The sequence below is a fragment of the Paenibacillus pinihumi DSM 23905 = JCM 16419 genome (assembly GCF_000422505.1).
GTDB lineage: Bacteria > Bacillota > Bacilli > Paenibacillales > Paenibacillaceae > Paenibacillus_D > Paenibacillus_D pinihumi.
Map to the genome: position 1 here is coordinate 57,672 of NZ_AULX01000026.1, position 57,671 is coordinate 115,342.

Below are 57,671 nucleotides of genomic sequence, written 5' to 3' on the forward strand. Positions count from 1 at the left end.
CGGTTGTCACTTTATCCAACACTCCTTATTGCAAACTCAACTGCAATTTGTATTAATTGCACGATAATTTGCATTTGTATACACGAATTCTAAACTAAAGGTCACCAGATTCGCCAATAAAAATATTTTTAAGCCCCGATTAAAGAACTCTATCTCAGAAAATGGAAGCTATTTCAAATCTTTAGTGGACTAGCCGGAAAAATGGAGCAGAATACATGACATGAAGTCATTTTTTAACTATAAAATGGAAATTATGCATTGAAAATATATGATTATGCAGCTTCAATTTTGGGAATTCAGTCTTTTTCCTGTGAATCCAAATCACATATAAATATATATTTTCATTACAAGTATAGTAAGGTTTTATTATGATGATTTGATAATATTTATGCCGTTTTTACTTTGGAATCCATATTTTGAACTTTAATTTAAGTGATAATTTTAGAAACCTGCCATGAATAATTGATTGTTAGCTGAATCCTTCTCGTTTTCTTAAAATTTTGATATATATCCTCACATTGAAAAGAGGAAAAACAGAGGTGAATGGAGAATTAAATTGGGTAAAATACGAATTTTGATTGTATAAAAGGTCTGATGGTGTTGAAATCCGAAAAATTAATGTTCAATATGGAACTTATTGGTCGGATTTGGAGCAAATATGACAACGAAATTTGATTGAATAATTATGCAAAATACAAAAAATTTTTTGTTTTGATGTTGGCAAGGCGGAAAAAATGAGACGCTAAATGACATAGGCTCCCATGAAAAGAGTAAAAATTAATAGCCGGCTTCTTTATTTTTAATCTTGATTCGGCATTTTCATCCTCTTCTGACAGCAGTGGAATTCTTAGAAATAGTCCTCGATGCTGAGCAAAGATTGCAAATGTGAGTGTAAACTCGACTCAGGAGGAAGAGGTGTCCGCACTATCTGGAGACCGGAGAGGGATTTTCCGTGCTGAAAGTGTAAACAAGCCTGCCGCCCTTGAAAAAATTCAGGGCAGCAGGCTTGTTAGAACATGCCAAAGCATTGGTTTCTTAAATTGAAGTGAAGTAAAGCTGGCGGGCTTGTCCGAACTTCAATTATGAAATAGATGAATTACAGCAGCTCGCGGCGCAGCTCTTCAGGAGATTTTGGAGACAGGTAGCCGAACGGTACATCGAATACGGTTTTGGCTCCGGTTTGGCCTTCATTGCTAAGCTTGAATACAGCACGAGCATAAGCAACCAGTACGCTGGCAGTGAATTCAGGATTGCTTTCCAGCTTCAGGCCGAACTCAATGATCTGCTTGGTGCCTGCGCCGGTTACGCCGCTGCGGATTACGAAGCCGCCGTGAGGCATTGTGCCGTGCTCAGCTTTAAGTTGTTCTTCGGTAATGAAGGTTACAGTTGTATCGTAATCGGAGAAGTAGTTAGGCATATTTACAATTGTGCTGCGGATTTCTTCTTCGTTTGCACCCTCTTCAGCGACAACGAAGCAGTTTCTCAGATGCTTTTCACGAGTCGTCAGCTCAGGAGTTTCGCCGGAACGAATGCGGTCAATAACTTCTTGAACCGGTACAGTATATTGAACACCTGCTTTAACACCTGGAACGCGGCGGATGGCATCAGAGTGGCCTTGGCTGATTCCTGTGCCCCAGAAGGTGTAATCTTTACCTTGCGGCAAAATAGCTTCGGACAGCAGACGGTTCAGGGAGAACAAGCCTGGGTCCCAGCCAGTGGAAATTACGCTCAATGTACCTGCTTTTTTCGCGACAGCATTAACTTCGTCGAAGAATTCAGGGATTTTCGCATGGGTATCAAAGCTGTCAACCGTGTTGAACAGGGCTGTGATTGCAGGTGTTTGCTCAGGGAGATCCGTTGCAGAGCCGCCACAGAGAATCATAACATCGATTTTGCCTTTGTATTGCTCTGCATTAGCAATGGTCTCGAAGCGAACTTCTCCGCCTTCGGATACCATGCTTTCAGGAGAACGGCGTGTAAAGATCGCAACCAGCTCTATATCATCATTCTGGTCAATCGCTTTTTGAACACCTTTACCCAGATTTCCATATCCTACGATTCCTACTTTAATCTTTGACATTCGATAGTTCCTCCTATAATCTACAAGTCTTTATCCATTATAAATCGATTCACAGGTTAACATCAAATGTAAACTAATTCTTTTTAAAAAATATTATGGGGTGAATCTCAAAATCATCACTTGACAGTAAGCCTGACATCGATATTGAAAAAAATGCGTTTGGCAGTCAAATCGGGCTGTATGCGCCTTTTTTCATTATAAAAATGTGTCACTTTGGTTCGCAGCAGCCTCTTTGCTGTTATATGAGAAGTGCTGGCTGCTGCTATGGATAACCGGTCAACTTGTCTGGTGTCATTTTATCTCCGCATCCCGCTCTTTCGATTACCCTCTTCATGCCAAGCCCAAACGAATAGAATTTATTAATTATGGAATATAAAAAGTCAATTAGACAGCAGCAGCCGGCGGTGCTAACATTTGAATAACTAAAAACCAATAATTCCTATTGGAATAATTAAATCATTATTTTGTAATACATCTTGAGGGAGGGAATGAACATGTCCAGATCCAGAAAGCTCAGATTAGGAACAGTTGTCCATGGCGTAGGCGGAGGTACGGCACAATGGCGGCATCCAAAGACGCGTGCGGATGCGAGTATTAGTATTGATTTCTATAAAGAACAGGCGCGCAAAGCGGAAGAGGGGAAATTTGATTTTATATTTATTGCTGATGGCCTCTATATTAATGAAAAGTCTGTTCCGCATTTTCTGAATCGCTTTGAGCCGATTACGATTTTATCCGCTCTTGGATCTGTCACCTCCCGTCTGGGGCTGGTAGGAACGGTATCGACCTCCTACAGCGAGCCGTTCACGATTGCCAGACAATTTGCTTCACTCGACCATATTAGCCGCGGACGTGCAGGGTGGAATGTGGTCACCTCCCCGCTGGAGGGAACGGCCTTGAACTACGGCAAGACCGTAGAACAGCATCCGCAGCATGAGGAGCGGTATAAGATTGCAGAGGAATTTATCCAGGTAGCCAGAGGACTATGGGATTCATGGGAGGATGATGCATTCGTCCGGAACAAGGAAAGCGGCGTCTTTTTTGAGCCCGGGAAGCTGCACACGCTGAATCATACGGGTACCTATTTTTCTGTGAAAGGGCCGCTCAATATTGCCCGTTCCAGACAGGGGCATCCTGTAGTATTTCAAGCGGGCTCTTCAGAGGGCGGCCGGGAACTGGCCGGCAAAGCGGCCGATGCAGTATATACGGCGCATGAGACGCTGGAGGAGGCACAGAGCTTTTACCGGGATGTGAAGCAAAGAGCGGTTCGCTATGGACGTTCACCGGAGGACGTTCTGATCTTTCCGGGAATTACGGTCATTGTCGGGGAGACGGATGAGGAGGCCGAACGAATCTATGAGGAAGTCGCTGCTCTTGTCAGTATTGAGAGCGCGCTGAATTATTTGGGACGCTATTTTGAGCATCATGATTTTAGCCAGTACCCGCTCGATGAACCATTTCCCGATCTTGGAGAACTCGGTCATAACAGCTTCCAGAGCACGACCGAACTGATCAAGCGAACGGCCAGGGAAGAGAAGCTGACGCTACGCCAGGCAGCGCTGCGGGCAGTTACACCGCGCTCGCCTTTCATCGGATCTGCAGAGAAAGTCGCGGATTTGATTCAGGAATGGTTCGAGGGTGAAGGGGCAGACGGCTTTGTCATCCGCCAGGGTGCGCCTGATGCGCTTCATCATTTCGTAGATCTCGTCGTTCCGGTTCTTCAGAAGCGCGGATTATTCCGTACCGAGTACGAGCGTGACACGCTGCGCGGCAATCTGGGACTGAATGTTCCTGTCAGCCGTTATACAATTGACAACTCCAACAATTTGCAACTGCAAGGGGAAGGGTGAAAAGAGAATGCATCCGTCACGTTTGATGAAAAGCTGGCAGCTGATGTCTGCAATTGCACTCTCTTTTCTTGTCCTTTTATCCGGCTGCTCAAGTGGAAATTCTCAAAGGGAAAATCAGCACTCAACCTCAGGCGGCAAGGTAAAGGCGCAGGGCTCCGATCAGCCCGGCACAGCGGCAAAAGGCGGGCAGCTTAGCTTCGCGCTTGCGACATCGCCGGATACGCTGGACCCGCAGCGTACAGGACTGGCTGTAGCGGTCAGGGTGCTCCGCACCTTGTATGACACCTTGGTCATCCAGGGTACAGATAACGATATTCAGCCGTCGCTTGCAACCGGATGGGAGGTATCATCCGACCGGAAAACCTACACCTTCAAGCTGCGCCAGGATGTGACCTTTCATGATGGAACGCCGTTCAAAGCGGAGGCTGTCAAGTTTACGTTTGACCGCATTCTTGATCCTGCGACCAAGGCCAGCAACTCCGCACAGTTAATCAAGCCTTATGCATCATCCGAGATTGTGGATGACTATACGGTCAAGATTCATTTGACTACCCCTTCAAATGCCTTTCTAAGCAATCTCAGCCAGGCCCAGCTCGCTATTGTCTCTCCGGCAGCCGCTGCGAAGGACGGGGAACAGTTCGGCAAAAATCCGATTGGCTCCGGGCCGTTCAAATTCGTCGAATGGCAGGAGAATGCCCAGATTGTGGTGGAACGCAACCCGGATTACAAGTGGGGGCCAGGCAATGTGGAGAACAAAGGGGCTCCATATTTGGAGCGTCTGACGTTTAAAATTGTCCCGGAAGAAGCGACACGGCTCGGGGGCGTTCAGAGCAAGCAGGTGGATGCGGCAGAGACGGTGCCGCCACAGAACATTTTACAGCTCAAGAGCGATCCGAATTTTCAGGTATTCAGTATCAATACCGGGGGACTCCCTTACACATTATTCATTAATCAGGAGAACCCGCCATGGAATGAATTGAAGGCCCGCAAGGCGCTGCAGCTGGCGATTGATGTAGATGCTATCGTCAAGACGCTGTATCTGGGAACCTATGACCGCGCATGGTCTCCGCTTGCTCCAACCACCCTCGGCTACGACAATACGCTGGAGAACGGCGTAAAGGCGGATGTGGAAAAGGCCAATGCCCTCTTGGATGAGCTGGGCTGGAAGGCCGGACCGGATAATATCCGGGAGAAGGACGGCAAGAAGCTGACGCTCCGCTATGTGGATGGTTCCCCCAACAGGGAGAAGCGCAATGACATTGCAGCGATGGTGCAGCAGCAGCTGAAAAAAATCGGGGTGCTTACGGAAGTGACCATTACCAAGGATGTGCGCTCTATTGTGCATGAGCAGTCCAACTATGATATTCACGGCAACAGCCAGGTCAATTCCGACCCCGAAGCGCTGCGCAACTTCTATCATTCGGAGATCAAGAACATGGCCGGTCGGCATAATTATCCGGCTCTGAACAGCCCTGAAGTCGACGAATGGATTAATCAGGGCACCGTAGAGACAGACAAGGCCAAGCGGGAGGAGATCTATAAAAAGGTGCAGCATTACATCATCGATAATGCGGTCATTATTCCGATCTATGTATTCCCCTACACGGTAGCCGCATTGAACAGTGTTCAGGACTTGAAGTTCGATGCGCTCGGTTATCCGCTGTTTAACGATGTCTATATTCAAAACAAACCATAAAAGGAGCCGGGAGAAATGATCCGAACGCTCACGGCAAGGCTTGTTTCTTCAATTATGGTCGTTCTGGGCGCACTCGTTCTCGTCTTCGTCATTGTGTACCTGCTGCCCGGCGACCCCGTCTTTACTATTTTGGACCCGGCAACGGCAACACCGGAGATGATTGCCGGCATGAGAGCGCAACTGGGTGTAGACAGGCCGCTGTATGAACAGTTTTGGGACTACGCGGGAGGAATGCTGCAAGGCGATTTCGGGAAATCACTGCTTAATGACGAGCCTGTACTGCCTAAAATCATTGCTCATTTTCCCGCTACACTGGCCCTTACAGTGGCAAGCTCTCTTACTGCTGCTGTAATCGGCATCTGGCTGGGGGTTCTCTCAGCCATTCACCGCAACCGCTGGCTCGATGTTGTCGTTCGTATCATTGGCTTGTTTGGCATCTCCATGCCAACCTTCTGGTCAGGCATTCTGCTCATTCTGATTTTCTCCGTCAACTTGGGCTGGTTCCCGGCCATGGGTTCAGACGGCTGGCAGACACTGGTGCTGCCTGCGCTCTCGCTCGGACTTGTAGGCTCAGGATTCATCGTGCGGCTTGTCCGCAACAGCATGCTCGAGGTCATTAATGAACCGTTCATCGTAACCTTGCGGTCCAAAGGAATTTCCGAGCGTCTGGTCATGTACCGGCATGCGCTGCGCAATGCCCTGATTCCCGCTTTGACCATGATCGGCGTGCTGATCGGCGATTTGCTGGCTGGAACGGTCGTCATTGAGACAGTCTTCTCCCGGCAGGGGATCGGCAGAATCATATCGGATGCTCTAATGGCCAAGGATTTGCCAGTTGTGCAGGGGGTCATATTCTTCTCCGCTATCATCTACGTTCTTATTAATCTGCTGGTGGATATGTCCTATTCCATCATTGATCCCCGGGTCAGACGTCTGAATGCAAGGAGGCAGGCATCATGAGTGCAAAGGAAAGTGTATTGGCCAAAGCAGTCTGGCAGGAGACGAAGCCCGCCTCTCCTGCCGTGCGTAATTCGCGCAAGCGCTCAGTCTCCGATTTCCTCGTATACGCAGCGGGGGCTGTTCTCTTATTTATCGTGGCGTGTGCTCTTGTACCCGGCTGGATTGCCCCCTATACCCCCACCGAGATGCTGACCGACCGGATTATGCAGCCGCCAGGCGGATCTCATCTGTTCGGGACGGATTATTTTGGCCGGGATATTTTCAGTGTCGTGGTATACGGCAGCCGGGATTCGCTCCTGATCGGTATCGCTTCCGTAGCGGCAGGCTTATTGGCGGGGGGTGCAATCGGCGCGTTGGCCGGGTATGCCGGGGGCATTATTGATATGGTATTGATGCGCCTGTTGGAAATATTGATGACGATTCCCGGCATTCTGCTTGCGCTGGCCATTGCGGCGGCGCTTGGTCCGAGTCTGGCGAATATTGTTATTGCTGTGTCGCTGTCAGCTGTTCCAGGCTATGCCAGGGTGCTCCGGGGACAAATTATGAGTATTAAAGGCAGGCCGTTCATAATGGCTGCCCACTCGATCGGAACGCCAGGGCTCAGCATCTTCCTGCGGCATGTTCTCCCCAACTCCTGGGCGCCGCTGCTTGTTATGGGGACAATCGGCCTTGGCACTTCCATTCTGATGGGCTCCGGACTTAGTTTCCTTGGGCTGGGTGTAATTAAGGAGGTCCCTGATTGGGGGACGCTGCTGTCGCAGGGGCGGGGCTACCTGACGGTTGCCTGGTGGATGGCTACCTTCCCGGGAATGGCGATTACCCTGCTTGTTCTGTCCGTCAATCTGATTGGCGACAAGCTGAGAGACCGGCTGGATCCGAAGCATACAAGGGGATAGGAGGCGATCGTGCTTGAGCACACTTCTTGAGATTGAGAATTTGACGGTCCAGTTCAACACTGCAAAAGGACTGCTGACAGCGCTCTCGGATGTATCGCTGCATATTCGCGCCGGGGAGACGGTGTGCCTCGTTGGTGAATCAGGGAGCGGCAAGACGATTACTTCCAAGTCGATTATGCGCCTGATTGATTTTGAGAATGGCATCGTGAGCGGAGGGACAGTGAAACTGGACGGCGACGAGCTGACAGCAATGTCTGGCCGGGAGCTGCAAAACTTGCGAGGCAAGAAGATGGCTATGATCTTCCAGGAGCCGATGGCCGCCTTCGATCCGGTGTTTACCATCGGCAGCCAGATTATCGAGGTTATTGTCCGCCATAAACTGGGCAGCCGCAAGCAGGCCTGGGCACGAGGTGTGGAACTCCTGAGACGGGCAGGGATTCCTGAACCCGAAGCGAGAATGAAGCAGTATCCGGGTGAGCTGTCCGGCGGCATGCTCCAGCGGGCGATGATTGCCATGGCGCTGGCCTGCGGACCTGAGCTGCTTATTGCTGACGAGCCGACGACAGCGCTGGATATGACGGTTCAAGCTCAGATTTTGCAGCTTCTGAAGGAACTGCAGCAAGAGTTTAATATGGCGATTTTGCTCATTACACATGATATGGGGATTGCAGCCGAGATGGCGGACCGCATTATTGTGATGTATGCGGGCAAGGTAGTCGAGCAGGCAACGGCCAGCCAATTGTTTGGTCAGCCTCATCACCCTTATACGAAAGGGCTGTTGCAGTCGATTACAACACTGGACAGCATTCGCAAATCGCGGCTCCCTTCTATTGAAGGGACCATTCCCGGACTGGCTGAGCTGCCGGAGGGATGCCGCTTCCACCCGCGTTGTCCCCATGCGACGGCCAAATGTGTGCAGGAAAGTCCTCCGCTGCTGAAGGTCAATGGACGACAGGCGGCCTGTTGGTATGCCGGGGAGCTTGCTGGCAAACTCGGGGACGGGCAAGCCGTGGTCCAAACGAATGGGCAATCAGCCAGCCGTCCCTGCTCACCAGCAGATATTGTACATCTTGAGCCGGAACCGGGCTATTCAATCCCATCCCCATTCATTGATATTATTGAGGTGAAAAAATACTATCCATTAGGCCGGTCTATTTTTGCCAAGCATACGTCTTCTATTAGAGCTGTGGACGATGTGTCGCTGCAGATTCGCAGAGGAGAGACCTTCGGGCTTGTCGGGGAGTCCGGAAGCGGCAAATCAACGCTTGGAAGAATGATTTTGCAACTGGAGCAGGCCACGGGGGGAGACATCCGGTTTGAGGGCCGTTCATTGACTGGCCTTAGCGAGGGGGAGCTTCAGAAGACCCGGCGGAATATGCAGATGATATTCCAGGACCCTTATGGATCGATGAATCCCCGTTGGAAGGTAAGTGACATTATCGGAGAGCCGCTTCGCGTGCATGAAGCGATGAATGCCAGCGAGAAGCGGATAAGAATCGAGGCGCTGCTGGAGTCAGTCGGGCTCAATCCCAAATGGGCTGACCGTTACCCGCATGAGTTCTCAGGCGGCCAGCGGCAGCGGATCGGCATCGCCCGGGCCATTGCGCTCCGCCCCTCCTTTATTTTGGCCGATGAAGCTGTATCGGCACTTGATGTGTCTGTACAGGCACAAATTATTAATTTGATGCAGGAGCTGCAGCAGGAGCTGGGGCTGACTTATTTGTTCATCGGCCATGGTCTCCATGTCGTGCGGCACGTATCCGACCGGATTGGGGTCATGTACCTGGGCAAGCTGGTTGAGATAGCAGACAGCGAGGAGTTATTTGCAAATCCCGCCCATCACTATACGAGGGGACTTATTGCTTCGATCCCGTGGCCCGATCCAGGCAGGGAACGAATTGCAGCGGGGATTGCAGGAGAAATTCCTTCTCCGTCGAAACCGCCGTCCGGCTGCCGTTTCCATACCCGCTGCCCTGCAGTGACAGCCAGATGCCGGGAAGAGGAACCGAAGCTGGCACAGGTCAGGAACAGTCACTGGGCGGCTTGCCATTTCCCCGCATAGTATCTTGCAGAAAGAAATTCTCATTATATATGTGAAAATTGCTGTCATGCAATGCTGTCCATTAAGAGTTCTGCTGCTTATCCGGCAGAGCTTTTTTGGAAATATAAGAAAGTATAAGTTTCACCTTTATCATCGGCTTATATTTCTGCGCGAAACGAAGCTTTTGTCTGTCAAAGGACAGATGTCAAAGACGTTTGCGCTTGTTTGTAAACATTTTCATCTGACATGAAGGCGTGAAATCATTGACGTTATTGGACAACCCCTTTAATATTAATTTAAATGAAAGAACAATAGAAAGGGGTTATTTAACAAATGAAAAAGAGAGCCTGGCTAACGCTTATGCTGTCTGCAATGCTCGTCATTGCTGCAGGCTGCGGCGCAAAGCCGACAAATGATGCTTCCCAGCCTTCCAATACAAATACAGGAGGCACAGGCGGTGCGGCGGACGGCAAAGTTTATAAAGTTGCCATTTCCCAAATTGTTGAGCATCCTTCTCTGGATGCGACGCGTGAAGGCTTCCTGGCAGCCCTGAAGGATGCCGGAATCGCTGGCGACAGCCTGAAGCTGGATTACAACAATGCCCAGGGCGACCAGACGAACAACCTGTCTATTGCACAGAAGGTTGCCGATGGCAATGATCTGGTATTTGCGATTGCGACGCCTTCCGCTCAGGCAGTTGTCCAGAATGTCAAAAATACACCGGTCGTATTTGCTGCTGTAACGGACCCGCTGGATGCAAAGCTGGTAACCAACCTGGACGCTCCAGGCGGTAATGTAACAGGGGCTTCGGACACGAACCCTGAGGCTGTCAAGCAACTGATGAAATTCATCGGCGAGAACTTCAAGGATGTGAAAAAAGTCGGCGTTGTTATTAATGAAGGTGAATCCAATGCGGTTGTCATGACGAAGATTGCAGAGGAAGCGCTGAAGGAATACGGAATTACGATTGTCAAAGCGGCAGTAACGAATACCTCTGAGGTTCAACAAGCTGCACAGTCCCTGGTGGGCCGTGTGGATGCCATGTTTGTAACGCTGGACAATACCGTTATTAACGGTGTCAGCACCATCATTAAAGTAGCAAATGACAATAAAATTCCGTTCTTCTCCAGCGACCGTGATACAGTAGAGCATGGCGCATTTGCTACAGTCGGCTTCAAATATTATGATCATGGCTACCAGGCTGGCCAAATGGCCGCTGAAATTTTGAAAGACGGCAAAAATCCGGGGGAGATGAAAGTAACCTTGCCGGACAAGCTGGATCTGATCCTCAATCTGAAAGCTGCTGAAGCCCAAGGCATTACAGTAACGGATGAGATGAAAGCTCAAGTAAAAGATCCGGCAACAAACCTGATTCAGTAATTGTAACTGAAGGATGAGTGATTGGACGGCCAGCAACAAGGCTGTCTACCATAATTCGGCTGCCCCGTTCTTATACGGCGGCAGCCATTTGAGCTTATAGAAAAGGAGGCAAGGTTATGCTGAATATAATTACGAAATCCGTTGAATTGGGCCTCCTGTTTGCATTGATGGCACTTGGGGTTTATATTACATTCCGGATTCTCGACTTCCCGGATTTGACCGTGGACGGGAGCTTCACTACAGGCGGCGCGATTGCGGCAGTGATGATCTCAGGAGGTTCGTCGCCTTGGCTGGCGACAATTTGTGCCTTTCTCGGCGGGCTTGCAGCCGGGGCATGTACAGGTCTTCTTCATACGAAGGGTAAGATCAACGGGCTTCTGTCCGGGATATTGATGATGATTGCACTCTACTCCATTAACCTGCGGATTATGGGGAAGAAGCCGAATATTGCGATTTTGAATATGGACACGATTTTTACAGGTGCCAATCTGCTTGTCATGATGATTATTGTTGTTGTGGTCGTTAAGCTGCTGCTCGACCTTTTCCTCCGTACGAATCTTGGTCTTGCGCTGCGGGCGACAGGGGATAATGAGCGAATGATTCGCAGCTTCGGAGCCAATACCGACACGACGAAAATTATCGGATTAAGTCTGTCCAACGGACTTGTTGCATTATCCGGTGCTTTCATCGTTCAGCAATCCGGCTTCGGAGACGTGACGATGGGGGTCGGTATGATTGTCGTCGGTCTGGCATCGGTTATTATCGGGGAAGCAATCTTCGGGGCGAAGACTGTATTCCGCGCAACGCTCGCCGTTATTTTGGGTTCCGTTGTATACCGGATTGTCATCGCGCTTGCACTTCGAGTGGAATGGCTGGATGCGAGTGATGTGAAGCTGATTACCGCCCTGATCGTTATTATTGCACTGGTTGTGCCTGCGGTAAGGCGTTCCGCCAAGCAGAAGAGCCAAGCGCGCAAGCGTACCGCTGAGCTGCTGTCCGGTGCGGAGCCGAAGGGAGGCGCCCGCTAATGCTGCAAATTAATCAGGTATCCAAGTTGTTTAATCCAGGCACACCGGATGAGAAGATTGCCCTGGTCGGCATCCAGCTGCATCTGAAGCCTGCTGATTTTGTCACAGTCATTGGAAGTAACGGTGCTGGGAAGTCCACGCTGATGAATATCATCTCCGGCGTTATGAAGCCTGACACCGGGACGCTTCATATTGAAAACACCGCTGTTGGCAGCCTGCCGGAATTCAAGCGCAGCCAATGGATTGGCCGCGTTTTCCAGGACCCGATGGCGGGGACGGCGCCCCATATGACAATTGAGGAAAATTTGGCGATGGCCTTCTACCGCGGCAAGGTGCGCGGTTTCGGTCTTGGAGTCAATGCATCCAAACGGAGAATGTTCAAGGAGCAGGTTGCGCGCCTTGGAATTGGGCTGGAGAACCGTTTTGGTGCCAAGGTCGGTACGCTGTCCGGCGGTGAGCGCCAGGCGCTCAGCCTGCTGATGTCGACGTTCACCAGTCCGAAAATCCTGCTGCTTGATGAGCACACAGCTGCGCTTGATCCGGCCCGTGCCGAGCTGATCACGCAGATTACGCAGGATATTGTCCGTGAAATGAAGCTGACGACGCTCATGGTTACGCATAACATGGAGCAGGCAATTCGTCTGGGCAACCGGCTGATTATGATGGACAAGGGCCGTATCATTCTTGATATTGATGAGACGCGCAAGAAGGATCTGACAGTTGAGCGTCTGCTTGGCGAGTTCGAACAGATCAGCGGCAAGAAGCTGGCGGATGACCGGATTGTGCTTGGTTAACGAGGCTATAGGTTGTTGAAGGAATAGTAGATAAGGAAGCTCTCCGTGCTGTATGGCTTGGGGAGCTTTTTTTAACATAAGATAGTATTAGATTCACTGTACAAACGGCTTCTATTACTAAGTGAAAAGAAGCCATTCCTTTTCAATTGATTGTGATCTTTATACAGAAAGGAAGAGGGAAATGCACTATTTATATATTGAGTCATTAGTAAAAAGCGATTTCGCACCTAAAATCTCCTATTTGGAGCTAGGAGAAGACAGATATGAGACGAGAAAAATCTACATTATGGAAGATGATTCGATTGCTTATGCGGACTCAACCGTTGAATATGGTGATACTGGTTTAAGCGACCGTCCGATCCCTGAAATTGAAGTAATACACAGACAAGGATTTGATTTTGCCAAAGAAATAACCAAAGAAGAGTTCGAAACCTTTTGGAATAAATATGTTTTAGGCCAGGGAAACGGCTGATGCTGAGCCAATTCAATCGTAAATAGCGTAGCGGTCGCCTTTGTTCGCGGATTTCAACCACGTATAGGGAGGAGTACAGGAAATCTGGGAACAACAGCGATCGGAGTTTCTCGCAGCGTTGCTTCAGCGTTTCGTGTCAACCGCTGATCTCGATTTTGAGCCAATAAAGAAACAGGTGCAGAACCGGTCAAAAACCGATTAGCACCTGTTTCTTTGTTTTGGATACAATTAATGCTTACTGAGCCGCATCCTTGCCAGGCTCCACAACAATCAGCTGTACCGGGGCTTGAGCCGGAATGCTCTTGGTTGTAGCCGGACCATAGTAAGCTTTAACCTTTGTTCCAGCCTTGAGGTCCTCAGGCTTGACTCGCTCGCCATTGGCTTTCACAATTACGGTATCTGCGTCCGCATTCAGCAGCAGGCCTTGGGCGTCAGTCTCAGGGCCGAGAAGAACCTGCCAGCCGTGATCTGTTTTCGTTACCTTGGTCACCGCATCTTCCCTGATCAGACGATCGGTGCTGATCACAAGCTTGGCTGCGCCGGATTGCCCCGGATAGCTCATCGCAACAATCGGACCGTAGTCTGCTTTCAGTGCGGTGCCTTCCTTAATGTCAGCAATCGTCTTGGCAACGCCATCCTCATTCACGATTACCGTATCTTTATCCACCCCAAGAATCATCCATCCGGCTCCGTCACCACGTACTTCAAGACGTGTAATGCCGTTGGCCTCTGTCTTGGAGACGACCACGCCATTCATTTGAATGTGCTGATTCTCCTCTTCCACTGGCGGTTGTTCATGTTTGGTTTGCAGCTGAATTTGCTTGCCTGCTGCATTTACCTCATAGCCGAGAACACCTCCGGCGTCACGTACAGGCAAATAAGCTTTGCCATCAATATATACAGGCTGTAATGTTGTCTGTTCACCATTTACGACAATTTTAATATCCGAGCGCAGCAGGCCGCTCACCTTTTCAACCAGCCCGGAGGCTCCGGTTACGGCTGTAGCTCCCAGAACACCGACGGCTGTAAGTATAACTAATGCTTTTTTATGCTTCATGTCTAAAGCACTCCCTTCTTGGTTGTGTTGCGAGATCATATACCCTGACGGTAATATGGGCCGAAAGGTTGCACTTTAGCCATAAACAAGGCAAAGCGGGCCGGCTTACCTCAGGTTCCTATGAGTTACATACCCGGGTAAACGCCCTATGAATCAAAGTTTTCCTGCCAAACGGGCACCGTCCCAGAACCAGTGAAGGCAGCTAAGAAATTTTGTGTACGGTACGGCTTGCCTTTTCATAGAACAATGGCTTGTCATGATTGAAGAGGCGGATTAGAACATGAATGGTGAACCACACATCAACTGCAAATACCAGAAGATGAACGATAGGCGCGGTTGTCATACTGCTGCCAAGCAATGAAATGTTTATCCCGCCAAGCCCGAGATAGAGCAAGCCATTGCGAATAACCAGTTCCCGCAAGGTTGCCGGCTGCTCCTGGCCGCTAATGCGGATTCTTACGACAAGCTTGCCCGGCGTCATCCCTTTCATAGCATAGGGCAGCACGATGAAATACAGTGCCGTAAGTACAAAATACGCTGCTGGCAAATGAATCAGATTGGCAGCTACGATTAGAGGGAACAGCAGCATCCAATCAAGCATCAGGGCGATGGCGCGCCGTGTATAGCTGACTCTCTTCGTGGAGAGATCGACATTTTGGTCAAGCTGGTCAATCCGCGGCAGGATAGCGGAAATCCATGCGGCAAGCACGAATCCGATCATGCCGCCAAGTGTATTCAACATCAGATCATCCACATCAAACAGCCGGTAAGGATAATCAAAGAAACCGTACAGGGCGGTTACCTGAGTAATCTCGAAGAACAGGGAGAGACTGAAGGAGGCCACCAGGCAAGTGATCCACCGGGTACGGAAATAATAGCGCATGAACATGCCAAACGGAATAACAAGGGCGATATTAAGCGCAACCTGCCAGAATGCCCGTTCTTGAAAAAGCCGCCAGTAGGTCGAAGGCTCACTCGGGACAATACGGGTTTCACGCATAATATCCTCAATGAAGTGAAATGGAATCCATTGCATATAAGATTCGACATTGGGCGGGGCATTATGCCGTGTAGACGGCAGCGGCAGAATGACCAGATATAGAGCGTTCATTAAATAAAGCAAAAATAAATATAGCATCCATGCCCGCAGCTTGTTAATATAACCGTGCCTTCGATACTGCACAATAAGAAACGGGAGCGTAAACAGCATCGCAGCCACCGGGAAGGTCAGAAAAGCATACGAGATCGGATACAAATAAAACTTAAACATTACAGCACCTGCCATACATCATTTTGCAAAACCTTTTCAAATCATACCATACATCAGCATGGTCGTTTTTTAAAAATTCATAACCTTTTCTTTAAAAAACGACTGAAAATTCCTTTATTCGGGCAAAAAAATGCCGCCAGCATTACGGCTGGCGGAGGATAAACACATCTTAAAACTTGTCCAGCGGAATTGAGAATTCCGGCATTCCGAGCGCATAAGGCGTATATTCATACAAGGAGAAGTAGACGATGACAGCATTGCCGCGCAGATAGAAGCGCTGGTCATCACCGATGGAGTCAAACGGCTCGATCAATTCGTAGCCGCGCTGCTTGATCTGCTTCTTAATCTCCGTATTGATAATCTGCTTGTACGCCGAATTATTTTTGGCAACTTCCTTCAATGTAATTTCCTTGCCGGTCTTCAAATCAAAAGTATGGGATTGCATGTCATAGATGCCGTGGGCACCGCCTGTATATTGCGCGACATCAAAATGCATGCTCAGCCTGTCGTTCTGATTATACGCAATGGTGTAATTGACGCCGTAATACAGCCCGCCGTCTTTAGGGACATCGGCATCCTTAATCTCCTTGTACATATCTTTTCCGGCCTGCTCATACTTTTCGGCTTCCTTCTCCAGGAAGCTGTTGATTTTATCTTGTGCTTCCGGCTCGCTCATGCCGGTAATTTGCGGATATTGAATGACAAATTCCCTGCCCGGCTTAGATTGATCGATACGCTTATTCGTCAAAATCAGCGAATTCTCGATAATCGGTGTAATGGTTACGAGCTGTTCCTTGTTGCTGTATCCAATCTCATAGCCCATCTGCTCCAGCAGAAAACGCAGCGGCAGATAAGTGGAGCTGTTCATTTCCACAACCGGCTTGCCGGTAATCTGATGGCCGTTTATTTTATATTCCGGGCTCTGATTAACCATGGTCATCGTCTTGGTAGGGCTGCTCACCGTAACCACCTTGGTTTTCTTGTCCCAGGTGGTGGTCAGCCCGAGCTCATCGCTCAGAAAGCGAAGCCCGACATAAGTGTCGCCGTCCGGGGACAGCCCGCCGGGAACTTGCATGCTTTTACCGTTTACTTTAATGTTCAGCGTCTTGAATTTAATCGTATAGTCCGATGCTGCATAAGCCTTCGTGTCTGTGATGGGTGTCGCTGCTGCAACGGCACTGAGAACGATTGTGGCAGCTATCGGCGCAGCAATCCATTTCAACAGCTTCTTTTGCTTTCCTGCTTTGCGGTTCATCCGTCTGTCACGCTCCTTGTTGTGATCGGGATAGGTTCTATCATGCCTTATTGCAAATATAGACGAGCTATCCGTTTGGCAAGTTTCATCGCGGTTATGATTTCATCATAACGAAAGTTTACCGCAGGAGCAATTTTCCTAGTCAGCAAATGAACAACTTTGATGTCAGGCAACTAGATTACTATTTTTTTAAAATAAGCGTTTCTTGCCGCCAGAAAATAAACGGTCTGCATTACCAAATATACAAGGTAAATGATTCCTGAATAGAGCCAGACCTCAGCAAAAATAACATTGCTCGTCGCCTTCATGGCGAAAGCGGCATGGATTCCGCCGACAAGGCATGGCAAATAGAACAGGGTGGCAATCTGTGCCGTCACAATCCGGCTCATCTCGCTGCGGGTCAGGCCAATTCGCCGCAATGCCTGTAATTGTTGGCGGTCCTCCTCCAGCTCGGTGAACAGCTTGAAGAACAGCAGGCTTCCAGAGGCAACGAAGAACAAAATGCTGACGAACACAGCAATAAAGAAAAAGAGGGAGCTGATTTGGCGGAAGCCTGCATATTCCTTGGACCGGGATACGAAGTCTGTCTTGTGCGCATCGGGAACCTGCTGTGCAATTTTCTCAATGGACTCGGTGGCCTTCTCCCAATTTTTGAGCTCGAATCCGTAGAAGACATGTTTGCTGCCGTCCGGTACTTGGACTGCCATTTCGGCATATTGCTTGTCATTGACGATGAAAATTGTGGATGTCTGAACTACAAATCCCTCTAACTGGCCATTCATTTTGAACAGCATGCTTTGACCCTCAAGGGTATAGCTAATTTGTTCACCCGGATGAACAAACTGCCGGTTCATACCATAGATGGGGTAAAGGAAGCAGGCATGCCCATAAGCAATATCGACAGGTTCGATCTTGTCCATCCGGCTGGCAAGCGCATTATAGTCGCTCTGGGCAATGACGACAGTATCTACGGTCCTCATCATGGCGGGAACTGTGGCTTTAATCGGAATACCGATGACCTTGGTTTCGTAGCGTATCTCCTCGCCGTTGTCCTTCAGCATCTGGCGGACAACATCCGGATCAATAACCCGGTGGCTCTCCAGTCCGACCTCATGAATTCCGATTGTTTGCGGATAGCGCTCCAGCATTTGCGTCTTGGTCCCATTGAGCAGCACATTGAGAAAACCTGAAGATGTAAGCACAACAGCACAAAGTACAGAGACGAGAAACAATACCAGCGCATTGTCTTTCAACTTGAACATCATTTGCGAGATGATAATCATATTCGTCCTGTTATAATAGAACTTTTTGCTCGACTGCAGCAGCTTGAGAATCACAATACTGGACTGGGTAAACAGAAAGTAGGTTCCCAGCACGACAAGCCCTGTAATCGGCAGTATCAGGACCAGCATCTGCCGCATATCAAGTGTGTAGGCGAGCCAATAGCCGTACCCGATCGTAACCAGTGAGAGCAGCACCAGCCATACCGAGAATTTCGGCAGTCGCTTGGGCTGCCGGGAAGCAATGAGCAGCTCACGGATTTCCAGCTTTCCGGCCTGATGCATGGAGATGAGTGTGATCAGCAAAAACAGGGTAAAGTAGCCCGCAATTGTAAGCATAATAGCTTCTGCCGGCCAGTAGAAGGAAATCGGCTGTGCCAACCCGATCAAATCCGAGACCAGCATGAAGAACAGCTTGTTGAACAACAGTCCCAGCCCAATGCCGCTTGCAGTGGAGAACAGGCCGATCAGCATATTTTCATACATGACCATCTTGCGCAGCTGCCCTTTTGTAAATCCGAACAATGTAAACAGCCCAAATTCCTTTTTCCTTGATTTCAGGAAGGCGGAGCAGGAGTACAGGACGAAGAAAAAGGAGAAGATCAGAATTATAATTTCACAGGCCACCATGGCAAGCGCTACCGCTTGGCCTCCCATAATCTGTCCGGCATGGATGCCGGGGTGGAAAATAACAGAGGCATAGACAAAGAACACCATGACAGAAAAAACACTGCTCAGAAAAAAGGAGATATACTTGTCTTTGTTGCCTATGACATTGTTAATGGCGAGCTTGCGAAATGTCATTGAAGCTTCCTCCCAGTACACTGAGCATATCAAGTATTTCCTGAAAGAAGCTGTTCTGATTCGCGCCACGGCGTATCTCCGAGAACAGCCGGCCGTCCCGGATAAATATAATTCTGCGGCAGTAGCTGGCTGCGAACGGATCATGGGTAACCATCAGAATGGTAGCCCCCAGCTCCGTATTGAGCTGCTCCAGTGCTTCCATCACATCCTTGGCTGCCTTGGAATCCAGGCTCCCGGTCAGTTCATCGGCGAGCAGAATCGAGGGACGGTGAATCATGGCTCTGGCAATGGCGGTACGCTGTTTTTGCCCTCCGGAAATTTCATAGGTCCGCTTGTCCAACAATTCAGTAATCTTGAGCAATCCAGCGCTTTGAGCCAACCGCTGCTCCAATTCCGCCGGATGCATTTTTTCAAGTACGAGCGGCAGCAGAATATTGTCTCGCACCGACAGGGTATCGAGCAGGTTGAAATCCTGAAAAATAAATCCGAGCTCCCGCCTTCTGAACAAGGCCAGCTCCTTCTCCCGCAGTGCAGTGGGCTGGGTGCCGTTAATCTCTACGCGGCCGGAAGTCGGCTTGTCGATTGTAGCTAATATATTCAGCAGAGATGTCTTGCCGCTGCCGGACGGGCCCATAATCCCTACGAATTCTCCTTTGCCCACTTGCAAATCAATGCCATCAAGTGCGGTATACAGCAGGTTTTTCTTCGTACCGTATACCTTGGAGATGGCTTCCGCTTTTAATACAGGTTGACTTTCCATGATAAGCTTTCCCTCCAAATCAGGTTGTTGCCGTTTGTATACTCTATCCTACCCTTCGGAGGGTGATATAGCCTATCGATTTACCTTGCATTGGCCACTTCTAAGCTTACAATTTTGTCACCAAGCTTCTCTGACCCGGATAAATGATGGACACTTCGCTCGGTAAAGCGGATCGTTACCGTTGTGCCTTGTCCCTCCTGCGACTGAATTTGGAGCTGATGGCCTAGTTTCCGGCATACCTCGTACACCAAATACAGGCCGATGCCTGTGGACTCCCGGGTTCTGCGTCCGTTCTCTCCCGTGAAAAACGGCTCGGTCACGCGGGGAAGATCTTGCTCCGGGATACCAATTCCTTGGTCGGTGATGGACAACAGCGTTTCCCCCGTTTGACGCGCAATATGAATACGCAGCTGCTTGCTGCCTTCCTTGGACCTCGAATATTTGATCGCATTGGATAGCAGTTGATTGATGACAAAGGCGAGCCATTTTTCATCCGTCACGACCTCTGCCTGGTCCCCGGTGAGAGAAGGGTATATATGGGCTTGGATCAGCGTAGTCTTATACCTGTTCACCGCTGTCCGCAACAGCGGGAACAGGTCAACTCTTGCAGCGCGCACATCATTCTCGAACTGTTCAAGCCTTGCCTCATGAAGGACAAGCTCCAAATAATCCGAAATTCGTCCATTTTCCTCACGAATGCTGTGCAGCAGTTCAGCGATTGGCTGACTGCCAGGGGGCTGACTGCTCTCCTGTGTAAGCAAATCGATAACCGATACCGGGGTTTTAATCTGGTGTACCCACCTGTTGGTAAAATGGCGGCGTCTCTCTTCAGCATCCCGGTACTGTTTCAGCAAGTCCTTGTACTTCCCGTACTGCAGCTCCATTGCACGGATGAGAAGCTTCTGCTCCCGTGTCACCCCCGGCTTGAGCAGAGCCATGGCATCTATCGAATCGCTCTCCAATAGCTCCTGAGCACTGCGGTAGAAGGCGGCCTGCCGGAAATAATCAAACAATAGTGCAGCGGCGGCAAAGCATATGGTAAGCAAAAATAAATAGGCGACACTGCTGCTATTATCGGATGTGCCTGCGGGAACAATGCCTAATACAGCAACGGTTACAATACATACGGAGCAGGCCAGGAACAGCAGAATATAGATCAGACGGTCGGCAACAAAATGGTATAGCGGGTAGGTTTGCTTCTTCATCCTGCTCCTCACCTCTCTGACCAGACCATGTTCAAACGGTAGCCGCTGCCCCGGACGGTCTCCACAGCATCCAGAATGCCTAGCACTTCCATCTTCCTGCGCAGCCGGGTGACATTGACGGTAAGTGTGTTATCATCGACAAAATGAACATCATCCCACAGCGCTTCCAAAAGCTGCTCGCGGGATACAATGTTGCCTGCCCTGCGTGCAAGCATGTCATAGAGCCTGCATTCCTTATGGGTCAGTTCAATTTGCTCATCCTGCCAGCTCAGAAGATTCCGGTTCCGGTCGAGAATGAGTCCGCTTAGCTCAAACAGGTCGCGATTCTCGGCAGGGAGTGAGTATTCGCCGTAAGCGCGCCGCAGTGAGCCTTTAATCTTGGCCAGGACGACCTCCAGATGAAAGGGCTTGGCAATATAATCATCCCCGCCATTCTCGATGGCCATCACCTGATCCATCTCTCCTGTGCGGGCGGAAATAAATAGAATGGGGACATTGGATACCTGACGAATTTGCCGGCACCAGTAGTAGCCATCATAACGTGGCAAATTGATATCCAGCAGGACCAGGTCCGGCTTTTCAGCAATAAACTGCTCCTTGATCGCAGCAAAATCTTCTACGCGAATGGTCTCATAGCCATATCGCTCCGTATAGTCAGCCAGAATATCAGCAATTTTCTTATCGTCTTCAATGATCATAATCCGGTAGCTCACAAACATCTCTCCGTTCCCCTAAGCGTAAAAAATGACGCTTCCTTTACGTGGCACATACGATGTATTTTCCGCTTTCAACAATAGAGCGGGCGATATGTGCTTGTCTGTATCTTATACAACTGCCGGCGGAATGGGAAGGGGAAGAGGGACTATCGGCTGCGGACACGCCGGGATTTGGATAGCTTGGGGCGGGACTGTGGGGGCTGCTTGCGCACCCACTTGAGGAAGGGGGCAATTGACGGATCGCTACGCAGTGCGGCAAGAGATGTCAACTCAAGGGTGATTAAATCATCATTCGTATAAAGGGCATGAATTTGGCGATGACATGCGGAGCACAGCTTGGCCGTAGGCAGGGATGAACCGCCCTTTTCACGGGGTGTAAGATGGTGGACGGTTGTCTGTACGCCGCTTCGTCCGCACAACTCACAGCTTGCCTGCTCATCCGATTTGGACATGCGTGCGGGACCTCCTTTAACATTAGCGATAGTGCCAACAGGCGACAATAGCAGCTATTGTTTTCACCTGTCATTAAAAGTATGGGGCAAAATGTGCGGGTTCATAAGCAAAATTTCGAGGCCAGGTAAAAAAACAAAAAACGTGTCCGGCAGGGAATGCCGGGACACGTTTACAATCATTTATATCTTCAGAACCGGAAGCAGGTCTAAATCTTGAATACTGAAGTTCTCTCCTGCAAATGATGGGAGGCTTCCTTCAGATTATCGGAAAGCTCTTGCAGCGCATGGGATACCTGCTGCTGCTGCTCCGAGATTTCGCCCATGCTGCCCATCCGTTCATTCACATCAGATGAAGTGTTGGTCAACGTTTCGACCGATTCCACGATGAGGTTCATTCCGCGGCTGATTTCACCGATGGCGACGGAAATATCGTTCATCTGTTCGGACAAAATACTGCTTTGCGACTCAAGCTGCTCGAAAGTCAGACTCGTGTGCTCACCAGCTTCCTTAGTCTGCTGAATGACATGGCCGAACGAGGACATCTGGTTACGGCTGCGCTGCAGATCAACCTGGATATGTTTGAGCTCTGCCGAGATATTTTTGGCGATTTCATCCGTCTGACCGGACATCTTGCGAATTTCTCCGGCTACGACCGCAAATCCGCGGCCATGCTCGCCCGCTCTTGCTGACTCGATGGAAGCATTGAGGGAAAGCAGGTTCGTCTGCTCATTAATATCCTGAATGCCCTGTAAAAAGACGGAAATATTGCTATAGCGGGTCTCTACCGCTTTGAATGCCTGCATCAAGCCGTCGAACTGCTCAATGGTCTGATTCATCTGCACCATCACGTCATTCATGCGTTGCAAGCCAAGCTGAGAGGACTGGCGCATCCGCTGCATATCCTCATTAATATGCTGGCTTGATGCATCGATCTCCTGCGAACTTGCAGATACCTGCTCGGTAATTGAGGAGATGGAGGATGTTTCGTCATACTGGGACGCCAGTATCGTTTTGCCGGTTTCAATACTATCCCGCACTGCTTCGGATGCCTTCATATTTTGCGATGATTTCTCGTCCAGCGTTTGGGATATGCGCAGAACCTCATTCCTCACATGGTGGGTCGAGCGTATTGTGGTACGCAGATTCTGTCCCATTTCGGACAGCATCGTATCGATGGCTCCAAATTCATTAGACTTCTTGTACGTCTCCGAATAAGTAAAGTCGCCATCCTTGTAAGCATTAATGCGGCCGGTAATGCTTTTAAGCCCGGAGCGGATGTTCATGCTGACACGGTAGGACATCAGGAACGGCAGTACAGCAAGAATTAAGACGTTAACCAGAATTACCGCTGTCGTCATGCTGACACGGTCTGATAGTCCCTGTTTGGTTGCGGCTACATCCTTCTCAAAGCGTTCATCCAGCTTGTCGGACGAGTATTGCAAAATAATCGTATAGGTTTCAATTAGCTTCTTCATCATCTCGCTCTGGTCCATCTCGACAATACTCTGTTTCATATTGTCTTGAATGCTGACAAGATTGTTATAGGCCATGTTGATGACATTAACCTGATTATAATATTTAGTTTCGTCAGGTTCTGGTGGGAACTGAAGGTCAAGTGCATCGAAATCTTTCTCCAACTGCTCCAGCTGCTTCGGAATGTTCTCCAGGTTTTTCTGAATGGTTGCCTCTTTTGTATCATCAGCACTGGCGTTGCCTTCCTGAATGGATGAGACCATCAGCAGCATCGTCTCCAGAAGACGGTCGCTAATCGAACGGTAGCTCCGTTCCCGCTCTGCAAGCAGGTTCGTGTCTTCAATATCCTGAGTAACAATCCGGTTGAGCGTAATAATGGTAATGCCTGAAGCGACGTTAAAGACCGTAATGATAGCCATGACCACAATCAGCTGCTTGATAATGCCCCCCTTTAAATTAATGAAAGAAAATTGGGGGAGTTTGAGTCTGTTTGCCTTCGCTTTTTCCACTTTCATTCTCTCCGCTCCTTGATGTCGAACCCCGAGAGCAACATAGAACAAAAAATGGCTATCCCGATAAGGATAGCCATTTGACATCTATCTCACGATCGGCAACCTGGCAGCCATAGCATTAGCCTTAGGCCCATAGCTTTGCGTGCATGCTTTTCAGCAAGCTTGCCATTTTCAGTTCTTGATAGTTATCTATGTATGGTTTTTTCGTTCTGGTTGAGCCATCATTCTTGTCTGTTTCCCAAAACAGGGACTATCTGATCAGCTCACCACATAGATTATATGCCAGCCTGAAAATTTTGTAAATAGTTGTCGAATTTTTGTGTAATTCTATTCTTTATATAGTCATGCAAGCTCGGTTTCCTGTCTCTCTATGCGTCTCGGGTAGGAAATCGGAATACCCATTTGTTTTAATTCTTCAATAAGTGCCTTGCGCAGTTCCTTGCAGGCGGTGAAATAAAACTCATCCTTCACCATGCAGGTGACGGCATATTTGGCTCCCAGAGCACCGTTCTCCACATCCGTAATGCCATAGAGAGTAGGGGGTTCGACAGGCTGTCCTGCATCATCCATCAGGAAGAAGTGGGGCATGGCTGATACCATGCGTGCAGAGATTGTCCGGGTAGCCCGTTCGATAAGAGCAGGTTCTGTCTCATAAGGCACATTAATATTTACAATGGCACGCATGCGCTCCCGGTTGAAATTCTGGCTGACCTTGATCTCTGAATTCTGGATGACGACGACATGCTGGGCCCAGGTCCTGATCTTCGTGGCCCGCAGCCCGACACTGACGACAGTACCGTTAATAGCGCCATTATTAATATTGACATAGTCCCCTACAGAGAACTGGTCTTCAAATATGATGAAAAAGCCCGTAATCAAATCTTTGACAAGCGTCTGTGCACCAAAGCCGACAGCCAGGCCGATGACGCCGGCGCTTGCAATGATCGGGGCGACATCCATGCCGAGATTGCTCAGGCAAAGCAAGGCAGAAATGATAAAGATGACATATCGGGTAAAAGAAAGGAGCAGGGATTCCAGCGTATCCTGCTGTTTTTTTTGGAGCCGTGTCAGCAGGAATACTCTTGAAATAATCAATTTTCGCGCCCGCAGCGCAAGCCAGGTAAGTGTAATGATCAGGAGCAGAAGCAGTGATTTGCCTGCCAGCATTTGCAGCAGCTCTGACCAGAAGTCCCAGGTTGTATATTTGACGAAGCCGTCCAATACGGCAGCGACTGTGGCGTTTTGATCTGTTGTCAAATGGCCGGAAAATAAATGCATGGCAACCTCCGAAACGATAATAGTGGGGTCGCCGTTATTCTTCCAGGCGGCCTTCTTCATTGTAACAAAACGAAGCAAGGGGCGTCGAACACGAACTGGAAGACAAGACGGCGCCAAAACAAAAAAGCCAACCCTTGTATTACGGGTCGGCTTGAAATCCGTTTCAGACTATGGCGCTGTACGTGCAGGCAAGGCGAGCAATTCAGCAACTTCATTCTTCCAGCGCTCCACATAGCTTCCTGTAGCCCATTGCATCATGACGATCGATTCTCCCTGCTTTAGCGGCAGCTCCAGTGCCGGCTGCGAAGCAAGGGAATTATTGTTGAGATAGAACGAGACCTTTTGCCCGGTTACAACCGCAACCGTCTCTCCGGCAGGTGAAGAATAGGCATCCGTTGCTTGCGGCATCCGCTGCCAGATTTCCTCCCAAGGAGCGCTCAGTCTGTCGAAAGAGATCAGCTCCTCAGGCAGTACTGCCGGAATTTCGGGCAGCTTCCCGCTCAGGCTGCTTTGCTCAGTCAACTGGGCGGTCCAGCGTCCGGGTTTGCGCAGCAGCGTCCACTGGATTTGATCCGCAGTTCCGTCCTCCTGGAGGTCCTTTTGCTCCGGCAGAAAATCGGAAAGCGGCATATGCAGCTCTGTATCGGCAGAGAAGCTAAGGGACCGGTCAGCGGCAAGCTGCTCGATATGCTTGACCCAGACATAGGATTGAATCTCCTTAGCCGCCTGCTGGCCTGCTACCTGTTGTTCTACGGCTATGTAACGGTTGCCGGCGAAGGTTAGCTTCTCGGAAGTTAGTGTATCTCCTCCACCCGATAATTCGGCGGCATCGGCCATAGCAGCATTTTCTGCCTTTTCAGCACGACGATCATCCTGCTGCTTCTTCGATACAGATGGCTGGGTTACGGATAAAATCTGCACCTCTTTGCCTGAATGGGTTTTGTCCTTGGTGGCGATTTCTTTAAAGCCCATTTTGTAAGGCATCAAAATGCCGTCACCACTCGTAATCTGATGCAGATTTCCGGCATCCGGCGCTACGAGTACCGTGCGGTATTCACTATAAGGGTACCGCTGCTCATCCCCGGTGTGATCGGTGCGCAGGCCAATGAGAAGGGCGGACTTGAAGGTTGAATTCGGGCTGTCAGCGTCCATCTTGAAGGCGCCTGCCGTGCCATAGCCGCCAGTTCGTTCGGCTGTTTGCTGCAGCTCCTTGTTCGGGGACGGGAAAATATTCAACATGAAGAAAGCGGCAAACACCATTGCACCGACCAAACCCCCGGTAAGCGCGATGCGGAATTTCCGGCGGGAGCGGTGTGCAACCGACTCCTGATCAAGCATGCTGGCGTGTCGCAAAATTTTATCTTGTAGTGCTTTATCAAAACCATTTTTTCTAAAAGGAGGGGCTTCAAGCGGTTTTAGTTCATTCTTATCGCTCGGATGCATGTTGATGTCGCTCCTTTATTTGGGATAATTTCAAGCGTGCATGATGCAATCTGGACTTTACTGTGCCCTCGCTGACGTTAAGCAGACCGGCAATTTCTTTGAGAGACAACTGATGATGTGCAAATAGTATAATTGCTTCACGGTTTTTCACCGGGAGCTCCATGACCATGTTCCAAAGGTCGCTGGTAGTCTCCAGCTGCATCACTTCCTGCTCGGCCGATGCGTGGCTTTTGCTGTCATTTGTAAAGTAATCGACCAGTGTAATTTTGCGGAAGTAGGCAGAACGTCTATAGTCGAGCACCGTATTGCGGGTAATGGTCAGCAGCCAGGTCTTAATCGAGGACTCACTGCGGAAGGTGAACAGGCTTTTATATACCTTAATAAATACTTCTTGTGTGATATCATCGGCAACTTCCCATTTCTTGGTCATGCTATAGGCGTAGTTCCAAACATCCTTCCCGTAGGCCGTCATTAGCTCATTCAGGATTTCTTTTTTGTCTTCACTGTCGTTCAGTGCCTTCAGGTAATCAAATTTTGTATCGGAACTCAAAACGGCCACCTCTATTTATAGACGAAATTATCGTCGGCTCGGTTCATCTTTTAATCATAACTTTTTTAGTCCACACAAGTTCCATATTATAAATTGTTCGGACTCCTATTCATATAGATTATAGGCTAATGAATCCCAAATTCAAATAGGTGTCGGGTGGGAACGCCTTCATTGCAGCAAATGACCCATAAATAACCAAAATGCTCCGCTGTGAATGGGGATTTGGCTGTCTCCCGGTCAGGGAGCCCCAAAAACCATCAACAAACGGAGCGGAATTCCTGCTTCGTGGAATAATTCCATTAAATAAATGTTTATTCCAGCTTTGCCTAGCTGCCCAAAATGTTCTTATATACCTCAATGGCCCGTGCGCGGGAGGTTTTCAGATCCACAATAGCGTGGGAGAGGGGCTGGTGGATGTCACGCGCAAGCAGACTTGCCAGCTCAGGAAGCCAGCGGCGGATATAATCCCCTTGCGGATCATGGGCTGCTGATTGCGAGGACGGATTCATAATCCGGAAATAGGGAGCCGCATCATAACCGAAGGATGAACTCCACAGCCAGCCGCCCCGGTTCAGCACATGGTCATAATCTGCCAGATGGGTGCGGAAGTAGGCTTCGCCAAGGGTGAGCGGACAGAGCAGGTTTTTGGTCAGAAACATGGCGGTCACCATGCGCAGCCGGTTGGGCATCTCGCCTGTTTGGTTGAGCTGGGTCATGGCTGCATCGATAACCGGGATGCCGGTCTGTCCTTTGGTCCACGCCTCGTAATGCGTATCATTCAGGGAGGACATATCATATTGCTGCTCACAAGTGAAGAAATCATTGCTCATGGCTGCCTGATACAGGTAGAAGTCCCGCCAGGCAAGCTGGCGCAGCCACGCCCCTGCCCCGGGAATGTCAGCGGCCGCCTCATAGGCTGTCCTGGCTGACAACGCCCCGCTGTTCAGAAAACGCGAAATGCCGCTTGTGCCTTCATTGGCATAGGCATCCCGCTGATCCTCATACGCATGGACCCGTTCTGAAACGAACTGACTCAATACCTGGCGGGCATTCATGCCGCAGCCTTCGTCGCGAAGCCGCTCGGCAGTCCGGCTCCAGGCGGCGGATACTGCCGTGGGCAGCCTGTAGCGTTCCAAGATCGCCTCGTCCAGATCATGGACAGTATCCAGATCAGAGATCGCAGCTGTGGCAGCCCCGTTGTAATAAGTCTGCATAAAGCTGTTCCATTTGCGGTAAAACGGGGTAAATACTTTGTAAGGCTCGCTGCGGCCGGAGTATTCCTGCAACTGCTCAAGCGGAGCGAGTGGCAGGTCTTCTATAAACACCGCAGGCACACCGCGGAGAGAGGCTGTGGAAGCTATAGCCGCATCCCGCTTCTTTGCATAAGGGGTATAGTCGGCATGTGCTACAATGCCCTGAATGGGATATGCCTCCAGCAGGTCAGCCGTAATTTGCTCCGGCCTTCCATAAATAATATGAAGCGTTCTGCCTGCTTCCTTATAGGCGCCATCGAGCCTTACTGCATGTTCGAGGAACTGCTTCCCGCTATGTGCATTCAAACGTTCTTCCGTCAACAGGGCAGGATCGAGAATGAGCACATGCAGGCCAGGGAGCTGGCGTCGCTTGAGAGCGTCAAAGGCGCGCATATCACAGGTCCGCAGATCCTTCCGGTGAATAAACAAATACATGGGGGAAATCTCCTGTCTTGTTGATATAAAAAAAGAAAACCGCCAGGGCTTGTATAACAAGCTGCTGCGGTTCCATATCATTTAAAATAAATAATTAGTCCGTATCCCCGCTGTTGTCAAGCACTTCATCTGAAGGCTCGTCAGCGTATTTCTCAAACGTATCCGTGCTCATGACTCTTCTTGCAGTCACGTAACGTTTGACATAGTAGGATTCCTTCAGCTCGCTGATGATAACACCCTTGCTGGAGGAGGAATGGGCGAATTTGCCGTCGCCAACATAGATTCCTACATGGGAAATGCCTTTACCGCTGGTATTGAAAAAAACAAGATCACCGGCTCTTAAATCATCCTTGGCCACTTTTTTCCCGACTTGAGCCTGGGAAGCAGACGAACGCGGCAGATCGAGCTTGAATTGATTGAACACATAGGATGTGAATCCGGAGCAGTCGAAACCTTTTGTCGTGGTTCCGCCATAGCGGTAAGGTGTTCCGATCAAATCAGCGATAGCGTTGTCCATCTTGGAGTTCGCGGATGCTGTTCCTGCAGCAAATGACAGGATAACAAAAAGAGCCAGCAGTGACAGGACTGCTTTCTTCAAAACAAAAAAACTCCTTCCGGTGCCTACGAGGTTAGCTGTGGGGTTCGGTTGAAGGTTCCCTATGAATCCCTCAGACCAGCATCTGTAATATATAAGCTGGTCGGGCTCAATTCACCCAGAGTGGTTCCCCCGTTTCCCGTAAAACCGGGAATTCGGCAGTTTTTTATGTACCCGCTTACTATTCGTGTTTTTTCATGATAATCCTCCTTTTGTCACAAAACGTTCACAATTATAGTGCAACAAAATGCGAGGAACCGACTTTATCCGTTCTCTGTTGGCGAAACTGCTCATTTAAGCGCTGCGGGCGCCAATCAAGGCTCTTTTTACCCGGCTTTTACGCTGAAAACCGGAATGTGAAGACAAAAAAATCTGCCTTCCTTCATACATAAAGGATAGGCAGATTTTAATAATAGAGCTTCATTATTCAAGCCGGTTATGACAGAGCATCAAATGCGTAACTAAAGAGGCCGTATAGTTATTCGGATGGCGCATGCCGGCCTTGCCACACCTGGTATTGGGAAGCCATCGTCCATACCTTGAGCAGAGCGCGTACCAGATAGAAGGACTGATGCAGGATGAGGGCGAAAAAACCTGCCCAGACCAGAGAAACTGCAGATGCAGCCAGTCCGAGCCCAAGGCTGACCGCCAGCAAAATGATCGAGATGCCTGCAAGCGGAATCAGGCAGCGGAGGGAGGATGTGATGGAATCCCATAGTCCGGTCTTTGCGACTACCCCGAACTGTACCGCCCGGAATAACACATGCAGCAAGCCGCCCCATGCCATCCAGGCTGCCGCATACGGCAGGAGGTTCATAAGCAGCTGCTCCAGAGAACCGCTGCTATGCAGAAGCAGATTGCCTTTGGAAAGCAGCCACCAGGCAGGAGCGAGCAGCAGCAGCATTTCAGCTGCGTAAAGGCCGAATACAGGCTTCCATGCCTGCCGAATGCCGCGGAGGAAGTGGGTCCCCCGTTCATCCCTTGTATGATGGATCGAGTAGAGCAGACCGGCATGAATGAACGGGGTCATCAACATCCTCGAGAGGAACAGGGCGCCTAGCATCCACAGATAGGGCTCGATCAGGTCCGTTTTGACCAGCCGGAACTGGGCTTCCATCAAGAACAGTTTGACCGCTGAATCCGATGGCATCGTGTCCGGGTAACGCTTGAGCAGCGGCATAACAATGGAGTTGACACAGCGGTAAAGAAAGAAGCCCCATAGCAGCTGGTACAAAAACAAAAGGATCACGATTGAAAAATGTCGCGTTGACAGCTTCCAGCCTTGCAATAAATGCTGTTTCATTATTCTCACCTCACCAGCTCAAGGAGCTGAGCAGCCCCTCGATCACTTTGACAATGCTCAAATTCCAGCGCCTGCCCGTCTTGTCCTGAATTTCTGCTTTCATGAAGTTGTTGATGCGCTGATTATCCAGCACAATCAGGTTTTCCGGGTCCACGGCTGCAAATGACAGCGGGGCACTGTGAAGCAGCTTGTATTGAATATGGTTGCTCTGGCCGTCCCATTCCTTGGACAGTGCTGTTCCATCCTTGAATTGAAAGAGGATGGGCACCTGGTTGTAATCTCCGCCATGCTTGCGAATGAGCACAACCGATTCGTACATGGTCTTCCCGTCCTGCACAACCGGCTCGATATGAATCGACTCTACGGCAAAGTCGGCTGCCATACCGCCGTATACATATTGGCGAAAGTAATCGTCCCATTTCTTGCGGCTAACCTGCTCGACAACCCGCTGGAAGTCGGCAGTTGACGGGTTTTTGAACTTATATTTCTGGAAGTAGGTCCTCATAATTTTCCGCATCGTCTTCTCGCCGACCTGCTTCTCAATATCAACGAGAACAAGTTTGGCCCGCATATATACATTTTCCGCATAATGGTCATGATCATGATAGGACCAGGAGAGCTGTTTGAGCGGCGCAGGATCAGTCAAATAGCTGGCTTCCACAAGATGGCGGGGGACGACCCCGTATACGCTTTCCATCACTTTGTCCTCCGAATAGGAGGTCAGGCCCTCGTCCAGCCATGCTTCCTCAAATTCATTGGAAGCTACCATGCCATACCAGTATTGATGCCCAATTTCATGCACGATGACGCGCTCCAGCTCATAGCCCGGATTATCGGTTGCCGCCTCAAATCCCGTTACAAGGGCCGGGTATTCCATGCCCCCGGCTCCATTCCCGCCCTTGGGCGGAACGACTATGGACAGAGTTGAATACGGATATTCTCCGTACCATTGAGAGAACTTGGCGAGTGCTGATTTGGCAGCGTGAATATAGCGGTCCTTCAAATTAATATGCAGCGGGTCCAGGTAGAGCTTGATTTTGACACCGGGGACACCGGGAGCGGAAAACGGCTCCTCCGTATAAATAAAGTCGGGCGAGGCCGCCCATGCAAAATCATGGACATCATCCGCATAGAATTGGTATGACTTCGTCTTTCCGTCATCCACAACAGATTGGGTCGGGAAGCCGGTTGCTGCCACAATATAACCCGATGGTACTTTGATTTTCACATTATAAATGCCAAAATCGCTGTAAAATTCCGAGTTGCCGTGATATTGATGCGTATTCCAGCCTTCCTGTACCCGCCCTCTTGTGCCTGTGGTTTCATATTTGGCAACTTTGGGAAACCATTGGCCGGCCATAATAAAGTCGCCGGAGTAGCCCATGCGGGCAAATACCTGAGGGAGCTTGACCTGGAACGCCATCTTCAGCGTCACAGACTGGCCGGGACCGACAGGCTGCGGCAGCCGCAGCTTGGCCAGCGTGTGATCTTGCTCATTGCCGTCGTCCGGCTGTACGTAATGGATGCGCGGCAGCAGGCTTTCACCCTCTGTCGTCTTGAGCGATTCCAGCTTCATATACCCCCGGCTTTTCTCCGTGGCCTTGTCCTGACGCAGCTTGCCGCCAGATTCCCGCATAAAGGTGCTGTTGCCGGATTCGAACGCATTGGGGTAAAGATGGAAGTACAGGTCGGATACTTCCCGCTTGCCCGGATTTGTCCAGGTAACAGTCTGCTGGCCGTGCAGCATCTTCTCGTCCTCATGCAGATGGACGTCGATATGATACTCGGCGACCCGCTTGCTGAGCGGCTGCTCCTTCGGCGGGATGGCTGTACCCGGAGGCTCGGCTTCGGCCTTACGGGGGGCAGGAGGTTCAGCATTCAGAAGGACGGAAGCAGCGGTTGCGGGCGCTGGTGCCAGAGCATAGCTGTGCATGGACAGCCAGGCTTCGCCAAAACCCTGCTGGAGGGAAGCACCTAGCAGGACGGCGGTCATAATAGTGATGATTATTCCTTTCATGCGGCGTGGGATCATTCGTCAATTACCTCCCGTTGACAAGCATCTACAGCATGTATATGTTGGCTTTTCCCGGATTATTAGCTAAAATGGAATTATTCTGAGGACAGCCTGTAAAGCCGCGCCATGAGCGGATTTTGCAGACGGGAAGCATGACTTGCACGGCGCCTTGGAGAACGCATTTGAAAGGGGTGTGCCCGCTATGACGGAGCAAGGCAATCAGCCGGAGAAGAAGGAAAAGAAATCGCTGGCGCTTAACGTAGTCAGCAATAAGGAGCATAAGGGATTTGGGGCAGGATCGATTGATCTGAATTCCGTATCCTGCATTATTATAGATGGCGATGAGGCATACATTGATATCGGGGCGATGCATGCCAAGAGCAAGATCGAGCGCCGGATTAAATTCAGCACCAATAAAGAAGATGTCCCGAACGGCCGTCAATGCTGGATTGTATGGGTAGCGGTAGACCGTAATGAAACCGGCTCATACTACGCCGGGGCAACGGCTTGCGAGATGTGGATTGATACCGAGGCGCGCCGCGGCTGGAAGATTCTTGCCGATCATGTCAACCGGCTCGACTATGCGATCAAACGCCGGATCATGGTTGACAACCTTGGGCCGAAGGAGCAGGGACTGCTGCGTGATTTGCTCATCCAGCATAATGAGGAATGGTGGAACAATTCCGAGGGGGTCAAGACGGCGCTGGAAGGCTGACGGCTGCCTGAACAGTGTTTTTCCGTTTAGAAGCAGATCAGGAATGCTGCCGGTTATCATGGACTATACGATTAAGGGACCACAAGCATCTTTTGTATGCTTCGGTCCCTTTTTTTAATTTTTTCAGCAAGCGATATTGCTTTTAAATGGCTTCTTTAATTTAAAATGGCCTTATATTTTCCCTGTCCGGATTGGGATATACTTGAAGCTGCACCCAGCCAACGGGCTGCCCGGCAGCCTGTGAGGCATAATCCGATTCATTCACGAAAGGGGAATCTCACACATGAAAAAAGAACAAATCGGAGCCCAGCTCTATACTGTCAGAGACTTTACCCGCACGGCAGAGGATTTGAACATAGCGCTGAAAAAAATCAAAGCGATTGGATACGCATCTGTTCAAGTGTCAGCAATCGGCCCGATTGCCCCGGAGATCGTCAAGGAATTGGCGGATGAGAACGGACTTGCGATTTGCGCTACGCACACCTCCTTTGACAAGCTGCGCGGGAGTCTGGCCCAGGTAATTGATGAGCACCAGCTGTGGGACTGCCGTTATGTCGGTCTTGGCGCGATACCGGATGCCTACCGTACTTCGATTGAAGGGTATAAGAAGTTCGCCGAGGAGACGGCTGCAATTGCTGCGGAACTGGATCAGGCCGGCCTGCAATTTATTTATCATAACCATCATTTCGAGTTTGAAAAGTATGGCGGGCAGCCCAGCGGAATGGATACGCTGCTGACTGCAACGGATCCGCAAACCTTCGGCTTTGAGCTCGATTTGTACTGGATACAGGCTGCAGGTGCAGATCCTGAGCAATGGATTCACAAGGTGAACGGGAGGATGGCTGTCGTCCATTTGAAGGATATGGGCGTTCATCAGGGAAGAGTGCTCACCGCAGAAATTGGGGAAGGCAATATGGACTACAAAAAGCTGATACAGGCATGCCGGGATACCGGTGTGGAGTGGTATGTGGTGGAGCAGGATGAATGCATTCGCGACCCGTTTGAGAGCCTTGCGATCAGCTATCGCAATTTGCAGGCATTTCTGGATTAGCCAGTTATTTACCGCCCGGGGACGTTGGAAGACCGCACTATATCTCAGTTTGAAATATAAGAACGCTATTAAGCCGCGCATTCTTGTATTTCTATGTGACACGCTGCTGCCAGAGATGGTGTTCAGTGTTCACGTAAGACTGTGATGTGATGCGGTCTTTTTGCTATTCCCTTGTCCAGGTAAAGCGCTGACGGTATTTGCGCGGAGACATCCCCTCAATTTTCGTGAAGGAGGAGGTGAAGTAGGCCGGATGGTTGAATCCGACTTCCTCGGCGATCCGTTCCACAGTCAGATTGGTTTGCAACAACAGCAGCTTGGCCTGCTCGATTCTGATCCGAAGCTGGTAGACTGCGGGCGGGCAGCCGAATACCTTTTGCATACACCGGGCGATATAGACGGGATGAAAGTTAATGCTCTCCCCGAGCTTCTTGGCTGAGAAGCTCTCTTTATAGTGTTCCCGCAAGTAGGAGGCGGCGCGTTCGGCACAGACGGATTGCGGAGACGGAGTTCCGGTGCCGAGTGAAGCTGACAGCAGAATAATGACTTCCTGGAACAGCGCCTGCTGCTTGAGCCGGATGCCGGACAGATGTATACTCTGGTCCATCTTGATCAGCTCGTCGATGGTATCGGTTAACTTCTGAGGCTGTACCAGCTTGACGAATTGAGGGAGTGCTACCGTATAGGAGGTTGCGGAGAACGGGGAGATCGGTACATGCCGCTGTGCCTCCTCTTCGGGGGACATATACTCCCGCTCCTGTCTATAAGTTTCTTCCTCGATCGCTGTCCAGTCCCCGAGAATATTGAAATGCACCCAGTAGTGGGTTGTCTTTTCCAGGCAGCCTGAGAAGGCGTAATGATGCTTGTCGGGACGCAGCAGCAGCGCATGGCCTTCGGAGACATTATAATCCTGGCCGTCCTCTCCGACGTACAGGCAGCCCCTTGTCACAACCAGAAGATCAAAGACCCCGATGTTTTGGCGGTTCGGATGCCTCGCGCCGACCGGCATCGGCGTCTTGCCGCTCACGATGTAGTGCGGAAGCGGCGGCGCTGTGAATTGAATAACGGACATGAAGAGGCCTCCATATTGCGATTAATTTCCGGTTGGAATATTGAAAGATTGGGTTGGTTATTTGATACATCGGATTGAGTATACCATCTATAATGTGTTTCAGGCTAATAAGATAATAACGGGGATGCGAATCCCTTCTTAAGCATCAGGAGGTTGTAATAATGATAAATCAAGACAAGAAGGAAAAAAATAAATTTTCCCTGTGGCTGTTGGCCTGGCCGATTTTTATTGAACTGTTCCTCCAGTTTTTGCTGGGGACGGTCGATACCTTGATGGTCAGCCGGATATCCGATAATGCCGTTGCAGTAGTAGGGATATCCAACCAGCTCTTCAATGCGCTTACGACACTGTTTGCTACAGTAGCGAGCGGGGCGGGCATTGTCATTGCCCAGAAGCTCGGGTCACGACGCGAGGATGATGCGCGTACGGTTGCCATTATCGCTTTTAAGGTAACGGCTCTGATCGGGCTTGGGTTAAGTGTTTTGCTAGCCGTAGCGCCGCGTCCGATCGCAGTCATGCTGCAATTGTCACCGGATTTGCTGCCGCTGGCGGAGATTTATATCTCCATTGTCGGCGGAGGAATGATACTGGCTGCGATCATGACAACGCTCAGCACAGCGATCCGCAGCACAGGCAATACCAAAGCGCCGATGTATACGGCGGTCGGCATGAATATCATTCATATTATCCTGAACTATTGTTTTATATTCGGCGCACTGGGCATCCCGCAAATGGGGCTGACCGGGGTGGCAATTTCTACGGTTGCCAGCCGGCTGATTGCTACGCTTGTGCTGCTGGTTATTTTCCTGGGTGCGTTCCAACGCAGAATCGGGATCAAGGATATCCGGGTATTTGACGGCAAGCTGTTTAAAGAAGTGATGACGATCGGCTGGCCGCTTGGGGTCAGCATGGCTAACTGGGTATTTTCGCAATTGGCGATTTTCTCGTTCCTGGCCATCCTCGGTCCGCTGGAGCTGGCAGCCAGAACATATATGAATACGCTGGAATCCTTCTGCTTTCTACTTGGTTATTCTCTGGCACTCGCTGCGCAGATTCAGATTGCCCACTTGTACGGGGCAGGCAAGACCAAGGAGGCTTACAGCTCGGTATACCGGGCGCTTGCTGTCGGCCTGCCGCTGGTTACCATCAATGCCTTGATCGTTGTTCTGCTGGGCAAGCACGTGCTCAGCCTGTTCACAAGCGACAGCGAAATATTGGCCCTTTGTGCGTCGATGCTGTGGCTTAATCTGCTGCTGCAGCCGGGCAAAATGATTAATATGGCGCTCGGCAATGCACTCAATGCAGTCGGGGATACCCGTTTTACGATGGTGGTCTCGCTGTTCACAATGTGGATCGTTGCGACAGGTCTTTCCTATTATTTTGGCGTATCCCTGGGCTGGGGAATTGTCGCCATCTATGGTTGCATGATTGCGGATGAATATTTGCGCGGCGTTATGTCCTTCTTCCGTTGGAGAGGACGCAAATATTTGAAGACCAAGGAAGAAGCGCTCAAACGGGAGCAAGGGCTGGCTGCTGGACGTACATCTGAGTCAGGAATCCTTGCAGAAGCTTAATTGAATACGAATTGAAAAGAACTATAGAAAAGGCGGGCATCGAAGGATGTCCGCCTTTTCTGTTGAAGTATTAAGAGTAGAGTTGCAGGCATAACCAAGGTGAATGAACCGTTTGCAGAATGTTTAATGGAAAATAAGGTGTGGCTGAAGGGACCGATTCATGAAAGCGAGATTGCTTTATTTCATTTTTGTAGTGGCTGCAATTGCAGCTGGGCTTGCTTCGAGAGCTTATCAAGAATATTTGCCGTTGTTTGTTTCCCGTCACTTCGGGGATGCATTGTGGGCTGTGATGATCTATTTCGGTCTGCGGATGCTTCTGCCGCGGTACCGTCTTCTTCATTCGTTCGGTCTGGCGCTCCTGTTATGTTTTTCCATTGAATTCAGCCAGCTCTATCAGGCAGAATGGATCCATCATATTCGATCGACTACGCTGGGAGCCCTCGTTTTGGGGAAGGGCTTCTTATTTATAGACCTTGTCCGCTACACGGCAGGGATCATTGCAGCATGGCTGCTGGATCGTTATCTGTTGAAGGTACAGCAGCAAATGTAGCTGAATGGCCATGGCCCATTGTATGAAGCCGGCCGGGCACACATGCCCGGATACAACAATAATGGACATGCGGTGCGTTAGCGGAAGTTAAAAAATGATTAAAAAGTGTAAGACTAGGATTCCGGTAACTGTCAGAACCCGCCATTCTTCGATAAAATGATATTCGTATAGAAGCGGGCCGTTAGAAGGCGCAAGCAGAGCAGGATATGAACATGCACAGTTGTACTGCCAGGTTTCACGGGATAAGGAGAGAGTTCAACATGCAGCATAGACGCGTGAAAATTTTGGGCACCGGCAAACATTTGCCCGAGAAGATCGTGACGGATGAGGAATTGGATGAGAGACTTGGTGTTCCTTCCGGATGGGTAAGCAAAGTAACTGGCGTAGGCATGCGGCACTATGTCTCGGGAGGGGAGACATCCTCCATGATGGGAGCTAGGGCTGCGGAAGCGGCCTTGAAGGCGGCCGGATTGGGCTTTTCAGATATCGATTGTCTCGTATGTACAAGCGGGACGAAGGAGCAGCCCCTGCCCAGCACCGCTGTTCTGATTCAGCGGGCGATGGGACAGGAGGATTCCGGGGTCCCTGCATTTGATCTCGATTCGACCTGCCTGAGCTTCGTCACCGGGCTGGATGTCATGTCCTATATGGTCGCTGCCGGGCGATACCGTCACGTTCTGCTGGTGTCCTCGGAGATTGCATCTGTGGGCCTGAACTGGGCGGAGAAGGAGAGTGCCGCCCTGTTCGGAGACGGGGCCGCCGCGGCTGTCATCGGGCCTGCTGAGGAGGGGGAGTGCTCTGCTATTGTACATGCGTCATTAAAGACGTACAGCAAAGGAGCGCATTATTCTGAAATTCGTGGCGGGGGCAGCCGGCTTCATGCACAACAGTATTCAGAGCAGTCGGCTGATTCTTATTTGTTCCATATGGATGGACAAGGCATCTTCCGCATGGCTTCGCGCCTGCTGCCGGAATTTATCGGTGAGCTGCTGGAGAAATCTGGAACGCGGTTGGAAGATTTTCGCCTCGTTATTCCCCACCAGGGAAGCGCCATGGCGATGCGTCTGCTGCGCAAGAAGCTGGGAATCTCTGAACATCAGTTCCTTGACATTACACGGCATCACGGCAATACAATCTCTGCATCGATTCCAATGGGGCTGCATGAGGCGATTGCGAGTGGACGAATTAGCCGCGGGGACCGGATTCTATTGATCGGAACAGCGGCAGGCCTGTCGCTTGGGGGAATGGTCATTGATTATTGACAGATCAGGCAGGGACTCTGATAACAGGCGGATATTGATTACTGGAGGGCGTGCCCCTGTCGCGCTGGAGCTTGCACGCCTGCTTCATGAAACAGGCTGTACCATCTATGTGGCGGAGAGTGCGGAATACCATCTATGCCGGGTATCGGCCGTCGTGGAAGCGAGCTTTACTGTGCCTCCTCCCCGACGGGAGCCCTTGGCTTATATAGCGGAGCTGGAGTCCTTGATAGAACGCTGGCAGATCGATCTCCTCGTACCGATGTGTGAGGAGATTTTCTATATCGCTAATTTCCTGGAGCGGCTGGGCAGGCATTGCCGGGTGCTCTCGGACAGCCTGGAACTCCTTGGACAGCTGCATCACAAATACCGTTTCATCGAGATGGCTGAGGCGTATGGCCTTCCTGTGCCGGATACCCGGTTGGTTACCAGCCGGGAGGAATGGCTGCAAGCATGGGGGAGGAAGGACGCAGGAGTTCCGGTCGTTTTGAAGCCAGCGTATTCCCGGTTTGCTGCCCGGGTGGTGATGCCAAGGGAGAACGGCAACGCGGCAGGTGGAGGCCTGCCCGCCCCTCCAGAGGATATTTCACCCACGCTCCCATGGGTAGCGCAGCAATACATCCGGGGCAAAGCCATTTGTACCTATAGTGTGGTCTATAAAGGGACAGTAGTGGCTCATGCGGCCTATGAGAGCCGGTACCGTACCGGACGGGCAGGAGCAAGCGTCCATTTCGAGCAGTTATACCATCAGACAGCCTTTCAATGGGTAAGCCGGTTTGCGGCAGCGACAGGATTTTCAGGGCAGACGGGCTTTGATTTCATAGAAACGGAGGAAGGTATGCTCTATCCCATCGAATGCAATCCGCGCGCGACCAGCGGGATCCATCTGTTTGGATCCGGTGATGGCTTGGCAGAGGCCATATTGAATCCGGAGCGGTTGGCGGAAGCAGGCAGGACAGTGACGCCAATGCCTGGCAACCAAGCGATGCTGGCCTTGCCGATGCTGGGCTGCGGCTTAAACCTTATTACTCGTCCGGGGCAATGGCTGGCATGGTGGCGGGCACTCTGCGGAGCCGCGGATGTGGTGTGCCGCCCGTACGACAGAAAGCCTTGGGCAGAACAGCTGCGAATTGTTGCCGCTGCCTGGAAGCATAGCAATAATACCGGTCTGAGTATGACCGAGGCCTTGACCGAAGATATCGAATGGAACGGTGGTGGATGATGTCATGACGACACATGCATTAGTAACAGGAGCAACCGGTTTTCTTGGCGGCCACATGGCCCGGAGGCTGGCCGAACTCGGCTGGCGGGTGACGGGTCTGGGCCGCAATGAAGCGGAGGGACGAAGGCTTGCTGAAGCGGGCATTGTGTTTGTGAGCGGTGACTTGCGGGACAAAGACCTTATACGAATGGCCTGCGAAGGGCAGCAATATGTGTTTCATTGCGGTGCGCTGTCTTCCCCATGGGGGCCGTATCGGGATTTTTATGAGAGCAATGTTGAAGGTACCCGCTATGTCGTAGAAGGATGTGTACAGCATGGGGTCGAGCGGTTGATTCATATTTCAACGCCAAGCCTCTATTTCAATTACAGGCATCGGCTGAATATAAGCGAAGCCGACCCGCTGCCACGGCCTGTTAATGCTTACGCGGCAACCAAGCTGCTCGCTGAACAGGTAGTTGAGGAGGGCGGCAGAAGAGGGCTGGGTACCGTTATTTTGCGGCCAAGAGCCATTTTTGGTCCAGGGGACCGGGCGTTATTCCCGAGATTGCTGAAGGTCAATAACGATAAGGGAATTCCGTTGCTGGGCAAAGGGCGCTCCCTGATCGATTTGACGTATGTGGACAATGTTGCAGATGCGATGCTGTCTGCCTGCTTTGCTTCATCGCAGGCGCTGGGCCGCGCGTACAATATTTCCGGCGGGGAGCCGCTGCCCTTTGGTGAGCTGCTCGACCGGCTGTTTGGCCATTTGGACATTCCGCTTCGCACCAGGGCGATTCCTTCCTTTGCCGCCTATACTGCCGCAGGGGTGTTGGAGCTTGCGCACCGTTTGCTGCCTTCGCTTGGGGAGCCGCCATTAACCCGCTTTTCCGTCGGATCAGTTGCGGCATCCCAGACGCTCGACATTACGCTGGCAAAGCAGAGACTGGGCTACCGGCCGCGTGTTTCGGTGGAAGAGGGTCTGGAGAAATTCGCCGGATGGTGGAAGGAGCAGCAATGTTGACGCGGACAACGGTGGAGCTTATGTTGGGCGCAGCAGGCTATTGCACACATCCGGAGCGGCTGACTTTGCGCGGCGGCACGCTTCGCCCGGTTCAGTTCCCGGCAGGATTTGCCTGCATCATTCATCCCGTTCTGGGACCGGTACTGTTCGATACCGGATATACATCACGCTTTTTTAAGGAAACGGCACATTTGCCTGCCTCCTTATACCGGCATATTACGCCGGTGATCTATGAGGATCAGGACAGTGCGGCACTACAGCTTAAGGCAATCGGCATTGCTCCGGAGCAGGTGCGCTATGTGGTGCTGTCCCATTTTCATGCCGACCATATCGGCGGCGTCCGTGATTTCCCGTCCGCACAATTTGTCTATTTGCAGGATGCATATGAGTCCGTGAGGCAACTGGGGGCATTGAGAGCTTTGAAAGCAGGTTTCTTGCCGGGGCTGCTGCCGGAGGAATTTGCCCGCCGTTCACTGCCTTTCAGGCGTGACGAGGCTGTACAACGCTTTGAAGCAGGCTTTCCCTTTCAGAAGGGCTGGGATCTGTTCGGGGATGGCAGCATGCTGGCAGTGGAGCTGTCCGGGCATGCCGAGGGGATGATCGGTATATTTATCTCCACGCAGCAGCATGATTATTTCTTATGCGCGGATGCCGTATGGTCAAGCAGAGCCATCCATGAAAATCGTCCGCCCCATCCGGCAGCCGGGCTGATTATGTCCAGCCGCAGCGATTACAGGGACAGCTTTTGCAAGGTGATGGAACTGCACAAGAAATATCCGGAGGTATGCATTGTACCGAGTCATTGCCGCCAGGCGCTGGCACGGTGGGGAGGGAGCCTTGGGCATGAACGATAAACTGGGCATTGTGAAGCATTATGTGCTCACCCTTGCCCGGCAGCGCCGGAGAAATCGGGCGGCGCTGGAAAAATGGCAGGAAAGGCGCATCCTGCGGCATATTGCTGCTGTGAGGCAGGCTTCGCCCTTTTATGGTGAGCTATGGGCAAATTACCGTGACCGGGAGTGGAGAGACTTTCCTGTCATTGACAAGACGGTGATGATGGAGCATTTTGATCGCCTGAATACAGCAGGCGTCAGCCGGGAGGCGGCACTGGAGGCCGCAGCCATAGCTGAGCGGACACGCAATTTTAAGCCGACTGTGGGCGGGACCACAGTCGGCTTGTCTTCGGGAACCTCCGGATCCCGCGGGCTGTTCCTTGTGAACCCCCGGGAGCAGGCGGCCTGGACAGGCACGGTGCTGGCCAAGCTGCTCCCGCGCGCATTGTGGAGGAAAGAGCGTCTTGCTTTTTTTCTGCGCGCCAACAGCAATTTGTACGAGTCTGTACAGAGCGGGCGTCTTCAATTTGAATTTTTTGACCTGCTGGATCCGCTGGAACGCCATGTGGAGCGGTTGAATGATTACCAGGCCGGGATATGGGTGGCGCCACCCTCAATTCTGCGTATGCTGGCCGATGCAAGACTGGCGGGCCGGCTGGCTGTTCAGCCGCATAAGCTGGTTGGTGTTGCAGAGGTGCTCGACCCGCTCGACCGGCAGATTATTGAGGCGGCCTTCGGCCAGCCGGTCCATCAAGCCTACCAGTGCACAGAGGGGTTCCTTGGAGCTACCTGTCATTTGGGGACAATGCATTTAAACGAGGATATCGTCCATATCCAGAAGGAGTATCTGGATGAACAGTCTCGCCGGTTTGTGCCGATTATTACCGACTTCTCCAGAACGTCGCAGCCCATTATCCGTTACCGGTTGAATGACATCCTGACGGAAGCCGACAAGCCGTGTCTGTGCGGCTCCCCCTATACTGCAATTGAGCGGATCGAGGGCAGATGCGATGATATTCTCTATTTTCCTCATGCGGAGCATGGAGGAGCGGTTGCGGCTTTCCCGGATTTTATAACAAGAGCGGTCATTGCAGCCTCCCCGGAGATTGCGCACTATAAGGTTGTCCAGCACAATTGGCATCAGCTTGAAGTCTCTATTCAGCTCTCAAGCTCTGCTTCCGATGAGAAAGTTGTGCATGAAGGGGTGTCCTCAGAACTGGCACGACTGCTTGAACGGATAGGGTGTAGCCTTCCGGAACTCGTGTTCAAGCCTTACAGTTTCGTTCCGGGAAATGCCAAGCTGCGCAGAGTTGAAAGGAGATTTAAGCTGTGAGCGTCCGACTTGATTTGTACGATCGAACGAATATTCATGAGCTGAGCTGGCCGGATACGGAATATGGAGCCTATGCGAAGGCATATATTATGCCGCTGATCTTAAATTCTCCGGAGCACTATATCCGCAATGTTCGTACCCGGATTCTGGTCGCGATGGCTGACGGCATTCCGGTTCCGGTCACGGTTAATGAAGCGGATTATGGGAACGCCTACGTTTGCTCTCCGTATACACATTATATAAGCTATGCGAAAGAGGAACTGAAGCTGCTGGGCCAGCCGCTGGCTGAGCACGGGCTTTCCTGGCTGTTGAGCGGCGTCGGTAGGCTGTTTATGGGAGCGCGCTTTAACCGGGTTGTGCAGGTCAATAACTGGCTTGTATCGACCAACCTGTTCCCGGCAATTAGCGGGGAGCAGCTTACGGCCATTATGGATATGCTGAGGGAACGATTCGCCGGCTACGCCATCTTGATCCGCTCGCTGAATGAAATTACAGAAGCGGAGGCTCTTGCAGCTGCGCGGGCATACGGCTGCAAGCTGATTCCGAGCCGCCAGATTTATTTCCTTCAGCCTCATGACCCTGCATCGGAAGAATTTCTGTTCCCCTCTTCAACCAGCTCAGATATTCCAGCAGATTCTTTTGGCCAGAAGGAGCGTGTCTGTCCGAATCACTCCGGCCAGCCTGATATCCGGCGCAAGCCTGGTACGATCCCTGTTCCGAACGCCAGAGCGAAATGGCTGGTGAAGCGTGACCGCTCTCTGCTTCAGAAGCAAGGCTATCAAGTGGCAGGGCCGGAGAATATCACCAGTGATGATGTTCCGCGTATCGCCCGGCTTTACGAACTGTTGTATATCCGGAAGTATTCAATTCATAACCCGCAGTTTTCAGAGGCTTTCATTCATCTGGCGAAGGACTGCGGAATCTTGAAACTGTACGGGTTGCGCAAAGAAGGCAGATTGGATGCGGTTCTGGGATTTTTCGCCCGGGAGGGCGTAATGACGACACCGCTGTTTGGTTATGATACGGGATTGCCGCAATCGCTAGGGTTATACCGGATGCTCTCAGCTGTTCTTATTGATCTGGCAGGAGAGAGCGGGACGTTGCTTCATGAAAGCTCCGGGGTCGGACAATTCAAACGTAATCGGGGCGCTGTTCCAGCCCTGGAGCTCTCAGCAGTATATGACAAACATTTGCCGCTTCGGGTGCGAAGCTGCTGGTCTGTGCTGGAGAAGCTGCTGAACGGCATCGGTGTGCCGCTGATCCATAAGCTCAAGCTGTAAGACGGCATGAAGTACAATATGCAGAAGGCGGGAGGGCATGTATGGAGCGGGAGAAAAATACGGCTGAAAACCCGGTGGCGCTTGTTACCGGAACCTCCAGCGGATTTGGGCTGCTGACGGTATTGGAGCTTGCCCGGCGGGGCTATGTGGCCGTGGCCACGATGCGTGATCTGAGGAACTCCGATGAGCTGAGGCTTAAGGCGCAGGAGGAGGGATTGGAGCGGCAGATCCATTATTTAAAGCTGGATGTTACTAACGCAGCGGAAATTGAACATGCGATTGCCGGGACGCTTAAGACTTATGGGCGCATTGATGTCCTGGTCAATAACGCCGGATTCGCAATTGGCGGTTTCACGGAAGAAATCCCGATGGAGGACTGGCGTCTGCAGTTCGAGACGAATTTCTTTGGACTGGTTGCGGTCACAAAAGCAGTGCTGCCATCGATGAGACAAAAAGGAAGAGGCTGTATTATAAATGTAGGAAGCATCAGCGGACTGGTCGGCTTTCCGGGTTATGCCCCGTATGCGGCATCCAAATTTGCAGTGGAGGGCTTCAGCGAAAGTTTGCGTCACGAGCTGTCAGGCACCGGTGTCAAGGTGGTGCTGGTGGAGCCTGGTTCCTTCCGGACGCCAATCTGGGACAAGGGGCTTCAGAACATCCGCCGCCAGCCTGCTTCCCCTTACGCTTCCCGTCTTGAGGGAGTGCTGCGCTATTCCAGAAAGTCAGCGGAAACAGCGCCGGACCCGGTTCACGTCTCCCGTCTGATCGGCCGGATTACGGCGATGTCCTCACCGCGTCTGCGCTACAGGCTGGGACAGGGCTCTTCTCTGATTATCTGGGGAAAAATACTGTTGCCTTGGAATCTGCTGGAGTGGATGATCCGCAAAGCTTTGGGAGGCCGCTGAATCCGGGAACGACTGCGACAGGAAGAGCCTTTCACAAGGCGGCCCTGCTCGAAAGCCAATCGTTCAGCACCATGAAAAACAAGTACTCGCAAAAAATGCCAAGCAAAGGGGTGGACCGATGAACAAATGGATAAAGACCCTATTATTTTTGGCGGGATCGGCCTTCTTGACCCGTTTTATCCCGTTCGCCTCCTTTTTTAGGAATTTAGATACGATGATTCATGAGTTTGGCCATGCCATGGCGACGCTGCTGCTATCGGGACGTGTATTGCGGATTGATTTGAATCCGGATCATAGCGGGGTAACCTACTCGACGATTCCTGCTTCCTCTACGTGGGGAATGGCGGCTGTCAGTCTGGCGGGTTATGTAACGGCCGCTTTAGTATCGCTGCTGCTTTTTTACTTCTACCACAAGCGATACCTGAAGACCGGCCTGCTGCTCATAACGGCAGTGGCATTAGTTAGTGTGATTTTCTTTGTGCATCAAGGCTTTGGCCTTTGGTGGCTGCTGGGCCTCATCCTGCTAAATATCGTTATTCTCTATGCCGGAACGCGATCCGGCAAGACAGGCCGCTACGGTGGACTGCTGTTAAAGGGCTATTACCTGTTGATTGCCTTCCTGACCCTGGAAGAAGCCGCCTTAAGCCCGCTTGTGCTGGTTGTGTATTCGTTCACGGACCCCGCCGCAGCAGGGGATGCGGCCAATCTTGCAAGGGTGACTGCTGTCCCGGCTCTGGTATGGTCCCTCCTGTTTACCGCTTTTTCCTTCTATTGCGCGAAACTGTCATTAGGCTGGTTCATGAAAGGCCGTCCTGCAAGCCGGCCGGACAGAGAATTGCCATAAGAAGAACAGCTGCATGGCGGATAAACTTGGGGCAAGCAGACATGTGCATCGATCAAAAGCCCCTGTCCTTCTTCACTAGATGAAGATGACAGGGGCTATTGATGATCAGCTTTAGTTGTCCCACCACTGCTTCAGATGCTGCCACCAGGACCGGCGTTTTTGCTTGCTTAATTCCCCGGCTCCCTCTTCCTGATTAACAGGCTTGTCTTCCCCGCCAGCGGGCGGGGTGTCTGCCTCCGCACAGTATTCCGTTGGTTCCGTACCGGCTGTGAAGGCCTCCAGACGCTGATGCTGGGCACAGGCTGCTGTTGCGAGCTTGCCGGATATGGAATCAACATAAACGCTGACAACCCCATCGGGAATGGGGAAAATCTTTGGCGGCACTGATTCCAGTGCTCCCTCCATAAACCGGGCGAAAATCGGCGCGGCCCTGTGTGACTCAGAGGTTGAAATGGTGCGTCCTTTGTCATAACCTACCCACACCGCAGCGGTCAGTTCCGGCGTATACCCGACAAGCCAGGCATCGGTGGCCGTCGTGCCGGTCTTGCCGGCTACCGGACGCTTGATGATCGAGGCGACACGGTTGCCTGTCCCGCCGGTCTCAAATACACTTTCCATCAGTGAGGTTAATACATAAGCATTGGACGGGCTAATAATTTGCTCCCTGCGCGGCTTGGCTTCATAGATGACCTCGCCGCGGCTGTTCTCGATGCGCAGAATTGCTGTTGGCTCTGTACGCACGCCTGCGCCTGCAAATGTGCTGAAGACTGACGCCATCTCGAACGGACTGACCGGGAACGTACCCAGCGCAAGAGAAGGAACAGGCGCAAGCTCACTTTCAATGCCCAGCCTGTGCGCCATAGAGATCACTTTGTCCGGGCCGACCGCCATTATCGTGTTAACCGCATAGATATTGTCCGAGCTGGCAATTGCGGTCCGCATATCGATATTGCGATTGAAGTACTTCTTATTATAGTTATGGGGCTCATAAGTCAGCCGTCCCTCATCATACGTAAAGGCTGTCGGTTCGCTCATGAACGGGGTTACAGGTGTCATTCCGCCGTCCTGCAGCGCAGCAATATAGACCAGCGGCTTGAAGGAAGAGCCGGGCTGGCGTGTCTTGGCGAATACCCGGTTGTACTGATTCTGTTTGTAATCACGGCCGCCAACCATTGCCTTGACGTAACCGGTACGCGGATCGATCGCGACAAGCGCCGCTTGAAGTTCCGTATCCTTGGGCAATCCTTCGGCAACGGCAGCTTCGGCAGCCCGCTGTGCGCTCTGATCCAGTGTTGTATAGATGCGTATGCCTCCCTCATTTAGCAGATTCTCATCGATCCCAAGTTTATCTACGGCCATGAGCCGGATATAGTCCCGGAAATAAGGGGCAAAGCCTTCCTGCTGGCCGTCGCCAAGGGTCCGGAAGGACAGTAGTTCCCCATAGGCGGATTTGGCCTGCCCTGCTGTAATATAGTCGTCCTCTGTCAGAATGGACAGAATGAGCTTTTGCCGGTCCTTGGCCTTCTTCATATTATTAAATGGTGAGTAATACGTCGGTCCCTTTGGGATTCCGGCCAGCATGGCGCTTTCAGCCAGTGACAGGTCCCGGGCAGGCTTGCCGAAATACAGCCGGGCGGCTGCTTCAATGCCATAAGCCCCGTGTCCGTAATAGATTTGATTCAGATACATCTCCAGTATCTGATCCTTGGAGTAGGTCATTTCAAGCTGAACAGTATACGCCGCTTCCTTCAGCTTGCGCTTCCAGGTGCGTTCATGGGAGAGATAGAGATTGCGTGCAAGCTGCTGGGTCAGTGTACTGGCACCCTGCTTGTTCTGACGGCTCTCCAGATTGACGAAGGCGGCACGGGCCATCCCTTTCAAATCAAAGCCCAGATGCTGGTAGAAGCGCTGATCTTCGACAGCTACCGTCGCCTGCACGAGATAGGGTGAGACGGCATCCAGCGGCACGGATTTGCGGTTCTCGCCGGCATGGAAAGTGTCGATAACATTGCCCTGCATATCGTACATTTGCGAGGATTGGCTGATGGCAGCCGCGGGCAGGGCTTGTGAACGCAAATAGAGCAGCAGGCCGGCAATTGTAATAAGCAGTAGCAAAGCGGTTGCTCCTGTCACTTTTGACAGCCATACCAGTTGGCGCCATAACGGTTTGGAAGCCCGTTCACGGGAAGTAAACAGGCGGAAACGGTGTTTGGAAAATCGGGATGATGACTTGCTCATAGGTAGCTGCCTCCCAACTTGAACCTTAAGATAACGGCCAGTACGTTTGCCTCTAAATCTGCTTGTCCCAAGAATATCGGGGCTGGCCGGACAATTGTGATCAACGGTAAATTTTTGAAATCCTTTGGTTTTAGTATGGAAAAATATCCTGTGCCCTATTCATTCATGTGCATATGCGAGATAGGATTTCCGTCCCTTAAAAATTCAGGATTTTGCAATATTCGATATCAGCTGTTTTAAAGGGCAAGATATAGATGAACAAACCTGATGAAATCTATATCTTGTTTATAGGAGACGGCTTTTCAGTTTGATGAAAAATCCCGATTAGAATTTTGTCCGGGAAAGGTTGCTTTTTGCTGGGGTTTTACTATAATTACGGGAGAAACTTTGACGGAAAGAAGGGAGTTGCCGACATGGAATTGTGGTACACAGAAAAGCAAACGGAATCTTTCGGAATTACAGCCAAAATCAAAGAAACGTATGTAAGCGAGCAGACGGACTTTCAAAAGCTGGATATGGTTGAGACCGAGGAGTTCGGAACGATGCTCGTTCTGGACGGCATGGTTATGACGACTGTGAAGGACGAGTTCGTCTACCATGAAATGGTGGCCCATCCGGTGCTGTTCACGCATCCCAATCCTGAGCATGTGCTTGTAGTAGGCGGCGGCGACGGCGGTGTAATCCGTGAAATCATGAAGCACCCGAAAGTAAAAAAAGCGGTGCTGGTTGATATCGATGGCAAAGTAATCGAGTATTCCAAAAAGTATCTGCCCACAATTGCAGGAGAGTTGGACAACCCTCGCGTAGAAGTTATCGTAAACGACGGATTTATGCACATTCATGACCACAAAAATACGTATGATGTGATTATGGTTGATTCCACGGAGCCTGTTGGCCCTGCAGCCAATCTGTTCACCCGCGGCTTTTATCAAGGCATTTATGAGTCGCTGAAGGAAGACGGCATCTTTGTCGCCCAGACGGACAACCCTTGGTTCAAGGCGGATCTGATTCAGAGCGTGAACAAGGATGTGAAAGAAGTGTTCCCGATCGTGCGTGTATACGGTGCGAACATCCCTACCTATCCAAGCGGCCTGTGGACTTTTACATTGGGCAGCAAAAAGTATGATCCGCTCGAGGTGGATGAAACTGCGATCCCTGAGCTTAACACAAAATACTATTCCCCGCGTCTCCATAAGGCGGCATTTATTTTGCCGAAGTTTGTGGAAGACCTCGTGAAGTAATACAGTAAAGAGGAGACTGACGACCAGATGAAACTTGATCAGCAATATTCAGGCAACGTATTTATTCTCAGTTCAGAAGATTATGCGGCTTCCAAGGCTGTACTTTACGGCATGCCGATGGACTATACCGTGTCCTTCCGTCCCGGCTCCCGCTTCGGCCCTGCACGAATTCGCGAAGTATCGATCGGTCTGGAGGAGTACAGCCCGTATCTCGACCGCAGTCTGGAGGAAATCACTTATTTCGATGCTGGCGATTTGCTGCTGCCATTCGGCAATGCGGCACGCAGCCTTGATATTATCGGAGATTTTGTGCGCGGAGTGCTTGCTGACGACAAAATGCCTGTGGGCATGGGCGGGGAGCATCTCGTATCCTGGCCGGTCTTCCGTGAGGTGTATGCGAAATATCCCGATCTGGCGATCATCCATTTTGACGCCCATGCTGATTTGCGTGAGCAATATGAAGGCGAGCCGCTCTCACACTCTACACCGCTGCGCAAGGCTGCCGGACTTATCGGCGGCAAGAATATTTATCAGTTCGGCATCCGTTCCGGCTCTCGTGAGGAATGGGCCTATGCCCGTGAGAATATCAACTTCTATCCGTTCGAGGTAGCCGAGCCGCTCAAGAAGGTGCTTCCTGAGCTTGCAGGCCGTCCGGTCTATCTGACGATTGATATCGACGTTCTCGATCCGTCCTGTGCTCCGGGGACAGGTACGGCTGAAGCTGGCGGCATCACATCCAAAGAACTGCTGGAAGCTGTACATGCCATTGCAAATTCGGGCGTTAATGTGGTAGGTTGCGATCTCGTTGAAGTTGCTCCTGCTTATGACCCGACAGAGCAGACACAGATCGTAGCTTCCAAAATAATTAGAGAAATGCTGCTTGGCTTTATCAAGTAATTTCAGGTTTTTAACCGCAGCTGGTTGATAACACTTGCTTTTTATGAAAAATGTGAATATAGTTTTCACATAGAAGTTATTTTCATATCGGAAACAGCAAGGAACAGGAGAGTATGCCGTTTGGATGCTGCACTAGCGAGCCGGGAGGGTGAGAGCCGGCGCAGATCACGGTATTATGCGCACCTGGGAGTTGATCATTTGAAGAGAGCAGCCGCTTCATAGCAGCGCGCAGGCTTTTGTGTAGAATGATCCGGTCATTCCGTTATCATGTCTTGAGAGGATCGGCGGGGCAGCCTGACGATACCAGAAGAGTGGCACCGCGGTTAACCCCCGTCTCTTTATTGAAGAGACGGGGGTTTTTTGGATTTTTTGCAAGCAAATGAGTGAGGTTGGCAATAATGCCCGCATTGCCGCAGCAGGATGAAAGCGTCCGTGTTCTTGGGTGTTGCAGGCCTCAATGCTGACGGTTAAAAAGCATTCAGATGAATGCTGCGAAAGGCCGTCGGAGTCAAGCCTTCCTGTTTCTTGAACATCTTGATGAAATAGCTGGGATGCTCATAGCCCACCTGGGCAGATACGGATTGTACCTCTGCATCCGGATGAAGCAGCAGCAACTCTTTGGCTTTGCGGATGCGGATACGGGTCAGGTATTCAATTGGACGGACGCCCAGAGATTGCTGGAACAGCACACAAATATGCTGGGGGCTAACCCGAAGGAGACCAGCCAGTTCGGCCAGAGTTATCAGTCTATTGTAATGCTGCTCCATATAGCTGAGCACAGGGGCTAGAACGTCCATCTGCTGTTTGCGCGACCGCAGCTCTGTTCTGGATCCGTATCTGTACAGATCCAGCAGCAGTGCATAGACTGCTGCAGATACCTCCAGTCCGGTAGTCGGATGCGGATGGGATAACAGCAGGTTCATTTCCTGCAGATGTTTCAAAGCTACGTCAGGGTTGCTGAGGTAGAATACTTCGGATTTGTACAAATCCAGATCCTTCAGTATTTGTGCGGTCTGGCTGCCGGAGAAGGTAACCCAGCGCAGGCTCCACGGCTCCTCCAGAGGTTTGTACGCGTGGGCTTCATTGGGAAGCAGGAGGAAGCCTTGTCCCTGTGATACGGTGATCTCACGGTCTGCAATTCTTAACAGGCCCTTGCCGCTGGTTGTCTGCAGCCACTGAAAATCGCTGAACCCCTTTGGACGTTCCATCGGCGGTTGATTAATCCAGGCTCCGAGGCTGGTCATATAGACCGGCAGGCGGCGCTCCAGATCGGTCAGAACAGGGAATTGGCTGAAATCGATATCGCAACTCTCCCTTCGCGTGAGTAACTGGTTAACTGGTTAAGGTGCTGTTCCCATCATAACGAGGTTTGGTCTTCATGCCAACCAGACCGTCAGAAAGCGGGAGAATATGGATGAAATCAAACAAGCGCAAGGTTCGAATCCGGCTGGAAAGCCGGCAGGAAGACGAAGTCACCGTTCATGAGTATGAAGGCGAGTGGATCCCCAAGTTCCGCTCCGCTTATGTGTTGTACGAGGAACGGGAGGAAGGGCAGGACCCGGTTCGCACGACAGTGCGGATCGGCAAAGGCGAGCTCGTCATCAGCCGCCGCGGTCATATCCGCTCTGAGCAGCGGTTTGTCGAAGGTTTAAGACAGCCGGGGGAGTACAGCACTCCGGATATTCAATTCCATTTAGAGACTGTTACAGAGCAGCTCACGCTGCTGCAGGGCGATAGCGGCCAGCAGGGTGCGCCGGAGCTTCCGGCGGACGTGGCATGGAGCTACACGCTGTGGATGAACGGACAGCATATCGGCCGGTTTCAACTCCGGCTGCAAATTCAGGAGGTAGATGCACAATGAGTACAAGCAACGGACAACATGTATTGGAAGCAACCTATGCGCGTTTAAAGCAAGCGATCGGGAAGGCTGTTATTGCAGCAGAGCTGGCGATTGAGGAAGATCTGCCAACTTTCGTGCTTGAGGTTCCGAAGGACAAAGCTCACGGGGACTTGGCAACCAATGCAGCGATGCAGCTTACCAAGCTGGCGAAGAAGAACCCGCGCGCAATTGCAGAAGCCATTATTGCCAATCTGGATCATAAGGAAGCCGGAATCGTATCCGCCGAGATTGCCGGCCCTGGATTTATCAATTTCCGTCTGGACAAGAGCTATCTGTATCCGGTTATCGGCCAGGTGTTGAATGATGGCGATAATTATGGCCGTACGGCGACCGGAGCCGGACAAAGCGTGCAGATTGAATTTGTCAGCGCGAACCCGACAGGCAGCCTGCATCTGGGCCATGCCCGCGGGGCGGCTGTCGGCGATGCGCTTTGCAATGTGCTTGACTTTGCCGGTTATCAAGTAACCCGTGAATATTATATTAACGATGCGGGGAACCAGATTAATAATCTGGCCTACTCAATTGAGGCCAGATATAAGCAGCAGCTTGGATTGGATGCCCAAATGCCGGAGGACGGCTATCATGGCGAGGATATTGTCGGCTTTGCGAAAGAACTGCACGCGCAGGAGGGCGACCGGTTGTTGAGCCTGCCGGATGAGGAGCGCTTCAATTTCTTCCGTGAATTTGGCCTGGAGCGCGAGCTGAACAAGATCAAGCGTGATCTGGAGCGGTTCCGTGTACCTTTTGACGTATGGTACAGCGAGACTGATCTGTACAAGAGCGGACAAATTGATGATGCGTTAACCGCACTGCGCGAGCGCGGGCAGGTGTTTGAGGAGGACGGGGCGACCTGGCTGTCGACAATGCCGTTCGGAGACGACAAGAACCGCGTACTCGTTAAAAATGATGGCAGCTATACGTATTTGACACCGGATATTGCTTATCACCGCAACAAGTATGAGCGCGGCTTTAACTGGATTCTCAATATTTGGGGAGCAGACCACCATGGCTACATTCCCAGAATGAAGGCGGCTATGGAGGCGCTTGGTAATAACCCGGATCAATTGGTTGTGCTTGTTGCCCAGATGGTCAGCCTGTACCAGAATGGCGAAAAAGTAAAAATGTCCAAGCGTACCGGCAAGGCGGTTACTGTCGAGGAACTGATGGACGAGGTTGGCGTTGATGCCATGCGCTACTTCTTTACCATGCGCAGTATGGACTCCCATCTGGATTTTGATATGGATCTGGCAATCTCCACTTCCAATGAAAATCCGGTCTTCTATGTCCAATATGCCTATGCGAGAATTTGCAGCATTTTCAGACAAGCTGAGGAGCAAGGCATCTCACTTGAAGGCTTGGCAGGTGCGGATTTGACCAAGTTATCGGCTGAAGCGGAATTCGACCTGATTCGCAAGCTGGGAGAACTGCCGCAAGAAATCTCCGAGGCCGCAACGCAGTATGCGCCGCATCGGATTGTCCGTTATGTATACGAGCTGGCGTCCCAACTCCACAGCTATTACAGAGCTGAGCGCGTCATTACAGAGGATAGCGGGCAGACGCTTGCGCGTTTGGCGCTGCTGGCCGCTGTACGCACGACAATCGGCAATGTGCTGCGTCTCATCGGTGTAACAGCTCCAGAGAGAATGTAAGGTAAAACAGCCCGCGGGCAAGGTATTAGCGGGGCGTGTGGCGGCTTCCTGAGCAGAGGAAGCTGTCCTTCGTCCCATGCTTGCCTTGTCAGCGGGCTTCGTTGTCTGCTGCCCTCATCATTTTCATAATATCCAGCTCGCCTACCAGCCGGGGAGTCTTGCTGCCCTTCAGCGGCTGCATGGAGCGCTTCAGAATGGACTTGATTTCATAAGGGGTCAGACCGGGATATTTGGCAAGCAGCAAGGCGACGGCTCCGCTGACATGGGAAGTAGCCATCGAGGTGCCGCTCATTTCATTATATTTGCCCTTCAGCCAGGCAGAGATAATTTTGTCGCCGGGCGCATAAATATCAATATGGCTGCCCCTGTTGCTAAACAGTGCGATACGGCGGAGCTTGTTGGTGGCTCCTACAGAGATCGTCTGCGGGTAGCGCGCAGGGTAATCGATAGCTTTGCGGCGACTGTCATTGCCGGAAGAAGCGACGATTATTACGCCGGCATTATAGGCGCTGGTAACCGCATTGAGCAGCGATTTGCTGCGTGATTTCATGCCAAAGCTCATATTAATAATATGAATGCGGTTGCGGACGCACCAGTCAATACCGAGAATGATATCCGAGACATAGGCGCTCCCGTTCTGATCGAATGCCTTGACCGGGCAGATCGTGGCGCGCGGCGCAACCCCGATCATTCCTTTGGGCTGGTTTGCTGCGGCGATGGTGCCTGCAATATGGGTGCCATGGCCGTTGTCATCGTGAGGCAGCTCTGAGCGGTTCAGCAGATTAATGCCCCTGGTCAGGGAGTTGCGCAGATCAGGATGATTAAAGTCCACTCCCGTATCAATGACCCCGACCTTTATCCGGTGTCCGGTTGTGCGGCTCCAGGCTGACGGAGCTTTGACCTGCTGTACGCCCCAAGGAATGCCGCCTGCCGGCTGAGCATTTTTCTTGACTGTGGAGTGTACGCTGACCGGGCAATCCTCCTCGATCCAGATGCTGCTGCAATCGGGAAGCGGCCCGGCATCCGGTATCCGGCAGGAGATGGCCTGGATTAGCGGCATTTGCTTCACAATGCCGAGCGAGGGGTTAGACTTGGCAGATTCGGACAAGGCAAGGGCGAACTGCTGGTATTCAGCAGGATCTTTAAAATGAATAATACGCTGCTTGGCATTGCCGTGATGCTCTGCTGTAGCCATGTGCAGCCAACGGAGAAAAGCGGTTGAATCCATTTAACAACCCTCCCGATGACCATGCTGAGCTATTGTATGAACAGCTGTGTCCATCGGAATGAGCAAGTGGCCTGATTTGAAATAAATAGGCTTGGGGCCGTGGCAAATAGTGGCTTCGGACATAGTATAGAGTGAGAGTTCAGCCGGCCTCTCACCGGTATCTGGCCCTGCAGGTGCGTGTACGGGTCCGATAGGATACAGTCGAAGCGAAGGGTTTCCTTCGCTTTTTCCAATTTAAGGGGTGGACGGGCCTGGCTCAGGCAGCATAAAAAATTAGATGTCTGCGCATTGCGGGGATTGGAAATGCTGCAATTAAGCGGACTTGAGAATTTGCGGCGTTGTTGCGCTTGCATTTTTACAGGAAATAGGTTTTACTATAGTTTGATAATGGATAAGGCATGCGATAAAGCTGATGCATATAGCGTGAGAGGATGTGTGGAAATGAGCAGCGAAATAACCTTGAAGTTGAATCCTGAGCGGATTAGCGAGATGCCAATGGTTGATCTGGCGTTTGAGTTATTGAAAGCAGCCAATACGCCGTATTACTACAGGGATTTGATGCTGGAGATCGCCAAGATTCGCGGGTTGAGCCAGGATGAAATCAACCAGGTCATTGCCCAGGTATACACGGAGATTAATATTGACGGCCGCTTTGCCTGTGTAGGCAGCAATATGTGGGGGCTGAAGCGCTGGTACCCGGTTGAGCGTTCCGAAGATCCGGTCGGCAATGCAAAACGTCCTCGTATCATCAATGATGATGATGACGATGAGGAAGATGCCTTCGTGGATGAAGAAGAAGAAACCTATGTAGCAGATGATGAAGATTACGATATGTATAATGAAGACAGTGAAGATATTTTCGAAGAGAATGAAGAGGAAGCGGAAGTCGACGAGGAAGGTATGATCGACGACGAGGAGCTCGAAGAGGAATCGGACGAAGAGGATTTTGACGAAGAGTCCAATGAAAACAATTCCGATGAGGAAGAAGAGGAAGAGGAAAAAGCATAGCATTTTCGTCTTCCATTTATTACCGGATAACCCTGTAGGACCATGATAAAACTGCCGTTTTGTTTACCCTTGACAGAGCAGGTGCGACAGAGTAAACTATTGCATGGGCTACAGATTCGATCTTTATATGAAATGAACAAAATGAAAAGTGCCCCGTGGCAGCGGGTGTCACTTTTTTTGTTTTTAAGTATAAGATGACTGAGTTTTTATGCATGGATTTTCTTAATTTTCCTCGTGCAACGCTGCTGCAACCCGTTAGACCGGGGCAGTTGCTTTCGGTCAGAAACTGTAGTTTTTTTGCTGCAAGGCTTTTATTTTTTCTGCGTAGAGCCGCTCTCGGCGGATCAATGTCCGAGGGGCTTGTTTACGCTTGTATTATAATGGGCAACCCTAATATTAACATAACGCTTGGAGGGTATTATTTCGTGACAAAGTATATTTTCGTAACAGGCGGTGTCGTTTCCTCGCTGGGAAAAGGGATCACAGCAGCTTCGCTAGGACGGCTCCTCAAGAATCGCGGACTCAAGGTAACTATTCAGAAATTTGACCCGTATATCAACGTCGACCCGGGAACAATGAGCCCTTATCAGCACGGGGAAGTATTCGTAACGGATGACGGCGCTGAAACTGACCTCGATTTAGGCCATTATGAGCGGTTTATCGATATTAATCTCTCCAAGAACAGCAATGTAACGACCGGTAAAATCTACTCAACTGTCATCAGCAAGGAACGGCGCGGTGAATACCTGGGCGGAACGGTACAGGTTATCCCGCATATTACAAATGAAATCAAGGATCGTGTATTCCGTGCAGGCAAAGAGGCTGGCTCGGATGTCGTAATTACTGAAATTGGCGGAACTGTAGGCGATATTGAGAGCCTGCCTTTCCTGGAAGCGATCCGCCAAATCAAGAGCGATATCGGCCGGGATAATGTGATGTACATTCACGTTACTCTGATTCCTTATATCAAGGCAGCCGGTGAAGTGAAGACAAAGCCGACTCAGCACAGCGTTAAAGAGCTGC

General features: G+C 51.0%; 49 protein-coding genes and 2 riboswitches (2 of these 51 cut by a window edge). Of the genes, 27 read left to right on the forward strand and 22 right to left on the reverse strand.

The features are described 5' to 3' along the window. Nucleotides 1-10, reverse strand: partial view of an NADP-specific glutamate dehydrogenase gene (gene gdhA, locus H583_RS0109175; RefSeq protein ID WP_028560210.1) — the start only. It extends 1,367 nt beyond the left edge of the window; 10 of the gene's 1,377 nt are visible here — the first part of the coding sequence; the start codon lies at nucleotides 8-10; its stop codon lies off the left edge, out of view. Nucleotides 11-1,096: 1,086 nt separating this feature from the next. Then, a complete protein-coding gene (locus H583_RS0109180) occupies nucleotides 1,097-2,080 on the reverse strand; it encodes a diaminopimelate dehydrogenase (RefSeq protein WP_028560211.1) in 984 nt (327 codons plus the stop codon). A 494-nt stretch (nucleotides 2,081-2,574) separates the two neighbouring features. Here H583_RS0109180 and H583_RS0109185 point away from each other — a divergent pair, with 494 nt between their 5' ends. The 9 genes from H583_RS0109185 to H583_RS32400 all read left to right on the forward strand — a co-directional run bounded on the left by H583_RS0109185 (nucleotide 2,575) and on the right by H583_RS32400 (nucleotide 13,197). After that, nucleotides 2,575-3,930, forward strand: a complete 1,356-nt coding sequence (locus H583_RS0109185) for an LLM class flavin-dependent oxidoreductase (protein ID WP_028560212.1) — start codon at nucleotides 2,575-2,577, stop codon at nucleotides 3,928-3,930. Nucleotides 3,931-3,937: 7 nt separating this feature from the next. Then, nucleotides 3,938-5,626: an ABC transporter substrate-binding protein gene (locus H583_RS0109190; RefSeq protein WP_036709018.1), complete on the forward strand. Its 1,689-nt coding sequence runs from the start codon at nucleotides 3,938-3,940 to the stop codon at nucleotides 5,624-5,626. A 15-nt stretch (nucleotides 5,627-5,641) separates the two neighbouring features. Continuing rightward, nucleotides 5,642-6,586 (forward strand): ABC transporter permease, encoded by a 945-nt coding sequence (locus H583_RS0109195; protein ID WP_028560214.1) that lies wholly within the window; start codon nucleotides 5,642-5,644, stop codon nucleotides 6,584-6,586. Continuing rightward, complete coding sequence (locus tag H583_RS0109200) at nucleotides 6,583-7,482, forward strand: ABC transporter permease (protein ID WP_028560215.1); 900 nt, start codon at nucleotides 6,583-6,585, stop codon at nucleotides 7,480-7,482. Before H583_RS0109195 ends, H583_RS0109200 begins: the two co-directional genes overlap by 4 nt. A 13-nt stretch (nucleotides 7,483-7,495) precedes the next feature. Further along, the gene (locus H583_RS0109205) at nucleotides 7,496-9,544 is read left to right on the forward strand and encodes an ABC transporter ATP-binding protein (RefSeq protein ID WP_028560216.1); all 2,049 of its coding nucleotides are present in this window, start codon (nucleotides 7,496-7,498) and stop codon (nucleotides 9,542-9,544) included. A 312-nt stretch (nucleotides 9,545-9,856) separates the two neighbouring features. Next, nucleotides 9,857-10,903, forward strand: coding sequence for an ABC transporter substrate-binding protein (locus H583_RS0109210; protein ID WP_028560217.1), 1,047 nt, complete (start codon nucleotides 9,857-9,859; stop codon nucleotides 10,901-10,903). Between the two features lie 116 nt (nucleotides 10,904-11,019). Beyond that, on the forward strand, nucleotides 11,020-11,931 hold the full coding sequence (locus H583_RS0109215) for an ABC transporter permease (RefSeq protein ID WP_028560218.1): 912 nt from the start codon (nucleotides 11,020-11,022) through the stop codon (nucleotides 11,929-11,931). After that, a complete protein-coding gene (locus tag H583_RS0109220) occupies nucleotides 11,931-12,725 on the forward strand; it encodes an ABC transporter ATP-binding protein (RefSeq protein WP_028560219.1) in 795 nt (264 codons plus the stop codon). The genes H583_RS0109215 and H583_RS0109220 overlap by 1 nt, the downstream gene beginning before the upstream one ends. Before the next feature lie 181 nt (nucleotides 12,726-12,906). Next, a complete protein-coding gene (locus tag H583_RS32400) occupies nucleotides 12,907-13,197 on the forward strand; it encodes a DUF6881 domain-containing protein (protein ID WP_051236235.1) in 291 nt (96 codons plus the stop codon). A gap of 235 nt (nucleotides 13,198-13,432) precedes the next feature. Here H583_RS32400 and H583_RS0109230 read toward each other — a convergent pair whose 3' ends face one another. The 16 genes from H583_RS0109230 to H583_RS0109310 form a co-directional block, all read right to left on the reverse strand. Next, complete coding sequence (locus H583_RS0109230; protein ID WP_028560220.1) at nucleotides 13,433-14,254, reverse strand: hypothetical protein; 822 nt, start codon at nucleotides 14,252-14,254, stop codon at nucleotides 13,433-13,435. A 202-nt stretch (nucleotides 14,255-14,456) separates the two neighbouring features. Continuing rightward, nucleotides 14,457-15,524: a VanZ family protein gene (locus tag H583_RS0109235; RefSeq protein WP_028560221.1), complete on the reverse strand. Its 1,068-nt coding sequence runs from the start codon at nucleotides 15,522-15,524 to the stop codon at nucleotides 14,457-14,459. Nucleotides 15,525-15,693: 169 nt separating this feature from the next. Then, nucleotides 15,694-16,779 carry a PdaC/SigV domain-containing protein gene (locus tag H583_RS0109240; RefSeq protein ID WP_028560222.1) on the reverse strand — a complete coding sequence of 362 codons (1,086 nt, stop codon included), beginning with the start codon at nucleotides 16,777-16,779 and terminating at the stop codon, nucleotides 15,694-15,696. A gap of 173 nt (nucleotides 16,780-16,952) precedes the next feature. Continuing rightward, the gene (locus tag H583_RS0109245; RefSeq protein ID WP_028560223.1) at nucleotides 16,953-18,863 is read right to left on the reverse strand and encodes an FtsX-like permease family protein; all 1,911 of its coding nucleotides are present in this window, start codon (nucleotides 18,861-18,863) and stop codon (nucleotides 16,953-16,955) included. Beyond that, nucleotides 18,838-19,623 carry an ABC transporter ATP-binding protein gene (locus tag H583_RS0109250; protein ID WP_036709024.1) on the reverse strand — a complete coding sequence of 262 codons (786 nt, stop codon included), beginning with the start codon at nucleotides 19,621-19,623 and terminating at the stop codon, nucleotides 18,838-18,840. Before H583_RS0109250 ends, H583_RS0109245 begins: the two co-directional genes overlap by 26 nt. An 80-nt stretch (nucleotides 19,624-19,703) precedes the next feature. Beyond that, nucleotides 19,704-20,828, reverse strand: a complete 1,125-nt coding sequence (locus H583_RS32405) for a sensor histidine kinase (RefSeq protein WP_051236237.1) — start codon at nucleotides 20,826-20,828, stop codon at nucleotides 19,704-19,706. An 8-nt stretch (nucleotides 20,829-20,836) separates the two neighbouring features. Next, complete coding sequence (locus H583_RS0109260) at nucleotides 20,837-21,547, reverse strand: response regulator transcription factor (RefSeq protein ID WP_028560225.1); 711 nt, start codon at nucleotides 21,545-21,547, stop codon at nucleotides 20,837-20,839. A 143-nt stretch (nucleotides 21,548-21,690) separates the two neighbouring features. After that, nucleotides 21,691-21,996, reverse strand: coding sequence for an HNH endonuclease (locus H583_RS0109265; RefSeq protein ID WP_028560226.1), 306 nt, complete (start codon nucleotides 21,994-21,996; stop codon nucleotides 21,691-21,693). Nucleotides 21,997-22,202: 206 nt separating this feature from the next. Continuing rightward, the gene (locus tag H583_RS0109270; protein ID WP_028560227.1) at nucleotides 22,203-23,984 is read right to left on the reverse strand and encodes a methyl-accepting chemotaxis protein; all 1,782 of its coding nucleotides are present in this window, start codon (nucleotides 23,982-23,984) and stop codon (nucleotides 22,203-22,205) included. A gap of 91 nt (nucleotides 23,985-24,075) precedes the next feature. Next, nucleotides 24,076-24,158: riboswitch (cyclic di-GMP riboswitch) on the reverse strand. 165 nt (nucleotides 24,159-24,323) lie between these two features. Beyond that, complete coding sequence (locus tag H583_RS0109275) at nucleotides 24,324-25,259, reverse strand: mechanosensitive ion channel family protein (protein WP_081667064.1); 936 nt, start codon at nucleotides 25,257-25,259, stop codon at nucleotides 24,324-24,326. Between the two features lie 168 nt (nucleotides 25,260-25,427). Beyond that, a complete protein-coding gene (locus tag H583_RS0109280) occupies nucleotides 25,428-26,702 on the reverse strand; it encodes a hypothetical protein (RefSeq protein ID WP_028560229.1) in 1,275 nt (424 codons plus the stop codon). Beyond that, a complete protein-coding gene (locus H583_RS0109285) occupies nucleotides 26,686-27,252 on the reverse strand; it encodes an RNA polymerase sigma factor (RefSeq protein ID WP_051236239.1) in 567 nt (188 codons plus the stop codon). Before H583_RS0109285 ends, H583_RS0109280 begins: the two co-directional genes overlap by 17 nt. A gap of 326 nt (nucleotides 27,253-27,578) precedes the next feature. Next, entirely contained in the window at nucleotides 27,579-28,940 is a 1,362-nt protein-coding gene (locus H583_RS0109290) for a cryptochrome/photolyase family protein (RefSeq protein WP_028560231.1), read from the reverse strand. A 94-nt stretch (nucleotides 28,941-29,034) separates the two neighbouring features. Continuing rightward, nucleotides 29,035-29,538: a C40 family peptidase gene (locus H583_RS0109300; RefSeq protein ID WP_028560232.1), complete on the reverse strand. Its 504-nt coding sequence runs from the start codon at nucleotides 29,536-29,538 to the stop codon at nucleotides 29,035-29,037. A 5-nt stretch (nucleotides 29,539-29,543) separates the two neighbouring features. Further along, a riboswitch (cyclic di-AMP (ydaO/yuaA leader) is annotated at nucleotides 29,544-29,706 on the reverse strand. 307 nt (nucleotides 29,707-30,013) lie between these two features. Then, a complete protein-coding gene (locus H583_RS0109305) occupies nucleotides 30,014-30,838 on the reverse strand; it encodes a hypothetical protein (protein ID WP_028560233.1) in 825 nt (274 codons plus the stop codon). A 10-nt stretch (nucleotides 30,839-30,848) separates the two neighbouring features. After that, nucleotides 30,849-32,870 (reverse strand): M1 family metallopeptidase, encoded by a 2,022-nt coding sequence (locus H583_RS0109310; protein ID WP_028560234.1) that lies wholly within the window; start codon nucleotides 32,868-32,870, stop codon nucleotides 30,849-30,851. A gap of 184 nt (nucleotides 32,871-33,054) precedes the next feature. Here H583_RS0109310 and H583_RS0109315 point away from each other — a divergent pair, with 184 nt between their 5' ends. Both H583_RS0109315 and H583_RS0109320 read left to right on the forward strand, forming a co-directional pair. After that, nucleotides 33,055-33,567: a YwhD family protein gene (locus H583_RS0109315; RefSeq protein WP_028560235.1), complete on the forward strand. Its 513-nt coding sequence runs from the start codon at nucleotides 33,055-33,057 to the stop codon at nucleotides 33,565-33,567. A 283-nt stretch (nucleotides 33,568-33,850) separates the two neighbouring features. Next, nucleotides 33,851-34,618 (forward strand): sugar phosphate isomerase/epimerase family protein, encoded by a 768-nt coding sequence (locus H583_RS0109320; RefSeq protein WP_028560236.1) that lies wholly within the window; start codon nucleotides 33,851-33,853, stop codon nucleotides 34,616-34,618. A 163-nt stretch (nucleotides 34,619-34,781) separates the two neighbouring features. On the opposite strand, the gene H583_RS0109325 is transcribed toward H583_RS0109320, so the two are convergent. After that, nucleotides 34,782-35,687, reverse strand: coding sequence for an AraC family transcriptional regulator (locus H583_RS0109325; RefSeq protein ID WP_028560237.1), 906 nt, complete (start codon nucleotides 35,685-35,687; stop codon nucleotides 34,782-34,784). A 161-nt stretch (nucleotides 35,688-35,848) separates the two neighbouring features. On the opposite strand from H583_RS0109325, the gene H583_RS32410 reads away from it, so the two are divergent. From H583_RS32410 to H583_RS0109375, 10 genes are all read left to right on the forward strand, one after another. Then, nucleotides 35,849-37,261, forward strand: a complete 1,413-nt coding sequence (locus tag H583_RS32410) for an MATE family efflux transporter (RefSeq protein WP_036709029.1) — start codon at nucleotides 35,849-35,851, stop codon at nucleotides 37,259-37,261. A 160-nt stretch (nucleotides 37,262-37,421) separates the two neighbouring features. After that, on the forward strand, nucleotides 37,422-37,811 hold the full coding sequence (locus H583_RS0109335; RefSeq protein ID WP_028560238.1) for a ribosomal maturation YjgA family protein: 390 nt from the start codon (nucleotides 37,422-37,424) through the stop codon (nucleotides 37,809-37,811). 260 nt (nucleotides 37,812-38,071) lie between these two features. After that, entirely contained in the window at nucleotides 38,072-39,073 is a 1,002-nt protein-coding gene (locus H583_RS0109340; protein WP_028560239.1) for a beta-ketoacyl-ACP synthase III, read from the forward strand. After that, nucleotides 39,063-40,292 carry an ATP-grasp domain-containing protein gene (locus tag H583_RS0109345; protein ID WP_051236240.1) on the forward strand — a complete coding sequence of 410 codons (1,230 nt, stop codon included), beginning with the start codon at nucleotides 39,063-39,065 and terminating at the stop codon, nucleotides 40,290-40,292. The genes H583_RS0109340 and H583_RS0109345 overlap by 11 nt, the downstream gene beginning before the upstream one ends. Nucleotides 40,293-40,296: 4 nt before the next feature. Next, nucleotides 40,297-41,292, forward strand: a complete 996-nt coding sequence (locus tag H583_RS0109350) for an NAD-dependent epimerase/dehydratase family protein (RefSeq protein ID WP_028560241.1) — start codon at nucleotides 40,297-40,299, stop codon at nucleotides 41,290-41,292. Continuing rightward, a complete protein-coding gene (locus tag H583_RS0109355; RefSeq protein WP_245585885.1) occupies nucleotides 41,268-42,146 on the forward strand; it encodes an MBL fold metallo-hydrolase in 879 nt (292 codons plus the stop codon). The genes H583_RS0109350 and H583_RS0109355 overlap by 25 nt, the downstream gene beginning before the upstream one ends. Further along, nucleotides 42,136-43,458: a F390 synthetase-related protein gene (locus tag H583_RS0109360; protein WP_028560243.1), complete on the forward strand. Its 1,323-nt coding sequence runs from the start codon at nucleotides 42,136-42,138 to the stop codon at nucleotides 43,456-43,458. The genes H583_RS0109355 and H583_RS0109360 overlap by 11 nt, the downstream gene beginning before the upstream one ends. Next, complete coding sequence (locus tag H583_RS0109365) at nucleotides 43,455-44,738, forward strand: hypothetical protein (RefSeq protein ID WP_028560244.1); 1,284 nt, start codon at nucleotides 43,455-43,457, stop codon at nucleotides 44,736-44,738. The genes H583_RS0109360 and H583_RS0109365 overlap by 4 nt, the downstream gene beginning before the upstream one ends. Before the next feature lie 41 nt (nucleotides 44,739-44,779). Then, the gene (locus tag H583_RS0109370) at nucleotides 44,780-45,643 is read left to right on the forward strand and encodes an SDR family oxidoreductase (RefSeq protein ID WP_028560245.1); all 864 of its coding nucleotides are present in this window, start codon (nucleotides 44,780-44,782) and stop codon (nucleotides 45,641-45,643) included. 118 nt (nucleotides 45,644-45,761) lie between these two features. Next, nucleotides 45,762-46,487: a M50 family metallopeptidase gene (locus H583_RS0109375; protein WP_028560246.1), complete on the forward strand. Its 726-nt coding sequence runs from the start codon at nucleotides 45,762-45,764 to the stop codon at nucleotides 46,485-46,487. Nucleotides 46,488-46,598: 111 nt separating this feature from the next. On the opposite strand, the gene H583_RS0109380 is transcribed toward H583_RS0109375, so the two are convergent. Continuing rightward, complete coding sequence (locus tag H583_RS0109380; RefSeq protein WP_081667065.1) at nucleotides 46,599-48,725, reverse strand: transglycosylase domain-containing protein; 2,127 nt, start codon at nucleotides 48,723-48,725, stop codon at nucleotides 46,599-46,601. 413 nt (nucleotides 48,726-49,138) lie between these two features. Here H583_RS0109380 and speE point away from each other — a divergent pair, with 413 nt between their 5' ends. Next, nucleotides 49,139-49,966: a polyamine aminopropyltransferase gene (gene speE, locus H583_RS0109385; protein ID WP_028560248.1), complete on the forward strand. Its 828-nt coding sequence runs from the start codon at nucleotides 49,139-49,141 to the stop codon at nucleotides 49,964-49,966. A 27-nt stretch (nucleotides 49,967-49,993) separates the two neighbouring features. Then, complete coding sequence (gene speB, locus H583_RS0109390) at nucleotides 49,994-50,863, forward strand: agmatinase (RefSeq protein WP_028560249.1); 870 nt, start codon at nucleotides 49,994-49,996, stop codon at nucleotides 50,861-50,863. A 467-nt stretch (nucleotides 50,864-51,330) separates the two neighbouring features. On the opposite strand, the gene H583_RS0109395 is transcribed toward speB, so the two are convergent. Beyond that, the gene (locus H583_RS0109395; RefSeq protein ID WP_161631194.1) at nucleotides 51,331-52,071 is read right to left on the reverse strand and encodes an AraC family transcriptional regulator; all 741 of its coding nucleotides are present in this window, start codon (nucleotides 52,069-52,071) and stop codon (nucleotides 51,331-51,333) included. A 206-nt stretch (nucleotides 52,072-52,277) separates the two neighbouring features. On the opposite strand from H583_RS0109395, the gene H583_RS0109400 reads away from it, so the two are divergent. Together H583_RS0109400 and argS are read left to right on the forward strand one after the other, a co-directional pair. After that, a complete protein-coding gene (locus H583_RS0109400) occupies nucleotides 52,278-52,724 on the forward strand; it encodes a YwiB family protein (RefSeq protein ID WP_028560251.1) in 447 nt (148 codons plus the stop codon). After that, entirely contained in the window at nucleotides 52,721-54,412 is a 1,692-nt protein-coding gene (gene argS, locus H583_RS0109405) for an arginine--tRNA ligase (RefSeq protein WP_051236245.1), read from the forward strand. Before H583_RS0109400 ends, argS begins: the two co-directional genes overlap by 4 nt. A gap of 88 nt (nucleotides 54,413-54,500) precedes the next feature. Here the strand turns inward: argS and H583_RS0109410 are convergent, their stop codons facing one another. Further along, the gene (locus H583_RS0109410; protein WP_028560253.1) at nucleotides 54,501-55,640 is read right to left on the reverse strand and encodes a S8 family peptidase; all 1,140 of its coding nucleotides are present in this window, start codon (nucleotides 55,638-55,640) and stop codon (nucleotides 54,501-54,503) included. A 441-nt stretch (nucleotides 55,641-56,081) separates the two neighbouring features. On the opposite strand from H583_RS0109410, the gene rpoE reads away from it, so the two are divergent. Together rpoE and H583_RS0109420 are read left to right on the forward strand one after the other, a co-directional pair. Then, nucleotides 56,082-56,648, forward strand: coding sequence for a DNA-directed RNA polymerase subunit delta (rpoE, locus tag H583_RS0109415; RefSeq protein ID WP_028560254.1), 567 nt, complete (start codon nucleotides 56,082-56,084; stop codon nucleotides 56,646-56,648). Nucleotides 56,649-57,073: 425 nt separating this feature from the next. Further along, nucleotides 57,074-57,671, forward strand: the beginning of a protein-coding gene (locus H583_RS0109420) for a CTP synthase (protein ID WP_028560255.1). It continues 1,007 nt past the right edge of the window; only the first 598 of its 1,605 coding nucleotides appear in the window; its start codon is at nucleotides 57,074-57,076; its stop codon lies beyond the right edge, outside the window.

What these genes read in the sequence shown, in the direction of transcription:
- H583_RS0109180 (WP_028560211.1), bottom strand. Translation starts at nt 2,080, where the DNA reads ATGTCAAAGATTAAAGTAGGAATCGTAGGATATGGAAATCTGGGTAAA.
- H583_RS0109185 (WP_028560212.1), top strand. Translation starts at nt 2,575, where the DNA reads ATGTCCAGATCCAGAAAGCTCAGATTAGGAACAGTTGTCCATGGCGTA.
- H583_RS0109190 (WP_036709018.1), top strand. Translation starts at nt 3,938, where the DNA reads ATGCATCCGTCACGTTTGATGAAAAGCTGGCAGCTGATGTCTGCAATT.
- H583_RS0109195 (WP_028560214.1), top strand. Translation starts at nt 5,642, where the DNA reads ATGATCCGAACGCTCACGGCAAGGCTTGTTTCTTCAATTATGGTCGTT.
- H583_RS0109200 (WP_028560215.1), top strand. Translation starts at nt 6,583, where the DNA reads ATGAGTGCAAAGGAAAGTGTATTGGCCAAAGCAGTCTGGCAGGAGACG.
- H583_RS0109210 (WP_028560217.1), top strand. Translation starts at nt 9,857, where the DNA reads ATGAAAAAGAGAGCCTGGCTAACGCTTATGCTGTCTGCAATGCTCGTC.
- H583_RS0109215 (WP_028560218.1), top strand. Translation starts at nt 11,020, where the DNA reads ATGCTGAATATAATTACGAAATCCGTTGAATTGGGCCTCCTGTTTGCA.
- H583_RS0109220 (WP_028560219.1), top strand. Translation starts at nt 11,931, where the DNA reads ATGCTGCAAATTAATCAGGTATCCAAGTTGTTTAATCCAGGCACACCG.
- H583_RS32400 (WP_051236235.1), top strand. Translation starts at nt 12,907, where the DNA reads ATGCACTATTTATATATTGAGTCATTAGTAAAAAGCGATTTCGCACCT.
- H583_RS0109230 (WP_028560220.1), bottom strand. Translation starts at nt 14,254, where the DNA reads ATGAAGCATAAAAAAGCATTAGTTATACTTACAGCCGTCGGTGTTCTG.
- H583_RS0109235 (WP_028560221.1), bottom strand. Translation starts at nt 15,524, where the DNA reads ATGTTTAAGTTTTATTTGTATCCGATCTCGTATGCTTTTCTGACCTTC.
- H583_RS0109240 (WP_028560222.1), bottom strand. Translation starts at nt 16,779, where the DNA reads ATGAACCGCAAAGCAGGAAAGCAAAAGAAGCTGTTGAAATGGATTGCT.
- H583_RS0109245 (WP_028560223.1), bottom strand. Translation starts at nt 18,863, where the DNA reads ATGACATTTCGCAAGCTCGCCATTAACAATGTCATAGGCAACAAAGAC.
- H583_RS0109250 (WP_036709024.1), bottom strand. Translation starts at nt 19,623, where the DNA reads ATGGAAAGTCAACCTGTATTAAAAGCGGAAGCCATCTCCAAGGTATAC.
- H583_RS32405 (WP_051236237.1), bottom strand. Translation starts at nt 20,828, where the DNA reads ATGAAGAAGCAAACCTACCCGCTATACCATTTTGTTGCCGACCGTCTG.
- H583_RS0109260 (WP_028560225.1), bottom strand. Translation starts at nt 21,547, where the DNA reads ATGTTTGTGAGCTACCGGATTATGATCATTGAAGACGATAAGAAAATT.
- H583_RS0109265 (WP_028560226.1), bottom strand. Translation starts at nt 21,996, where the DNA reads ATGTCCAAATCGGATGAGCAGGCAAGCTGTGAGTTGTGCGGACGAAGC.
- H583_RS0109270 (WP_028560227.1), bottom strand. Translation starts at nt 23,984, where the DNA reads ATGAAAGTGGAAAAAGCGAAGGCAAACAGACTCAAACTCCCCCAATTT.
- H583_RS0109275 (WP_081667064.1), bottom strand. Translation starts at nt 25,259, where the DNA reads ATGCATTTATTTTCCGGCCATTTGACAACAGATCAAAACGCCACAGTC.
- H583_RS0109280 (WP_028560229.1), bottom strand. Translation starts at nt 26,702, where the DNA reads ATGCATCCGAGCGATAAGAATGAACTAAAACCGCTTGAAGCCCCTCCT.
- H583_RS0109290 (WP_028560231.1), bottom strand. Translation starts at nt 28,940, where the DNA reads ATGTATTTGTTTATTCACCGGAAGGATCTGCGGACCTGTGATATGCGC.
- H583_RS0109305 (WP_028560233.1), bottom strand. Translation starts at nt 30,838, where the DNA reads ATGAAACAGCATTTATTGCAAGGCTGGAAGCTGTCAACGCGACATTTT.
- H583_RS0109310 (WP_028560234.1), bottom strand. Translation starts at nt 32,870, where the DNA reads ATGATCCCACGCCGCATGAAAGGAATAATCATCACTATTATGACCGCC.
- H583_RS0109315 (WP_028560235.1), top strand. Translation starts at nt 33,055, where the DNA reads ATGACGGAGCAAGGCAATCAGCCGGAGAAGAAGGAAAAGAAATCGCTG.
- H583_RS0109320 (WP_028560236.1), top strand. Translation starts at nt 33,851, where the DNA reads ATGAAAAAAGAACAAATCGGAGCCCAGCTCTATACTGTCAGAGACTTT.
- H583_RS0109325 (WP_028560237.1), bottom strand. Translation starts at nt 35,687, where the DNA reads ATGTCCGTTATTCAATTCACAGCGCCGCCGCTTCCGCACTACATCGTG.
- H583_RS32410 (WP_036709029.1), top strand. Translation starts at nt 35,849, where the DNA reads ATGATAAATCAAGACAAGAAGGAAAAAAATAAATTTTCCCTGTGGCTG.
- H583_RS0109335 (WP_028560238.1), top strand. Translation starts at nt 37,422, where the DNA reads ATGAAAGCGAGATTGCTTTATTTCATTTTTGTAGTGGCTGCAATTGCA.
- H583_RS0109340 (WP_028560239.1), top strand. Translation starts at nt 38,072, where the DNA reads ATGCAGCATAGACGCGTGAAAATTTTGGGCACCGGCAAACATTTGCCC.
- H583_RS0109350 (WP_028560241.1), top strand. Translation starts at nt 40,297, where the DNA reads ATGACGACACATGCATTAGTAACAGGAGCAACCGGTTTTCTTGGCGGC.
- H583_RS0109355 (WP_245585885.1), top strand. Translation starts at nt 41,268, where the DNA reads ATGGTGGAAGGAGCAGCAATGTTGACGCGGACAACGGTGGAGCTTATG.
- H583_RS0109360 (WP_028560243.1), top strand. Translation starts at nt 42,136, where the DNA reads ATGAACGATAAACTGGGCATTGTGAAGCATTATGTGCTCACCCTTGCC.
- H583_RS0109370 (WP_028560245.1), top strand. Translation starts at nt 44,780, where the DNA reads ATGGAGCGGGAGAAAAATACGGCTGAAAACCCGGTGGCGCTTGTTACC.
- H583_RS0109375 (WP_028560246.1), top strand. Translation starts at nt 45,762, where the DNA reads ATGAACAAATGGATAAAGACCCTATTATTTTTGGCGGGATCGGCCTTC.
- H583_RS0109380 (WP_081667065.1), bottom strand. Translation starts at nt 48,725, where the DNA reads ATGAGCAAGTCATCATCCCGATTTTCCAAACACCGTTTCCGCCTGTTT.
- speE (WP_028560248.1), top strand. Translation starts at nt 49,139, where the DNA reads ATGGAATTGTGGTACACAGAAAAGCAAACGGAATCTTTCGGAATTACA.
- speB (WP_028560249.1), top strand. Translation starts at nt 49,994, where the DNA reads ATGAAACTTGATCAGCAATATTCAGGCAACGTATTTATTCTCAGTTCA.
- H583_RS0109395 (WP_161631194.1), bottom strand. Translation starts at nt 52,071, where the DNA reads ATGGAACGTCCAAAGGGGTTCAGCGATTTTCAGTGGCTGCAGACAACC.
- H583_RS0109400 (WP_028560251.1), top strand. Translation starts at nt 52,278, where the DNA reads ATGAAATCAAACAAGCGCAAGGTTCGAATCCGGCTGGAAAGCCGGCAG.
- argS (WP_051236245.1), top strand. Translation starts at nt 52,721, where the DNA reads ATGAGTACAAGCAACGGACAACATGTATTGGAAGCAACCTATGCGCGT.
- H583_RS0109410 (WP_028560253.1), bottom strand. Translation starts at nt 55,640, where the DNA reads ATGGATTCAACCGCTTTTCTCCGTTGGCTGCACATGGCTACAGCAGAG.
- rpoE (WP_028560254.1), top strand. Translation starts at nt 56,082, where the DNA reads ATGAGCAGCGAAATAACCTTGAAGTTGAATCCTGAGCGGATTAGCGAG.